Source organism: Streptomyces sp. NPDC079167 (genome assembly GCF_040686735.1).
Classification (GTDB): Bacteria; Actinomycetota; Actinomycetes; order Streptomycetales; family Streptomycetaceae; genus Streptomyces.
Window position 1 is genome coordinate 342,771 of sequence record NZ_JBFBLO010000002.1, and the last position, 57,671, is coordinate 400,441.

Sequence of the window (57,671 nt, forward strand, 5' to 3'; positions counted from 1 at the left end):
CCGGCGGGGCCCCGAGGGCCCGCCGTCGTGCGGCCCGGGGGCGGCCGCCGTGCGGGCGGGCATGCGAGGGGCCGGAGGGCGGGAGAGGGAACGGCCCGTGGCGCGCAGCCTCGGAGCCGGGACGGGGCGGGTCATGAGGCGCTCCTCAGCGGGTGGCGTCGGACGTCGCTGTCGAAGCGCCGACGGTTGAAGGTGAGCAGCTCGGTCAGCCGGCGCGCGGTGACCGGCGCCGCTCCCCGGGCCGTCACGGGCATGCCGCCGGCCCGGCTCCAGCCGAGCATGGACCGTGCGTCGATCGTGGCGCGTGCCCGGTTGGCGTTGTCGGGGTGGAGGCAGTAGGGCACGTCGATGACACCGAGGGCGAAGGCCCTGACCAGGCACTCGCCGATCGTGCGGCCGGTCTCCAGGGTGGCGTCGACCAGGGTGCGGGCCTCCTCGTAGAGGCCGGAGGAGGTGGCCCGGGGGCCGTCCGCGCCGTCCGGGGTGCGGGCGGCCACGGAGGCCGCGTACTCGAGTGCCGCCACGTTCTCCTCGACGGTGGGTATACGGTGCGCCTCGGCCGGGGTCTTGACGACCAGGCGTTCGGCGCCGCCGTGGACGGCGAGGCGGGCGCTCTCGGCGAGGAGACGGCGGCTGCCGTCCTCGGTGCGCGGGAAGACGCCCATGAAGGTGTAGAGCACGATGTGGTGGGTGGTGGACAGCCGCTCGCCCGCGAGCCGCCGCAGCGCCGCGAGTGCCTCCAGGTCCTGCCCCTGGTGGATCTGCTGCGCGTAGCTGAGGGAGATGCCGCGCAGACCGTGTTCCTGGAAGAACATGGCCTCCAGCACCGCGAGCGCGACCAGGAGCGACGGCGGGCACAGCTGACCCAGCATGCAGCCGCCGAAGGTCTCGATGTGCGGGGGCACGGGCCGGGCGGCGAGCAGCTCGCAGCCCGCGCTCCACTCGGCGACCGCCTGCGCGAGCGGCACCCGGCCGTAGGGCAGGCAGTACGAGACCGGGCCGCCCTCCGTGGCGTCCGCCCCGGTCTCGGCCATCGCGCGGAAGAGCCGCAGGGGCCGGGGCGTGCCGTGACGGATCTGTACGGGGAAGGCGGCCGACGAGCACTCCTGGAGGAGAGCCCGCACCGCTGGGACGCCGTGGGCGAGGAGCGGGAAGCCGTTGAGGCCCGCGGGGTCCTCGCGCAGCGCGCGACGCGCGGTCGCGTCGTCGAGACACCGGGTGTAGCTGTCCAGGGTGACGGTGCCGACGGTGGTGGCGTCCGCCTCCCGTACGGCGGCCAGGCCGGCGCGCATGCGGTGGAGTTCGCCGAAGCCCATGCGTGGCTGGACGACGAGACGCCCCGCGGCGTGCGCGCGGTCCACGAAGCCGGTGAACCGGTCGGTGGCCGTCATCAGGCGGCTCCGGCCCCTGCGCCGGGCCGTCCACGGGAGTGGCCGGCCGCCAGACGGCCGAGGAAGGTCTCGAAGCGGGCCAGGCCGGACTCGGGTCCGCCCTCGGCGGCGTCGTCGAAGACCGCGTCGTATCCGGCGGCCCGCAGCCGCGCGTCGGCGTCGGCGTGGTCGCGGCCGTCGATGCCCAGCTTGCCGCCGATGACGGCGGGCAGATGAGCGAGTGACGGCACGGCGCGGAGGGTACGGATCAGCCGGAGCCCGTCCGTCCGCCCGTGGCCGTTGACGGTGCTGATGACGAGCAGGTCGGGGCGGCCGGTGCGGCAGGCCTCGACGATCGTCGCGTCGGGTGTCGTGTTGCCCAGGTTCGCCACCTCGTGTCCCCGGTCCTCCAGGAACAGCTGGAGGTGCACGAGGTTCCACAGGTGGGCGTCGGAGGACAGGCCGGAGACGACGACGCGTAGGCGGCGCCCGGCGAAGGCCGTGCCGTTCATGCTGTCCCCCCGGGGGTATGTGAGCGAGCGGTCGTGGAAACTATCCGCCCCGCTCCGCGGCCCGGTCCAGCCGCCTCGACGGGGTTTCCCGATGCGGTCGATCAGCAATTCCTATCCGCCGTCGTCCTGGGGCCGGGCGTCGCTGAGGAGGCCCAGCCGCGCGGCCGCGAGACCGAGTTGGAAGCGGGTCTCGACCTGGAGCTTCTCGCAGAGCCCGGCGAGGTACCGGCGCATGGTGCGGGTCGAGATCCCCAGCTTGCGGGCGATGAAGTCGTCGGACCTGCCGCGCTCCAGCTGGCGCAGCACGGCCAGTTCGACGTCCTCGAAGACCTCGTTGTCCGCACCGCCCGTGCCGACCGGTCTGGCGTGCTCCCAGATGTGGTCGAAGATCACGGTGAGGAAGGTGACGACGGTGGGGTCGCGGAGCACCGCCGCGCCGCCCGTCGCGGTGGGCACGACCGCGGTGTCGTCGTCGAGGATGATCAGCCGCCCGGGGATCACCGCGGCGGACCGTACCTCGGCGCCGAGGCCGTTGAGGAGCGTCATGTGGTGCAGGGCCTCGCGCTGCCGGCGGGCGGTGTGCGGTACGACGGTGCGGTAGCGCACACCCCGGTCCAGGAGGTCCTGGTCGAGCTCCCTGGCGGCGCGCAGTGTCTCGGGACCGCCGAGGGTGGGGTGCGCCGTGAGCACGCTGTGCCGTACCTGCGCGGAGAGTTCGGCGAGCCGGTGGCGCACGGCCTCGCCGTCGGTGAGCAGTTCGGTCGCGCCGCCTTCGAGGCCCCGGCGCACCTGTCGCTCGTACAGGGGCCCCAGCGGGCCGAGTTCGCGGTGTGTGGTGTCGATCCGGCGTAGGAGTTCGCGCACCCGCGTCTGGGAGGAGGTGGTCAGTGCGACCGCCGCGAGCCCCGGGGAGAGGGCCTCCAGGCGGTGCGGTCCGTCGGGGCGCAGCAGTTGCCGGGCCGTCAGCCTGCGGACGGACCCGGCGAACCGGTCGGGCGTCAGGCCGAGTCGTGCCGCGGCCTCGTCCGCGTCCGGTGAGACCTCCAGGAGGTGGCGGTAGACGCTGATGTCCTCGTCGGTGAGCGGCTCGTCGGCCGGGAGGGGGTCGTGTCCGGGGACGGTGGCACGCGCCCCGGGGCCGGAGACGCTCACGTCCTGGCCGGCGCGTGCCGGCTCCTGCCCCTGGCGCACGGCGGTGTCAGGCCTTCTCGGCGCCGGCGGCGCCGGGCACGGGGGGACGCGTCCGCTGCGGGACGGACTCCGTGGCGGCGGCGATCCCGAACACGGGAATGTTCCGGTACACGGTGTGCATGCGCGCCGGGTCGACTATGTAGGCCTCGTGGAAGATGCCGACGGCTCCGTCGTTGCGCACCGCGCGGTTGAACCAGGCCCACATCGAGCGGTGCTTGCCCGTGGTGTTGTGCGAGTAGCGCATCAGATCGTCCATGCTGCGCCAGTACTGGAGCATGATCACGGTCCGGTTGAACCAGGCGCGCGAGTAGAGGAATCCGTGGTCCTTGTTCTTCTTCAGCTCGATCAGCATCGGGATCATCGAGGCGATGACGGGCACCCAGCGGTGCACCATCCAGAACTTGTTGATCCGGGTGCCGATCAGCAGCACCACCGTTCCCTCGGGTGCCGAGGCGATGCGCGGTTCGGTGACGACCTTGAGATCCATGGTTTCCTCTCAGAAGGGGTAGGAGCGCGCCGGGCTGCTGACGGTGAGGGTGTGCCAGCGGGTGAAGGCGTCGATCGCCGCCTGCCCGCCGAACCCGGACGCGTTGCCCGAGGCGCCGACCCCGCCGAACGGCAGGCGGGGGTCGTGGTTGACCGTCTGGTCGCCGACGTGGACGACACCGCAGCGCAGTCTGGAGGCCAGGGCGCGGCCCTGGCCGGCGTCCGAGGTGTAGACGGCGGCGGTGAGGCCGTAGTCGGAGGTGTTGGCGAGTTCCACGGCCTCCTCCACGTCGGCGAAGGAGGTCACCGTGGCGACGGGGCCGAACACCTCGGCGTGGAAGACGGACATCTTCGGCGTCACGTCGGCCAGCACGGTCGGGGGGAAGAACTGCCCCTGCACACGGCCGCCGGTGACCAGGCGGGCTCCCTGCGCGACGGCGTCCTCGACCGCGGTGGCGATCCGGGTGAGCTGGCCCCGGTCGATGACCGGGCCGATCTGGGCGTCCGTACGGTACGGGTCGCCGATGCGCAGCGCCGCGGCGCGGCGGGCCAGTGCCTCGGTGTAGCTCTCCACCACGTCCTGGTGGACCAGGTGGCGCCGGGCGGCCATGCAGATCTGGCCCTGGTGGAGGAACGATCCCCAGGAGCCGGCGGAGGCCGCGGCCTCGATGTCGGCGTCGGGCAGGACGACGTAGGCGTTCTGCCCGCCCAGTTCGAGGACCACGCGCTTCAGCAGCCGTCCCGCGGTGGCACCGATCTCGCGGCCCACCTCGGTGGAGCCGGTGAAGGAGACCATCGCGACGTCCGGCGACCTGACGAGTGCGGCGCCCGCGTCCGCGTCGCCGTACACCACCTCCAGGACGCCCTCGGGCAGCCCGGCCGCCGCCAGCACCTCAGCGAAGAGCCGGCCACCGCTCAGCGGGGTGTGCGGGTCGGGCTTGAGGAGGACGGCGTTGCCCAGCGCGAGGGCGGGGGCGACCGAGCGCATGCCCAGCAGGACGGGGAAGTTCCAGGGCACGATCACGCCGACGACGCCCAGCGGTACGCGCCGCACCTCGGTCTCGCGGCCCGGGTCGGAGCCGGGGCCGTGCGGCGCCTGGGGCGCGGTGGCGAGCTCGGCGGCGTGGCGCAGCTCCGCCGCGCCGGCGTGCACCTCGTAGAAGGCCTTGCCCGTGATGGATCCGCCCTCTCTGACCAGCAGGTCCTGGGCCTCCTGGGCACGTTCGAGCAGCAGGTCGGCGGCGCGGTTCAGGATCGCGGCCCGTTCGGCGGCCGGCGTCGCGGCCCAGCGCGGCGCTGCCGCGGCCGCCCGGCGGGCCGCCGAGAGGACGGCGCCGGAGGTGGCGAGCGGGACGCTGCCCAGCTCGTCGCCGGTGATGATCTCGCGGCTCGTCAGCAGTCCGGCTTCGGTGACGGTGCTCACCTGGGTACCTCGGATTCTCGGGAGGAGGGTCGGGGGGTGCCGGCACGGGTGAGGACGGCGTGGGCGGTGATCCGGCCGGGGCCGGAGGTCACCGACAGGGAGATGTCCCCGTGCAGGACGTGTTCGGCGAACCGGGCGAGTTCGCCCCGGAAGGCCAGGGTCCAGGGGCCTTCCTCGGTGCCGCGGAGAAGGATGTCGTTCCATCGGGAGGCGATCCTCGGCGGCGCGGCCAGGGCGCGCAGGGCGGCCTGGCGCAACGCCCAGCCGACGACGGAGCCGCCGCCGGACGAGATCTGGAGGGCGCCCGGTCCGTGCCAGGCGACCAGCCGCTCGACGGCGTGCGTGTCGACGCCGTAGCTGCCCACCCTGAGGACGCTGTCGGCCCGGACGGGCGGGCGGCCGCCGCGCCCGGCCGGCGGGTTCGCCGTCTCAGGCATGGGCGGCCTGCCCCTCGGCGAGGAGGTTCTCGACCATGGAGATGAGGTTGCCGACGGACATTTCCGCGAGCATGCGGTCGAGGGTGAGTTTCCCGTCCCACCGAGCGGTGTCGAGCTGTGGCATGACGGTGCTCAGCTGCGCCATACCTCGCCCGCTGATGATTCCGCGGGCGTCGCAGAACTCCGTGTCGGGGACCGTTCCCTGGAGATACTCCCCGCATTTCTCGACGGAGAGAATGACGGGTGCGGTGCATTCGATGCGGAAGAATATGTCGAGCAGATCCAGGGATTCGAGGCCCAGATCGGCGGAGAAGACCAGATCCGTGCTGTACAGGTCCGCGGGAATTCCCAGCGTGTCGATGACGATCGACCGCACCAGTTCGTTCACGTCGTAGTGGGACATGCGCGTCACTCCTGTCCGGCCTGCCCGGCCTGTGCGGCCCCCGCTTCGGGGCTTCCTCCCACCAGAGCCTTCCGGTGCCGCGGACCGGACAGGTCCGCATGTAGCGATACGAGGGGGCACCGGGAGTGCCCCGCCGCTGTGGGGAGCCGTTCGCCGGCGTCCGCGGCGGCCAGCGCGCGGCGGAGTCTGCGCAGGCAGCGGGTGCGGACGGGGCCGACGGAGCCGACCGACATGGCCAGCGCGGTGGAGATCTCGTCGTACGAGGCCGGCGGGTCCGCGAGGGTCAGCATCAGCACGCCGCGGCACTGTTCGGAGAGCGTGTCGATGGCCCGCTGGGCGTCCTCCCTGCGCTGGGCGCGCAGGGTGATCTGCTCGGGGCTCTCGCTGTGGCCGGAGAGTCCGTCGAGGGTCTCGCTGTCACCGACCATGACGAGTCGTTTCCTGCGCGAGAGGACCTTGAGGGACTCCCGGCGCGCGACGGTGGCGAGCCAGTCACCGACGCGTTCCGGGTCCCGGATCCGCTCGACGTTCTGCACGAGCCGGAGCCAGGTGAGCTGTCGTACGTCCTCGGCGTCGGCATCGCTCATCCGATGGCTCCGGACAACGGACCAGACGAGTCTGCCGAATCGTTCCACCATGGCGTCCCAGGACGCCTGTTCTCCACGTGCGCACCCCGCCAGCAGTTCCGCGTTCGCTTTACGGGGCATGGGAATTCCCTTCGTGAGGGGTGGGGAAAGGGTTCTTGAACGCCGTCAACGGGAGTACGACAATGCAATCCGCTGGGGGGTGTGCGGGGCAAGCGGATACGACGTCAGGTAGGGGACCGGCCACAGGTGGACAGCGGTGGTTCCGGGCCGGCCCGGTCATCGGAGCGCCTGCTCCGGCAGGAGGTCGGGGATCGCCGAGCGCAGCCTGACCGGCAGCGGGCCGGCGTCGCTCCGGTCGGCACGGATGGCGACACCCAGCGCGTACCGGTCCCAGATCTGCAGGACCTGCACCTGCCACAGGTCCCGGTCCTTCTCGGGGATGTCCTCGTCGACGACCGCCAGGCTCCCGTCCCTGAGCCGGTGGACGGAGAAGGCGTCGAAGCCCCGGCACATGCCCATGCCGGTGGCCTTCGTGTACGCCTCCTTGGCCACCCAGGAGTCGGCGAAGGCGTGGCCCCGCTGGCCCTCCCGGTTGCGGCGGAGGACCTCGTTCTCCAGCGGGGTGAAGACCTTCGGCGCGAACTGCATCGCCTCGGGCCTGGCCGGGGTGATCTCGGCGTCCACGCCGGCGGTCCGGCCGCGGACGACGATGGCCGCGATCAGACCGTTGGTGTGGGTGATGTTGAAGTCGAGTCCCCAGGCGCATCCCTCGACCTCGGGACGCCCGTAGGTGCCGGTCCTGAACCGCCAGGAGTCGGGGGGGACGTCGGCGTAACGGGACAGGACCTGACGGGAGAGAAGACGTGCGCCGAGGAAGCGGCGGCGGGCCGCCGGGAACAGCAGCCGGTCGTGCCGGGCCCGCTCCTCGTCCGTCAGCAACGCGGCGCCGCCCGTCGCCTCGGCGAACCGGTCCACGTCCTCCTCCGCCAGCAGCCAGACCTCGGCCGTGTCGGCGAGCGGGTCGGCGAACGGTGCCGTGCTGTCCATGGGTTCGGTCTCCTTCCTTGATTCACCAGTTGACGGAAAAGGCCCTGAACGAGAAGAGGCGGCCCTCACGGTGCGCGGCGGTCAGTGCGTCCGCGACCTCGCTGATCTCCTCGGGCCCGGCCACGCTCACCGTGGGGTGGAAGCGCTTGAGCAGCCGCTCCAGGCAGACGAGCAGGACCGCCGGCGAGCGCAGTGCCGGATGGACGCTGTCGTGGCCGTGCAGATGGAGGTGGACGACGGCGGCGGCCGCCGAGACGAACGTGTACTGCTTGGCCAGGTCGTAGAGCTCGGCGGACTGGCCGGCGGCCTTGCCGAGGCCGGAGAAGAGCTTTCGGTGCTCCACGGCGATGCGGTCCAGCTCGCCGGCGAGGGTCCCCGCGGTGTCGGCCGCGGCGGCCAGGCGAGCGGCGTCGGTCCCGGTCGCGGTCGCGGCGGCCGCGGCCCGGTGCAGGGCGTCGACGGCCGACCGGAGCGCGAGCACCGGGTCGTCGACGCCGCGGCTGAACAGCTGCTGTTCGGCCGGCCGGTAGGGCTTCATGGGGTGGGCCGGGTCGAAGAGCGCGCGCGTCCTCTCCACCGCGCCCGCCACCTTCTCCGGGTCCTGGGTGACCGCCGTGTCCAGGAGGTTCCCGAGCTGAAGGGCGATGTTCTTGAGGTTCACGACGGTGTTGCCGTCGGCGAAGTCGGCGACCGCGCAGTCCCGCACGGCCTTCTGGAAGATCCCGTACCGGGGGTGGGTCCGGAGGTAGTGGCGGGCCCCGAGCACGATGGCGAGCCTGGCCAGCGTCTCCTGGAGCAGGGTGGGGACGAAGTACTTCACCACCGAGGACCAGATGCTCGACTGCTCCGGCGTCAGCTGGAGGCTGCGTATCGCACCGGTGGTCAGCGCGTCGGCGACGAGGAGGTCGGCGTAGCTCTCCACGAGCTGGCGCTGGGAGTAGGGCACCTCGGAGACCGGCGCACCGAAGATCATGCGACGGGTCGCGAAGTCGAGGGTGGCGCGCAGCGCGGTGTCCGCGCAGCTCATGGCGATGCTGGTGATGGCGATGCGGACCAGGTGGCTGCTCTTCAGGGCGATTTCCAGGCCCTGGCCGGGCTTCCCCACGACTGCGGAGTCGGGCACGAAGCAGTCGCGCAGCCGGACCCCGCTCATGTCCAGACCGCGCAGGCCGTGCAGCGGCTCGTGCGGCAGGGGTTCGCACTGTCCCTCCGCGAGCAGTCCCTTCTCGACGGCGAAGATGGAGTATCCGCCCGGGCCGCCCTTCTGGGACGTACGGGCGAAGACCATCACGACGTCGGCGACGGTGGCGTTGCCGATGGTCCACTTCTCGCCGTCGAGCACCCAGCCGCCCTCGGTCCTCCGGGCGGTGGTGGCGTTGGCGAGGATGTCGCTGCCGTGCTCGCGTTCGGAGAGGCCCCACGCCAGCTTCGACCCGCTCTGGATCAGGCCGGCGAAGTACCGGCGCTGCTCCGGGGTGCCGGCGACCCACAGCGGCATGTAGCTGATGGTGCTGATGACCATGGCGGTCGCGGTGGTCGGGTCGCGGCGGGCGACCAGCCGGTAGAGGTTGAAGCCGTCCTGGATGTCGACGGCCCGGCCGCCGCTCGCGGCGGGGATGCTCCAGTCGTACAGCCCCCAGGAGGCGAGCAGGCCGACGAACTCGTCGGGGTACGTCTCCCGCTCGTCCAGTTCGAGGACGCGGCTGAAGGAGAAGGGCCCGTCGTCGTCGAAGGGATCGCCCATGTGGCGTTCCAGGTCGGCCATGAGGGCCGGCAGATCGGTCATCGCTCCTCGACCTCCTCGTTCATGTCGCTCTTCGTCGGTGTGTCGCTCAGCCGCACCGGCAGCGCGGTGAACAGCCGCTGTGCCGCGTCGAGTGCGGTGACCAGGCGTCCGGCCGGGGCGAGATCCCCGTACGGCGCGGTGCGCGGGTCACGGCCGTCGGCCAGGGTGGTCAGCAGCGTGAGTACGGGAATCAGCCAGGAGGTGTCGCCGGGGGCCGCGCCGTAGAGGCCGCCCCCGTCGCGGTGGTACCACCAGGCCAGGGCGGCGGTGGCCGCCGCCCTGAGCAGGGACAGCCGGCCGGCGAGGTCCAGGGTCTCCGGGGATGCCTTCGCCGACCGGGCGCGGTCACGCTGGGCAGCGGCCGACTCGCGGACCACCGCGGCGAGCGCCGACCGCACCTCGGCGACCAGTGCGGCCGCCCGGTCCTCGCCCCGGCCGGTCAGCTCCTCGCCGATCGCGGGGGCGTACGCGGCGAATCCGAGCAGGACGTCGTCCTTGGGCCGCACCCCCAGGTCCAGTGCGGCGGGGTCCGGTCCGGGCAGTGACGCGGGGTCGCCCAGGGCGAAGACCGCGCGCAGCCGCTGCCGCGCGGGCTCCTCCAGGACGGTGGGTGCCTCCCGGTCCTCCGGGAAGGCCGGCGCGTACCCGGGGAGGTGCATCGCGAGGGCGCGCAGGTTGCCGAGCACGCTGGTGTCGATGACCGCGACCATGGCGTTGTCGCGCACCGCTTTGTCGAGTACGGCGCCGGGGCCGTCCCGCAGGACCGCCCGGGCACCGATCAGGGCGCGGGAGCGGGTGACGCAGTCGGCGGTGAGCCGGACGGCGACGTCCTTGACGACGGCGGACGCCAGGCCGAAGGTGCCGGGCGCGACGTGCGCCTGGCGTGCGGCGGTCAGCACCGTGAGGTCGGTGGCGATCAGTCCGGCTGCGGCCAGGGCGAGTTCACGTGAACCGTACGGGGTGTCCGCGACGCGTTCTCCCCCGGTGCGGTGCCCCGCCGCGAACCGCAGTGCGGTGCGCAGCGCGGTGTCGGCGGTGGCGAGACAGCCGGCCGTGCTCATCAGCCGGACGATCTGCTGGGCGCGCAGTGCGCCCGCAAGACCGCTGCCGACGTCCCCGACGACGGCCTCCGGCGGCACGGGCAGCCCGTCGAACTCCAGGTCGGCGAAGTCGATGCCGCGCATCCCGGTGGTGGGCTGCGGCGCGTGCCGCCTCACCTGGCGGGCGGCCAGCTCCTCCGGGCCCAGCAGTACGGCGGTGAAGGCGCCGGCGCCGCGCTCCCCCGTACGCGCCACGATGACCGCCGCGTCGGCCGAACTCCCCCGGCCCACGAGCCATTTGGCTCCTCTGAGCAGTCCTTCGGGCGTCAGGAGGCAGCTGTTGGCGAGCACATCACTGCCGGCCTGCTCCTCGGAGAACCCGAAGGCGATCGTGCGGCCCTCGCGCAGCCAGCGGGCGACGGTCCGGTGCTGGGCTTCCGTCCCGGCGGCGAGCACGGTCATGACCGCCGAGATGCTGAACATGGTGGCGGGCATGACGTTGACGTCACGCCGGGCGGCGACCCGGACCAGGATCTGGGTGTCCTCGAAGGAGCGGAGGCTCCCGCCGAGGGCGCGGGGAAGATGGCACAGGTGGAAGTCCTCCGCGCGGAGCCGGGCCTCGGCGTCGTGCGGGTACTCCTCGGCGGCGTCCCGGGTGACGCCCGCCGCGAAGCCGTACGGGTTCTCCGGTGACCAGGGGTCGCCGAGCAGCCGGTCCAGGCGCTCCGCCCCGGCGAATGCGCCGGCGAGGGAATCGGCGAGGGACCCGGCAGGGTGCGCCGCGTGTGCGGGCTCGGCGGCCGGGACGGGCGCGTCGATGAGGGTCACCGCGCCACCCCGACGGAGGAGTCACGGGGCGCGGAGTCCTCCGGTGACGGCCGGGTGGCGATGCCGGCGGGGAAGGCGACGCCTGCCGCTCTCAGCATGGCGAGCCGCTGGTGGAAGGCGGCGCCCTTCATGATCTGCCGCCCCACGTCGGCGACCCCGCGGTGCTCGGGCGCCGCCAGATAGGTCCCCCGCACCCATGAGTTGAAGCTGCCCATGGCCGGCCCGCACCAGATCTGGTAGTCGACCGCCCGGTCGGCCTCACCGGTCTTCGCCCAGCGGGACGCCATGCCCAGGTACCAGCGGAAGACGAGCGCCGCCCGCCTCTTCGGGTGCCCCTCGGCCCGTTCGAGCTGGCCGGGGTCGCGGCGGGCGAAGTACTCGGCGGTCTCCTCCCAGACGCTGTCCAGCGGCCGTCGGAAGATCTGCTGCTCGACCCGGGTCCGTACGTCCTGGGGAAGTGCCTCGATGCCGTCGTACGTGCGGTAGAGGTCGTACAGCTGCTTGGCGCGCATGGGGAAGAACGTGCCGCGCCGGAGGACCTGGAGCTCGACGCCCATCTCGAACATGTCGGCGGCGGGTGCCATGTCGAAGTCGGCGATGCCCGCCTGGGCGAGCATCTCCTTGACGCGCGGGGAGGTGCCGGCCTCCACGCACGACTGGTTCACGGAGCCGGTCACGATGTAGTCGGCGCCCATCGCGAACGCGGCGGCCGCCGCGTCCGGGGTCCCGATGCCGCCGGCGGCCCCGACCCGGATGCGCTCGGCGTAGCCGGTCTCCTGCATGATCGCGTCGCGCTGCCGCATGATGACGGGCAGCAGGGCGGGCAGTGGCCGGCGGTCGGTGTGGCCCCCGGAGTCCGCCTCGACGGTGATGTCGTCGGCGAGCGGCACCCGGGGCGCGAGACGGGCCTGTTCCTCCGTGATGAGGCCGTCCGCGAGCAGCGCCCGCACCATGGCCTCGGGGGCGGGCCGCATGAAGAGTTCGGCGGTCTCGGTGCGGGAGATCTTGGCGATGACCCGGTTCGAGGCGATGACACCGTGCGGGCCGCCGGCCCGCAGACCCGCGAGCCGGTAACGGACCAGGTGGGGCGTCAGCTTGAGGAAGGCGGAGGCCTCCACGCACGGCACGCCGTACTTCAGGAAGAGGTCGACGGAGGTCCGCTCCAGGCGGTCCTCGCTCGGGCTGTGGATGAGGTTGCAGGCGTAGCCGAGGCCGGGGATCTCGTCGCGGAACCGGATCAGGGCCTTCTCCACTGCCTCGGGGAGCAGTCCGGCCGCTCCGTAGGAGCCGAGGAATCCCGCGCGGGCCATCGCGACGACGAGGTCGGCGGAGGCGATGCCGTTGGCCATGGCGCCGCTCATGTAGGCCTGCTGGAGGCCGTGGGCGGCGAGGAACGCGGCGCTGCCGAGCCGTTCGGGGCCGAGCGGTGGCACCGCGGCGACCACCTCGTGGGGGCCGTCGCCGGTGAGCGTCCCGCCGGCGGCGGCACCGAGACCGTACGGCCCGCGCACGATGTAGACGGGTTCGTCCAGGCGCATCAGGGTCTCGTAGACCCCGGTGTCGCCGGTGGCCGGGTCTCCCGGCCCGGCCCACCGCGGCCGGTGCTGATCGGTGGTCATGCTGCGTCTCCTGTCGGTCGTACGCGGGATCAGGACTGGTCGTGGTGGATTTCGATGCCGATGCCACCGAGCTGGTAGATCCGCAGGGTGGACTTCCAGACGCTCGCGTCGCCGACCAGCTGGATCCGGCCCGGGGCGCGGCGCACCTCCTTGATGTGCACGTCGAACTGCATCTCGGGGTCGTCGCGCAGGATCTGGCCGCGGTAGGACCAGGTCGTCTCGGCTCCGGAGAGCAGGGCGAAGCGCGGGTTGACGAGGCCGTCGGTGAGGCCGGTCTCCACGGCGTAGACCTGGAGGCCCTGGAGCAGGGACTCGACGCCGAGCGAACCGGGCATCACGGGGTCGCGGTGGAAGTGGCAGGAGAAGTACCAGTCGTCCGGGCGGATCGTGCGGTGTCCGCGCAGGTAGCCGCGGCCGTGGTCGCCGCCGCCGGCCACGATGTCCACCCACTCGACGAGGTCGAGGTGGTCCCGGCCGATACGGGGCCCGGGACGGGACGCCTCGGCGGCCCGGTAGGCACCGAGGTCGACGCGGCGGGTCTGCGCGGGGCGGGAGGGCTGCCGGTCGATCCAGGGCGCCACGTGCGTGCCCTTGTCCAGGCCGACCTGGTTCTCCAGGGCCTTGGCGCTGAAGTAGCCGAAGAGCGACTCGCCCCGGTAGAAGACCTCGCCGTCCGCGGACAGTTCGTAGCTGTAGTTCTGCAGGATGGAGCCCGGCATCTGGTCGCTGGACAGCAGGGTCGACCGGTGCTGGACGGTCTTGCCGCGCAGATCGACGTCCTTGACCAGGGTGGCGCGGCCGTCGAGGTTGCGGATGCTGAACTGCTCCTCCGGGAAGGGCAGGGTGGCGCCCAGGTAGTAACCGAGGAGGATGGCCGCCTGGAGGCTGGACTCCATGTGGACGCAGTTGGGCATGTGCGGGTGACCGTTGTGGTCGTAGTACCAGGCGTCGTCCGGGGAGTCGTACTCGGTGACCATGACGGCCCCGCGCTTGAGGACGCCCCGGGTGCCCTCCAGCTCCATGACGCGGTCGACGAAGAGGAAGTCGCCGTTGGGGATGTACGGGGCGCGGCTGTCGGCGTAGACCTCGAACTCGGGCCCCATGGCCGTGGCCAGGTCGCCCTTGGCGGCGTGGGCCATGTGGAACTCGCTGAGCAGCGCGGGCCTTCCGCTCGCGGGGCTCAGCCGGCCCAGGAAGTGCGGGACCGTCCCCCCGGCTTCGGGGCGGTAGGGCGCGCCGGGCTTCTCCACCAGCCGGATGCCGAGCCCGGTGACGCCGATGGACGGCTTGCCGTCGCGGAGGACGACCACGTCGGCGGTGATGGCGGGGCGCGGCACCAGGGTGAGGGAGGTGATGTCGACCTGGTACTCGATCTTCTCGTGCTCCGGCGTGATCTGCCCCCGGACCTTGACCTCGGTCCGCAGGTCCGGGACGGGCTGGAAGCGGGCGTCGGGGAACGACAGGTGCAGCCCGAGGGAGAGCGCGTACACCTCCAGGAGCTGGACGGCGCCCTCCGCGACCAGGGAACCGGCGAGTACCGGGTCGTCCGGGAAGTGGCTGGTGAAGTACCAGCCGTCCGGCACCAGATGCTTGACGGCTTCGATGCGCCCGAGGCCGGCGGGGCCGCCCTTGCGGTCCAGGACGGTGATCTCGTCGGCCATGCGGAGCCGCTCGGTGGGGAGCCTCAGGGAGGTGTTGCAGCCGGCGGGCTGTGCGTGTCCCGGCCCGAACACGTCGGCGATCCGGCCTTCGCCGAGGCGTGCGAGGTCGGCGGGGCCCAGCGCGGTGCGCCCGGTGCGGGCGAGCGGCTTGAAGGCACTGGACCCGGTGAACGTGCCGTCGCCGACGGGCGGGCGGACCTTGGCCTGGAGGATGCCGAGGGAGCTCTCCAGCTCCTCGTCGGTGAAGAAGCCGGCGCAGGCGTTGTTGAGCTTCAGGATCAGCTCGCCGTCCGCGTAGCAGTCGTAGTGGAAGAAGAAGAGCAGGGTGTCCCCCTGCCGCACGAACTGGTCGATCCAGATGTCGTAGCGCAGGGTCTGGCCGACGCGCGGCAGGTCTCCGACGAAGCTGAGACTGCTGTCGAGCAGGCGGTAGACGCGGTCACCGCGGTTGGTGAAGTCGGCGCCGAGGTAGCTGATCAGCAGCAGGTCGCACTGGCCCGCCTCGATGGTGACGGCCGGGGGGACCTGTCCGTCGACGGCGTACCAGGCGTCCTCCGGTACGTCGTACTCGGTGCGGATGAAGGAGGGCTTGAACTCCCCCGGCTCGGCCTCCAGGGCGGTGACCCGGGTCGCGAAGTGGTAGGGCGGGGCGGGCAGCCGGACACGGCGGCGGTGCTCGTCGATCTCCGCGAAACGGGGGCCGAAGACGTTGCCGACCTTGCCGGTGGCGAACTCGAGGAGGTCGTGCTCGTCCCAGATCACGCCCTCGGGCTTGGGCGGGCGCGGCGGCGGGGCGCCTCCCTCGGTCAGCAGCGAGACGAGCTGGTCACGCAGCTCCCGCTGGGCCGCGAGCACCTCGCGGTGTGCCTCCAGCATCTCGCTGCGGAGCCCGCGCACCAGGACGGCCGCGGTCTCGTCGCCGGTCAGCGCCTGGCTCTTCGCGGGAGCGGGCAGCGTCGGCCGGGGCGCGGCGGACACGCGGCCGGCGGCAGGGGGCGCGGGGGTGTTCGCGGGCGGCACCTGGGCACCGGCCGGAATCATCGTGATGGGCTCCCTTTCCAACGCCAGGGATGGCGTCGGCGGCTGCGCGGAGGGGTGGGTCGGCATCGCGGTGTCCCATTCCGTGGAGTGTTCGGCGCCCGTGCCGGGCGCCGGATCGGCGAGGAGAGAGCCCTGGGCCACGACGGACGTCGCGGCCTGCGCCGGGCTGTCGTGGTGCGCCGCGACGGGCGCGGCGGGACGGTCGGGCAGGGCGGTGGGTGCGGGTGTGATGGCGGTCCTGGCGGTGGGGGCGGACGCGGGGGCGGGTGGGACGGCGGGCCGGGTGCTCGGCGCGGCGGGCACCGCGGACGGAGCTGCGAGCGCGGACGGGACGGCCGCCGGGGCCTGCGGGACCGGGGTGCACGGCAGCGTTGCCACCACCGGGGCCGGGGTGCGCGGCAGCGTTGCCACCACCGGGGCCGGGGTGCGCGGCAGCGTTGCCACCACCGGGGCCGGGGTGCGCGGCAGCGTTGCCACCACCGGGACCGGGGTGCGCGGCAGCGTTGCCACCGTGGGGGCGGCAGCCGACGCGACCAGGGGCGGGACCGGGGCGCCGCCCGCCACGAACGCCCGCAGGCCGGGCGAGCGGTCGGGACGGCTGTCCGGGAGGGGGGCGAAGGAGCTGAGGTCGACCGGGATGCCATGGGCGGCGAGGCGGGCCGCCAGCCGGGCGATGTCGGTCGCGCCACGGGCGCCCCGCCGGTCCACCGAGACCGACAGGTGCGGCTCGTCGCCCAGGGTCTCGTGGATCCACCGTGAGCACGTGCTGCTCGGGCCGACCTCGATGAAGCAGCGGTAGCCGTCGTCGTACGCACGCCGGACCAGCCGGGGGAAGTCGACCGTCTCGCGCAGCGTGACCGCGATGTTCCCGGCCACCGCGTCCGCGTCGAAGTCCGTCACCGGCGCGTAGTGCCGGCTGCTGTAGAGGACCAGGTCCCCGACGTCGCCGGTCGGGTAGCGGTTGAGGTCGGCGAGCTCGGGCAGGACCCCGTCCACCACCGGGCAGTGCATCACGTGGTTGGCGGGCGAGCGGGCGCTGCGGCAGTCCAGTTCGGCGATCAGGTCACGGCACTGCTGCGGGTCGCCCGCGACGACCGCCTCCTGCGGCGTGTTGACGTGGGTGAGGAACACCCGGTCGTAGCGGCGCAGTGCCGCCCGTACGTCGTCGGCGGGCGCGAGCAGCACATGGGTGGCCCACACCTGCGGGTCCGGGACCTCGTCCGGCAGACCCCACAGCGCGCGCACGGTGCGCTTGGGTCCGCGCAGCATGTCGTCGAAGAGCGGCGAGGCGCTGATCTTCTCGTCCCCACGGGCGCTCTTGACCCAGCCTCCGGTGGCGAAGAGCATGCTGCTCTCCCCCAGGCTGTACCCGAGGGCTCCGTGCACGGGGACGCCGAGCACCTCCCGTACCAGGTCGGTGGAGAGCAGGGCGTAACTCGTGCCGGCCGCCAGCATCAGCGGGATGTCCTCGACGAGTTCGCCCTCCATGCGCATCAGCTCACGCCGGCCCAGGGGCTCCCGGGAGCGGGGGTAGAGCGCCGCGCTGCGCAGGAGGTCGGCGGGGAGTTCGGCCTGCGCCTCGAAGCGGGGAAGCAGTCCGGGGAAGGCGCGGAACATCGAACGCCCCAGACCGAGATAGGAGTTGAACGCTCCGGGGAAGACCAGGGTGACCTTGGCGTCGGGGCCGATCGGCTTGGCGGTGAAGCAGCTACCGGACGGCGACGACCACTCGCCGCCGGAACTCCACACGCCCGGCAGGTCCTTGAGGGCCTGGTCGATCTGCCGGACGAGACCCGCCTCGTCGTCCGCGACGAGCACGGTCTTGACCTTCGCCGGCCGGTCCGCGAAGTCCGTCTGCCAGTCGCTTCCGGTCCCGGCCGCGGAGACGGCCGTACGCAGCTCGCCGAGCCGTCGCAGCAGCCCGTCGAAGTCGTCCGCGCCGACCGGCACGACCACTCCCCCGCCGGAACGGATCCAGTCGGCCTCGGTGATCTCACCGCGTACCTGAGCGCCGGTGAGCACCAGGTGGGCGTGGCTGCCCGCCGCGCCGACGACGCTGACGGACGCGGCGCGCCTGCCCTCACGGTGGGAGCGCAGCCAGGGCCGGGAGTCGGAGGCCAGGAAGAAGGCGGAGCCCTCGGTCCGGTCCGCCGCGATCTCCTCGGGTGCCACGGGGAAGTAGGCGTGGTGCAGGCAGAGCGCGGCCCGGATGAGAGCGGCCAGTCCGGAGGCGCACCCGGTGTCGCCCACGGCCCGGCTGGCGGAGGAGAGGGCGGTACGCAGCTCGCCGCCCGCCCGCTCGGCGCTCCAGACGCGGGCGAGGCCGTCGAGCTCCGCGGGGTGCGCACCGCCGGCTTCCACCAGCTCGACGTCCGACGGACCGATCCCGGCGGCGGCGAGCGCGTCCTCCGCGGCGCGTGCGACGAGTCCGGCGTTCGCGGCGGGGGTGACGTCCGGCGCGTGGTGCACGGCGATCGACTCGACCGTGGCGTACACCCTGCGTCCCTGGGGGACGGCGTCGGGCCGGGTGACGACGACGGCGCCCGCACCCTCGCCCAGGATGCGCAGACCGTCCCGTACGGTGCCGGGTTCGAGCAGTTCGCGGGCGAGGGTGTTCTCCGGTCCGGCGGCGAGGTCGACCGCGCCGACCAGGACGGCTTCCACGGTGGGGTCGAGGAGCAGCAGCCGGGCCACGTCCAGCGCCTCGACGCCGACGGCGCTGTCCGAGGAGAGCGTGAAGGAGGGGCCGGTGAGGTTCCACAGCGAGGAGACCCGGCTCGCCATGATGTTGCCGATGTAGCTGAGCACCTCGTTGGGCTCGATGGAGTCGTGGACGCCGTCCCGCGCGGCCCGGGTGAGTTCCGCGAGCTGCTGCGGCGACGGGTCGACGCCGGCTGCCGCGCACCACTCGGTCAGTTTGCGCCCCAGCTCGTAGCGGGAGCCGTGGCCGTGTGCGCTGGGTTCCATCTCCATGCCGATGACGACGCCGACCCGCCGTGCGTCGGGACCGGCCTTGCCGCCGGAGCGCTTGCGCTCGAACCCCGCGTCGCGCAGCGCCTCCTCGGCGACGCGCATCAGCAGCAGCTGCTGCTGGTTGAAGTGGGCGAGGTCCTTGGGCGGGATGCGGTACGAGGTGGTGTCGACCTCGAAGTCCTCGATGTAGGCCGCCCGGGGGGCCGCGTCCCCGCCGAGACCCGCCCGGTCCAGGGGGCCGCCCTCCACGGTCTCGAAGCCGCGCCAGCGCTGCTCGGGCAGGGAGCGTACGCCGACGAGCCCGTCGTAGCCGGCGCGTTCGAACTCGTCCAGGGTGGCGAAGGAACCGAAGTGCGCGCCCATGCCGATGACGGCGAGCGGGGGCGGCTCGGTGGGGGCGGCGGGCGCTTCCGGCGCGACCGTGGTGGCCGGTGCGGCCGGGGTTCCCGTCGTTTCCGGTGTCTCGAGCGCCTCCGGTGCGGAGAGGACGACGTGGGCGTTCGTACCGCCGAAGCCGAAGGCGGAGACTCCCGCGCGGCGGGGCGCACCGGGGGCGGGGTCCGGCCAGGGCACGGCCTCGCGTACGACCCGGTCCGCGATCGTGCCGGGCAGCGGCTGCTCCACACCGATGGTCGGGGGTATGACACCGTGCGACAGCGAGAGCACGACCTTGAGGAGGCTGGACATGCCGGCCACGGTCAGCAGGTGGCCGATGTTCGCCTTGACCGAACCCAGCAGCGGGCCACGGCCGAAGAACGCCTCGGCGCCGCCGAGTTCCGTGCTGTCGCCCAGCGGCGTACCGGTGGCGTGGCACTCCAGGTACTGGATCGCGGACGGGTCGACCCCGGCTTCCCGGTAGGCGAGTTCGTACGCGGCGAGCTGCCCGGCCTCGTTCGGCGCGAGCAGGTGCTTGCCGGGGCCGTCGTTGGTCAGGGCGAGGGCGTCGATCACCGCGTGGATGCGGTCGCCGTCGCGCTGTGCGTCGGCGAGCCGCTTCACCGCGATCATCGCGGCTCCCTGGCCGGTGACGATGCCCCGGGAACGGGCGTCGAAGGGCTGGCTGAAGCCGTCCTGCGGATAGGCGCGCAGGTCGGAGAAGGACAGGTGGATGACGGTCGGGTCGGGTGCGCAGACACCCCCCGCCAGCATGAGGTCGGCCCGGCCCGTCTCCAGATGGGCGCAGGCGAGCTTCAGCGCGTACAGGGCGGAGGAGCACGCCGCGTCGAGGGTGAACCGCGGGCCCTCCAGGCCCAGGGCCGCCGCGACGACACGGGCCGGCATGCCGCCCGCCCAGAGGTTGTGCGCGGTGACCGCGCCGGACGGGTCCGGGGCGCCGGGCGCGATCAGGGCGCCGGGCACGGAGAGGCCGGCCTCGGCGAGACCGTCGGCCACGGCGGAGTCCCAGAGCTCGCCGGCGAAGCGGCCGGAGGCCGGGGTGGGGAACGGGTAGTTCCCGAACACCACCCCGGTCCTCCGTCCTTGCCGGCCGTCCACGGTCGGGGGGTGGCCCGCGTCGGCCAGCGCGTCCCCGGCCACCCGGAGCGCCCAGTGGAACGAGCGGTCCAGGCCGGCCAGGTAGTCGGCGGGGAGGCGGTAGTCCTTCGGGTCGAGACCTGCGGCACTCTCGTCGTACTCGTCCAGGAAACCGCCCCTGGTGCAGTAGATGCGGTGCCTGTCCTCGGGGTCGGTCTCCCGGGTCTCCGGGGTGTGCCCGAAGACGCGTTCGTCCCCGTCGGTGCGAGAGTCCACACCTGCGATCAGGTTGCGCCAGTAGTCGTCGGGTGTCCCGGCCCCCGGGAAGAGGCAGGCCAGGCCGACGATCGCGTACTTGCCCATGGTTGGGTCAGCCTCCGGGTGTCCGCATGGTTCGGTTCGGGAGTCAGGGGTCGGGAGGGGCGGTAGGGGCCGTGTCCTCAGGGGGCCGGCGTCCGTCGGACACCGGGCCCGGGAGGCCCGGTAAGCACCGGGCGGGTCCGGCCCCGGAGGGGGCCGGGGCCGGACCCGCCCGGTCGCCGTCAGACGGAGACGGTGGCGGAAGCGGTCCGTTCGGCCGCCCCGAACTTGCCTTCCAGCTGGGGGTCCTCCACGACCACCACACCGTCGAGGACCTGGAGCACACGGCCCTCCCGGTCGAGCGCGGTGATCGAGCAGCTGATGCCGCTGGGCCCGGCGGTGACGTTCTCCACCGCGATCAGGAAGTCCTGGTCGGCGGGGAGCTCCGCGAGGAAGCGGGCGCTGCCGATCTCCATCGGCAGGGAGGCGCGGTTACGGAACCGTCGCACCCACACCAGCGCGGACTGGAGGAGCAGATCGGCGATGACCGGGCTGTGGAACCGGCCGTGGTAGGCACCGCGTGCCGGCAGCCCGTCACCGAGCCGTGCGCCGAGCAGCAGCAGCCCTTCCTCCGCGACGAGCACCGAGCGGATCCCGCGGAGCGCGGGACCGTGGAAGAGCGTGCCGTCCCGGTACAGCGGGGCGGCGTCCGTACGGTTCGCCGCACGCGCGGCGCGGGCGAGGTCCGTACGGTCCGCGGGGACCGGCGGCACGTCCGTGGAGAGGCTCGCCCCGTAGGACGGCCTGCTCCGTCCGGCGTCGTCCACCGCGGAGGCCAGCACCTCGATCGCGTGCGGGCGGGTGGCCGGTCCCGGCTCGATGAACAGCCGCAGCCGTGAGGCGTCGGCTCCCTCGCCCTCCGCCGCGTCCATCACCAGGCCCTTGAAGACCTTGAACGCGGACACCCCGGTGACCGGCTTGCCGGTCACCCTCTCGGTGGTGTTGACGAGGGCGCCGAGCGCGGCGGTGGCGGGCAGCACCCGCTTGCCGCCGATCGTGTGGTCCGCGAGCAGCGGGTCGGCGGAGATGTCCGCGAGCGTACGGTCGACGAGCAGGGTCGGCGAGGCCGGGGAGCCTTCGGCCGGCGGAGCGGACAGCGGGGTGAGCGGGCCGGCGACGACGACCGTGTCCTGGCCGCGTGCGGCGGTGAACTGCTCGGCGAACATGCCCGCACCCGTCGCCACCGGAACCAGCGCCACGCCCCGCGAGGCGAACATCCGGCGCAGGTCGTCGGTGACCATCCCGCCGTCCCACGCACCCCAGTTGACGGAGGTCACGCGCGCCGAGGGCAGCTCCTGCCTGAGGCGCACGGCGAGACGGTTGAGCGCCTCGTTGGCCACGGCGTAGTCCGACTGGCCCCGGTTGCCGAAGAATCCGGCGACCGAGGAGAAGAACACCAGGTGGCGCAGGTCGGCCGGGCCGCGGAGTGCGTCCAGCACATGACCGAGGCCGACGATCTTCGTACCGAGGACCCGGGCGATCTCCTCCGGCGTCTTGTCGGCGATCAGCCGGTCGGCCAGGACACCGGCGCCGTGCACGACGCCCGTGACACGGGAGGCGTACGGGGCCAGGGCGGTCCGGACCGCGGCGGCGTCGGTGATGTCCACCACGAGGTACTCGACGGTGGCGCCGGTGCGCCGGAGCCGGTCGAGGTTGGCCTGGATCTCGCGGCTGCCGGTCAGTTCCCGGTAGACGGCCTCGACACCGCGCGGGGTGGCCTTCTCCCCGGAAGCGGTGATCCGCTTGGCGATGAGGCCCTTGAGCGCCGCGCCGTCGGCACCCGCCGCCCACTCGGGCTCGGGGGTCACCTGGCTGCGGCCGAGCAGCAGCAGGCCCACGGGACGGGCCTCCGCGAGCGCCTGGAGGCAGTCGGCGGTGATGCCGCGGGCGCCGCCGGTGACGACGAGCAGGTCCTGGGCGCCGATCTCCTGTACGGCCGTCACGTGCGTGGCCGGCGGCTCGGCGGACGGCACGATCGTACGGCGTCCGTCCGGATCCACGCCCACATCCGAAAGGCCGGCCGACACGTCGTGGATCTCGTCCAGGAAGCGTGCCGCGACGGTGTGGTCGTCCAGGCCGGGAGCGAAGTCCACGGTGCGTGTGAAGAGCGAGGGGACCTCGATCGCCAGCGTCTTGACGAGTCCGCTCACGCCGCCGAGGAGGGCGGAGCCGGTGCCGCTGCCGCGGTAACCGTTCGCTCCGTCCAGCCGGGTCACCGCGACGAACGACGCCCGGTCGCCGGCCGCCGCCTTCAGCGGGGCCTGGGTCAGCTTGGCGACCAGGACGGCGTGCGCCAGACGGCGTGCCGCCTCGATCCACTCCTGTCCGGCCTCGGCGGCCATCTGCACGACCAGGTCGAGGCGTTCGGCCGTGACAGCCGCCGCGAGCTCCTGCTCGTCCCACGTACGGAGCGGGCGGACGGAGTCGGCCTCACCCGCGGATGTGGTGGCGCCCGGCAGTACGACGATCTCCACCCGCCAGCCGTCGGCGCGCAGACCGGCCACCAGCGGCCGGGTCAGCGTCGACCCGTCGTCGAGGACGAGGGCGACGGGCTGCTCCGCGTAGGCCCGTACGACACGGCAGACCGCGGGGAGTTCGCGTACGGCCGCGAAGGTCCGTCCCACGCCGTCCGCCTGGGGGTACGTGACGACGAGAGGGGGCTCGACGGCAGGGCCGGAACTCTCGGCGACCGGACCGCCGGGGGCCGGCCCGGAGGCGTCGGCCAGGAAGGCGGCGATGTCGTCCAGGGTCCGCAGCTCACCCATACGCTCAGGGTCCACCTCACCGGAGACCGGGAAGCGTTCCTGAAGCGCTCCCATGATCTGGACCCGCTTGATCGAATCGATCCCCAGGTCGGCCTCCACGTCCATACCCGGCTCCAGCATCTCCACCGGATAACCCGTCTTCTCCGCCACCACCTCCAGCAACGCCCCCAACACAGCGGCGTTCACCTCGCCGGACGGCGCAGGAACGACAGGAGCGGGAGCGGCAACTACCGGAGTGGCAGCGACGGAAGTGGCAGCAGGCTCAACCGGGGCAGCCGACCCGGAGGCGCCGGCCAGGAAACCGGCGATGTCGTCCAGGGTCCGCAGCTCACCCATACGCTCAGGGTCCACCTCACCGGAGACCGGGAAGCGTTCCTGAAGCGCTCCCATGATCTGGACCCGCTTGATCGAATCGATCCCCAGGTCGGCCTCCACGTCCATGCCCGGCTCCAGCATCTCCACCGGATAACCCGTCTTCTCCGCCACCACTTCGAGCAACGCCCCCAGCACAGCGGCGTTCACCTCGCCGGACGGCGCAGAGGCGACGGGAGCGGGAGCGACAGGCGCGGAAGCGGGAGCGGCAGGCTCAACCGGGGCAGCCGACCCGGAAGCATCGGCCAGGAAACCGGCGATGTCATCCAAGGTCCGCAGCTCACCCATACGCTCCGGATCCACCTCACCGGAGACCGGGAAACGCTCCTGAAGCGCCCCCATGATCTGAACCCGCTTGATCGAATCGATCCCCAGGTCAGCTTCGACATCCATACCCGGCTCCAGCATCTCCACCGGATAACCCGTCTTCTCCGCCACCACCTCCAGCAACGCCCCCAACACAGCGGCGTTCACCTCGCCGGACGGCGCAGAGACGACAGACTCCACCACAGGAGCAGCGGGAATGGGCGCAGACTGGACCGGGGCAGCCGACCCGGAGGCGTCGGCCAGGAAACCGGCGATGTCATCCAGCGTCCGCAGCTCACCCATACGCTCCGGATCCACCTCACCGGAGACCGGGAAACGCTCCTGAAGCGCCCCCATGATCTGAACCCGCTTGATCGAATCGATCCCCAGGTCAGCTTCGACATCCATACCCGGCTCCAGCATCTCCACCGGATAACCCGTCTTCTCCGCCACCACCTCCAGCAGAGCACCGAGCACAGCGGCGTTCACCTCGCCGGACGGCGCAGAGACGACGGGAGCGGGAGCGACAGGCGCGGAAGCGGGCGCAACAGACTCAACCGGGGCAGCCGCACCGGAAGCCTCGGCCAGGAAACCGGCGATGTCATCCAGGGTCCGCAGCTCACCCATACGCTCCGGATCCACCTCACCGGAGACCGGGAAGCGTTCCTGAAGCGCGCCCATGATCTGGACCCGCTTGATCGAATCGATCCCCAGGTCAGCCTCCACGTCCATACCCGGCTCCAGCATCTCCACCGGATAACCCGTCTTCTCCGCCACCACCTCCAGCAGAGCACCGAGCACAGCGGCGTCCACCTCCGCCACCGGAGCAGCAGGGGCAGCAGGGGCAGGCTCTGCCGTCACATGAGCAGCAGCGGCCGCAGGCTCAACCGGCGCGACCGCCGGTGCCTCCTCGCTCTTCAGCGCGTCGATCAGGAGCCGCGTCGCGCGCTCGTGCGCGGACGTGATCGACGCACCGTGCTGCTCGATGAGCCGCAGCGCCGCGTCGGCGTCGGGGTGGGTGCCGGAGCGGACCGACAGTTCGAGGGTCTTCACCGCTTCGCGGATCGTCTCGACGTGCGCGTCGAGGATCTCGGCCTGGAGGTCGAGCCCTTCCCTGGCCACCGCGCTCAGAGCGTCCGCAGTTCCCTCCGCCGGCTGGGTCACCGGCTCGGACACCGGCGGGACGGCCGGCCGGGCCGTCGGCGCCGCCTCGCGGGACGGCTCGGCTATCGCGTCGCGGTAGGCCGAACGTCGGGCTTCCGTCACGTAGTTGATGCCTCGCAGCGGGATCGCCATGCCCTTGCCCACAGGCACCTCGGGCACCTCGGCGCTGTGGTTGTCGATGCCCGAGACCGGGAGACCCAGGACCGCCAGCTCGATGACGGCGCGCTTGAGGGCGAGCTCGCCGTCCTTGGCGGGGCCGCCGTCCACCGCGACGGTCCGTACGCCCTCGCGGCCTTCGAGCACACGGTCCACGAGGTCGGAGAGGACCCGCTTGGGGCCGAACTCCACGAAGACCCGGAAGCCGTCCGCGTACATCTCCTCGATGCGGTCGGCGAAGGCGACCGGCCGCAGTAGCTGGTCGACCAGCGTGCGGCGGCTCTCGGCCTGGTCGGCGCCGTAGGAGGCTCCCGGGGTGTTCGCGTAGACGGGAATGCGCGGGGCGTTCAGGGCGACGCCCGAGACCGCCTCGCGGAAGGCGTCTGCGGCGTGGGCGACGAAGCGGGTGTGGAAGGCCGCCGAGACGGGGAGCCGCTTCGCGGGGATCGTGCCGCTCGCGGCGTCCGCCACCAGGCGGTCGATCTCCGCGGTCGGGCCGCCGACCACGATCTGCCCGGGGGCGTTGATGTTGCAGACCGACACGTCCCGGTAGCCGGCGAGGAGCGCCTCGACCGCGCTCAGTTCGCCACGCACGGCGGCCATGGCGCCGGCGTCGTGGGAGCCGGAGGCGTCGGCGGGCGGAGCCATCGCGAGGCCGCGGGCGCGGGCCAGCTCGGCGAATCCGTCGTCGTCGAGGACACCGGCCGCCCACAGGGCGGTCAGTTCGCCGAAGGAGTGCCCGATGACACCGTCCGGGGCGAACCCGAGCTCCTTGAACCAGGCGAACTGCCCGGCGGACAGCGCCCCGATCGCGGGCTGGGCGAACTCGGTGCGCCGCAGCGCTTCCTCCTGGGCCTTGCGCGTGGTGTCGTCGAAGGCGGGCGGCGGGAACACGACGCGGCCGAGTGTCTCGGCCCCCGCGGTCAGGCGGTTGGCCCTGTCGTACGCGGCGAGGACGGGCGGGACGGCGAGGGCGGCCTCGCGGCCCATGCCGACGTACTGGCTGCCCTGTCCCGCGAAGACCGCGGCTGCCTTCGTGCCGGCGGGGATGCCGGAGCGCCGGTAGGTGATCCCCTTGGGGTGCTGCCAGGCGTCCGCGCCGGGCTTGGCCCGCAGCAGCTCGACGGCGGTGGTGCGCAGCGCCTCGAACTCCTCGTCGGAACCGGCCACGATGCCGATACGGGCGTCGCCCGCGGGGACCCAGCCCAGCGGGTCGGGCGCGGTGCCCTGCTCCAGACGGCGGGCGAGCGCCTCGGGGTCGGCGGCGTGCCAGAGGCCGGTGCGGGCGACGGGGCCGAGCACCTTGCCGCCGGTGGTGTCGTGCTCCTCCAGGACCATGTGGAAGTTGGTACCGCCGAAGCCGAAGGAGGAGACGGCGGCCCGGCGCTTGTCGCGGCCCGGGTCCGCGATCCAGGGCCGGGCCTGGGAGTTGACGTAGAACGGGGTCTCGGCCGGGTCGACGGCGGCGCTGGGCCGCTCGACGTTGATGGTCGGCGGGAGGACCTTCTGGTGCAGGGCGAGCGAGAGCTTGATCAGCCCGGCAGCGCCCGCCGCCGCCTTGGTGTGCCCGATCTGGGACTTGACGCTGCCGATGGCGGCGTAGCCGCGGGCGTCCTGCCCCTCGGCCACGAAGGAGCCGAGGGCGGACAGCTCGGTGTGGTCGCCGACGGCGGTCCCGGTGCCGTGCGCCTCGAAGAGCTCGATGGAGCCGGCGGGGACGTCCGCGTCCTCGTAGGCGCGGCGCAGGGCGAGCTGCTGGCCCTGGGCGCGCGGGGCGTAGATGCTCTTGAAGCGGCCGTCGCTCGATGTGCCGATGCCGCGCAGGACGGAGTAGATCCGGTCGCCGTCGCGTTCGGCGTCGGCGAGCCGCTTGAGGGCCAGCATGCCGATGCCCTCGCCGATCAGCGTGCCGTCGGCGGACTCGTCGAAGGGCCGGATGATCTGGCTCTTGGAGAACGCCGGGGTCTTGCTGAAGCACATGTACATGAGGATCGTGTTCTCGGCGTCGCAGCCGCCGGTGATCATCAGGTCGGAGCGGCCCTCGACGAGCTCGCTGACGGCGAGCTTGACGGCGGCGAGGGCACTGGCGCAGGCCGCGTCCACGGTGCAGTTGGTGCCGCCGAGGTCGAAGCGGTTGGCGATGCGTCCGGCGACGACGTTGCCGAGCATGCCGGGGAAGGAGTTCTCCTCCCACGGGATGTAGGCCTTCTTGAAGCGCTCGGCGACCTCTTCGGCCTGGGCCTCGCTCAGTCCGACGCTGCGGACCACCTCCTTGAGGACGGGCGTCTGGAGCCGTGCGGACAGCGGCTGCGTCAGGGAGTTGGCGCCGGTGACGCCGAGGATGACCCCGGTGCGGGCCGGGTCGTACCACCCCGAACCCTCGGTCCCGGCGTCGCGCAGCACGTCGCGGGCGACGGTCAGCGACAGGAGCTGGAGGATGTCGGTGACTTCCAGGGTGTTCGGCGGCAGCCCGAACTCCATGGGGTTGAAGGCGATCTCGGGCAGGAACCCGCCGCGCCGGGCGTAGGTCTTGTCCTCGGCCGTGGGGTCGGGATCGTAGTAGTCGTCGAGGTTCCAGTGGGTGTCCGGAACGTCCTCGATGCAGTCGTTGCCGTCGACGATGTTGTGCCAGAACTCGCGCACGTTGCGCGACTGGGGGAACAGGCCGGCCAACCCGACGATGGCGATGGGTGTCTCGGCCAGACGTGAGTGGTGCACGACGGTCCTCTCGTTCAAGTGCGGCGGGTGGGCAGGGCGCGGGTTCCGCGGGATGTGTTCAGACGACGGCGGAGCCGGCCAGCAGTCCGGCGAGCGCGCTCACGGCCTCGGGGTCCCGGAGCATCGTGTAGTGGTCGCCCGGGACGGCCACCTGTCGTACGGGATGTGCGCTGAGGCTGCCCCAGCCGAGGTCACCGCTGTCGGGCAGCAGTGAGCGCTCGGGCTTGACGAGAGTGAGGGGGCGCTCGACGGGGCCCGGCTCGTAGGGGGCGGTGCAGCGGTTGTTGCGGGACAGGCCGCCCTGGTAGGCGGCGTACAGCTTGCGCAGTCCGGCGAGTTCGGTGCCCCGCGGCAGGAGCCCCTGCTCGACGGCGGCGTCGAGCACCTGGGGCAGGCCGTCCTCGGGTGCGGCGAGGGACGGGACGCTCACGGTGAGGGGGCTGCGGCGCTTCGCCCCGAGGTACATCGCGAACCAGTCGAGGAGCATCGAGGCGTCGAGCAGCTCGTCGGTGCGCTTGAAGGCGGGGACGGGTGCGATGCTGTCGAGCAGGACGAGGTCCCGCAGGACGGCGCCGCGCCCGGCCGCTTCGAGCCGGGTGGCGATCTCGTAGGCGACGACGCCGCCGAAGGACCAGCCGACGAGCGAGAACGGCGCGGAGTCGGCGCCCGCAGCGGCGAGTTCGTCGAGGCAGCGGGCCGCCAGCGCCCCGACGGACACGACGGGTGCGCGGGGGTCGAGGGCCGCGGCGAGGAACTCGGGGACGTTGCCTAGGTCGAGCAGGTACAGGGCGGTGTCCTCGGGCAGCTGCCCGGCGAGCGCCTCCCACTCACCGGCCGCGAGCGCGCCCGGGTGGACGGCGCAGATCCGGTGGGCCGCGTCCTCGCCCGCGTCCCGCAGGGTGCGCAGTACGGGGCGGGGTGCGGACGGGTCAGGCCGCTGCGACATGGTTCGCGCTCTCCTCGGCTATGTGCTCGGAGAGCGCGGCCACGGTCGGGTGGTACCAGAGGGCGGTCGCCTCCAGTTCGAAGCCGAGCCACTTCTCCAGCTCGCCGGCGAGGATGAGGGCCTCGGTCGAGTCGAGGTCGAACTCGTCGAAGTAGCGTTCGACGTCGATCTCGGAGGGCTCGACCTCCAGGCGGACGGCCAGCTTCTCGACCAGCCAGGCCTGTGCTTCCGTAGCGGTGACAGTCTGCATGGGAGTACCTCGATTCACTTCTTGAGGGCGTGGGGGCGGAGATCACGGGTGATGGACTCGGCGGCCTTCAGCCCCGAGACGAAGCCGGCCTCGTGCGACCCGATGAGGTCGTGGCCGATCTTCGGGGAATGGAAGTACGAACCGGCGAGCTTGACGCGTCCCGTCTCGTTGACGGAGTAGATGGTGCGCTGCATGGTGCGCACGTCCAGGTCGATGATCGGGTGGGTGAACGGCAGCTCGCGGATGACGAGCTCGTCCCGGGGGACGATGGGCGAGTCGAGCGTGACGAAGTAGTCCTTGTTCGCGGTGAAGCCCTGGAGCGAGTTCATGTAGTACGCGACCCAGGTGCGGGTGCGCCCGTCCACGGTCTTGAGCCCGTAGTTCCAGCTCTGCCAGCGCGCGCGGTCCGGCGGCATGGCGGCCGGGTCGGTGTGCAGGACGGCGCTGGTGGAGCTGTAGCGGACCTTGCCGAGGATGTCGGCCTGGAGTGCGCTCGGCTGTTCGAGCATCGCGAGCGTCTGGTCGGCGTGCGAGGCCAGGACCGCGTAGTCGTAGCGCTCCTCGCCGTCGGCCGTGCCGATGACCACGCCGTCTGCCTCCTCGCGGACCCGGGTCACCGGGCTCGAGGTGCGGACCTTGCCGTGGATGCCGGCGACGACCCGGCGGACGTACTCGATGCTTCCGCCGGACACCGTCTTCCAGTTGACCGTGCGGCCACCGAGGCCGCCCGGGTCGTGGGACATGAAGAAGGCGATGACGGTCGTGGCGGGCATCTCCCAGATGAGCTCGGCGGGGACCGACCAGACGGCTGTGGCGAGCAGTACGACGTAGCCGTACTTGAAGGCGTCGGAGTAGCCGCCCCTGCTCAGGTACTCACCGAGCGCCATGTCGGTGCGCTTGCGCAGGAAGTCGCGCGGCGCCTCGCGGTGGAAGCGCTCGGCGTCCCGCCACAGGGTGAGGAAGTCGGCCGGATAGCGCTGGGCTATCTCCTCCTCGGTCAGTTCGAACTCGGTCGTCCCGTAGTCGAGGCCACGGTCGAGGTCGAAGAAGTCGAACCCGCCCGTGTGGTCCAGGGCGGGGGCGCCGATCTCCTCGAAGAACGCGGTGATCTGCGGATAGGTACGGGAGTTGAAAACCACGAAGGCGGTGTCGATGCCGATGGTCCGGCCGTCCTCCTCCTCGACCTCGACGGTCAGCGCGTGACCTCCGGGCCGGTCGTCCTTCTCGTACACGGTGACTTCGACGTCGTCCGGCAGGTGGTGGGCGGCGGACAGTCCGGATATGCCGGCACCGACGACAGCGACACGGGTGGTCATGGCAGGCAGCCCTTCGGCGTGAGCGGTACTCGTGGAACCGGTCGCGCGGCGCGACGACGGCTGGGGCGCAGAGGAGTGAGACCTCTGGGGCGGAGAGTTCGCCTCTGCCCCGTCGCGGCGTCGACGGCCGGTGTGACGGCGGCGTCGCTGCCACGTCGGGGTGTGACGACGGCGAGGTGAACGGTGTGCCGGCGGCGGGGCCGGCATGGCCAGAAACGTAGGTCGGCCGCCGCAGGGGGTCAATCACCGGATCGGGGATGCCCGACCGTCCATCGGAAGATCCGATGGGCTGAAAGAACGGTGTCCGGATTCGAACGTCTCTGCGCTCTTAGCCGCTATCCGGCCAACTCCGCGCAGCATCCGAAGTTCATCCTTCGTGACTGTCCGGATCGAGGCCAGGGTGGGCTCTTGTAGGAGGCAGGTAACCCTGCCCCCCAGAGCCCTGTGTCATGTCGTTGTAGAGGAGAGGCTTCCATGCCCACCATTCCCTGGATGCCAGGGGCAGCCGCCGACGAAGCGACCGCCGACTCCGGCCAAGCCGTGGTCATGGCGTCCAAGCTTCAGGTCAGCTCGCTGCTCCACGTCCCCCGCTTCTTCCTGCTGTCACTCGTGGTCTGGAAGCAGGTGCGGTCGGCGCCCGGCGTCATCGGCGCCTCGCTGCGGGCCGAGCCGCTGAAGAAGACCTTCTGGACCCTGTCGGCGTGGAGCGACCAGGAGGCGCTGGACACGTTCTCCCGCTCGGACCCGCACAAGGGCATCGTCGGCCGGCTCCGCAAGGTGATGGCCCGTTCCGTGTTCGTCTTCTACCCGGCGGACCGCGCGAGCCTGCCCGCCGGCTGGGACGACGCGGTGAAGCGGCTCGCCGACAAGGAGGCGGGCCGATGAGCGCCGTCACGGGACAGGCCCCCTCCGACACGCCTCCGAAGCCGGTGATCCCGCGCGGCGGGCTGGTACTGACCGCCGCCTGCCTCGGGCTGTTCATGTCCTTCATCGAGGTGACGGCGGCGATCTCGACGCTGCGCGCCCTCCAGGTGGACATGCACGTCGCCCCCGCCGACCTGAGCTGGGTGTCGAGCACCTACACCCTGGTCGTGGCCGCCTGTGTGCTCTCCGGTGGCGCACTGGGCGAACGCTTCGGCCGGCGCCGGGTGTTCGTCGTCGGAGTGGTGGCTCTCGCCGCGGGCTCACTCGTGGTGGCGACCGCGAGCGGCTTCCCGCAAGTGCTCGTCGGCCGTGCGATCAGCGGGGTCGGCGGCGCACTGGTACTGCCGACGTCACTCGCCATCATCACCACGACGTTCTTCGTCGATCTGCCGCGCATGCTGCGCTACATCACCATCTGGGTGTCCATGTCCGGCGTCGGCCTCGCCGTGGGCCCGCTGCTCGGCGGCGCGCTGCTGGACCGGTTCGACTGGCCGGCGGTGTATCTGGTGAACGCCCCGCTCGCGGTGGTGACGGTGGCCGTCACCCTCTACGCGGTCAAGGAGACGAAGGTCCCCGACCGCGCCCTCGACCTGCCGGGCCAGTTCCTGTCCGTCGTCGGCCTCGGCACGCTGGTGTACGGGATCGCGGTCGGCGGCCGCGAGGGCTACGGCGACCCGGTGGTGGTGACCACCCTGGTGGTCGCGGTGGTCGCCCTGACCGCGCTGGTCCTGGTCGAACGGCGGGCGCCGGTGCCCATGCTGGACGTACGCATGATGGCTTCGGTCCCGCTGTCCGCCACACTGGTGGTGGCGGCGAGCGCGCTCTTCACCTTCGTCGGCGTCGTCTTCCTCGAAGTGCTGTTCCTGCAGCGGGTCCAGGGTGCCGAGCCCATGGCCACCGGCCTCAAGCTGCTGCCCGCGATGGTCGCGTTCGTCCTGTCCACGCTGGTGGCGCAGCGGATCGCGACCAAGGTCGGGCCCGCCCGGCTGCTCGCCGTGGGCTCCCTGGTCACGGCTGTGGCGGCGGTCGTCCTGGTCCGGCAGCAGCCCGACAGCTCGTACGCGATCACGGGCGTCGGCCTGGCGCTGCTCGGCCTGGGCAGCGGGCTCGTGGTCGCCCCGTCGACCGCGGCGGCCTTCGCCGTGGCGGAGCCGGCCCAGATGGGCGCGGCCTCCAACGCGGTGACCGCCTTCCGTCAGGTCGGCTCCGTGCTCGCCACCGCCGTCCTGGGCTCGGTGCTCGCCGTACGGTTCATCGGCGCGCTGCCGGACCGGCTCGACACCGCGCATGTGCCGCCGGAGGTCGCCACACAGGTCGTGGCCGTGGCGCGGGAAGGCGGCAACAGCGCAGGCCGTTCCACGCCCGAGGTCACGGAGGCGGTCAGCGCCGCGTTCAACGTGGGTATCCACACCGGTCTGTGGGTGGTGGCCGGGGTGTCCGCGCTGGCCGCCGTGCTCGCCTTCGCATTCATTTCCCGTAGGACGAAGGAAAGTTAGCATTTCGAATCACTGATACGGGTTCAGGAATTCTGATGGCACACAGAACACCTCCGGAAATGTATGTACCCGGCGTCCGCAGAGTGATGTCATTGCATCAACGCGGAGAACTCGCCTCGCCGGTCCGGTCATTCGACGGAGGCAGGGAATTTCCCCCGCACGACTGACGAGGGGCCTGGGTGGCAGGCGTTCCGGCTGCTGGACGGAGTCCGTCCAGCAGCCGGGCGCGACCCGCCGGAGCGACAAGCACCTTCCGCCGCAACGCCCCCGTGCGTCCAGGAAACAGAAAAGGAGATTCCACCATGAAGGTCCGCCGCCGGGATCACCTGGTCTGTAGCTGGCATCCGGACGGGTTGCGCATGGGAATTCCCGGGGAGCGGCGCTGGATCGAAATCACCCCCGGTCTTCTCGACCTCCTTTCGAAAGCCGGCGAGGGGACCGACACGGACGAGCTGGCGAGGCGGTTTCCCGCCGAGGAGCACGACCGGGTCCGCGACGCCGTGGGGACCCTGACGGAACTGGGCGTACTGGTGCCGTACGAGGAGGCTCCTGCCCTGCGGGATCACCGGGACACCGTCGCCGGGCGTCCCCCCTCCGAGCCGCGGGGCGCCGAGCGCCTCGTGCACTCCCCCGCCCGCGTGGAGCTCGCGGAGGACCTGGTGGGCGAGGACGGTTCCCCGGGTGTCTACAAGGAGTACCCCGGCCACCCCGTCGTGATGCTGCCGCGCCGGCCGCTGCGCCTGGCCGCGCCGGTCGGGCCGGCCTTCACCGCACGGCGCGGCCACCGCAGATTCAGCGGCGCCCCGGTCTCGCTCGACCAGCTCGGCACGCTGCTCTTCCACAGCTTCGCCCCGCACCGCTCCCTCCACGGCGGCCCTTCCGGCACCCGGCGGGGCGGGGCCGGCTCCCCGGCCGGCGGCCGGCACGAGGTCGAGGCGTATGTCGTGGCCTACGACGTCGAGGGGGTCCGGCCCGGCCTCTACCACTACTCGGCCGCCCGACATGCCCTGGAGCTGCTCGGCACTGAGGCCTCCCGCGAACGCGTAGCGGAGCTGACGTACCACCAGGAGCCCACCTACGAGGGCGCGTTCACCGTCTTCGCCACAGCTGTCGCGGACCGGCTGGCCTGGAAGTACCGCCACCCCCACGCCTACCGGCGGTGGATGCACGACGCCGACCACTACGGCCGGACCTTCGCCGTGACCGCCACCGCGCTGGGCCTCGGTCCCTTCCAGACGGTCGCGTTCGCCGACAGCGAGGTGGAACGGTTCCTCGGTGTCGACCCGGACGAGGAGTTCGCCGTGTACCTGCTCTCGGCGGGCATCCCCGAGCGTCCCGAGCCGCTGGCTCCGACCGGTTTCGCCTTCCCGCCGCTCCCGGAGGCGGCCCCCGCACGGTGGTCGGCCCCCGCACCGTGGCCGGCGGCGGGCTGACCGTCTCCGCGCGGCCTCCGCCCCGCACCACCCTCTGCGACCTGCCCGCACCGCCCGACCTGCCCGCTCCATCCGCCGCGCACCCGGAAGGACCTGTCCATGCACCCCACCCTCGCCCGCCCTCCGGTCACCCGCCACGAGCTGCTCACCGAGCTGGTGAGCCAGGCCGTCGGCGACGACCGCTGGCTCACGGCCGCCGTCTCGCTCGACGCACTGGAGAACGACGGGGAGCTTGCCCGCAGCATCCTCCTGGAGGCCGCCGAACGCCTGGCCACGTCGGCGAAGACCGCCGATCCCGCCGACCTGCTCCGGGCCGTACGCAAGGCCGCCGGGAGTTCGGTGGCCGCACCGCCCGTTTCCGATCTCCCCAGGAATGACGACAAGCTCGGCTCCCTGCGGCGCGGTCCGGAACTCGACCTGGGCGCGCTGGTCGACGCGCTCGGCTTCCTGGATGTCACCGAGACCCGGTGAACGGGCTCCCCCCGGAGCCCGTTCACCGTACCGACGGGACGGTCCCGCGCCGCACGTCAGCCGCCGTCGCCGGCCGGCGCGGCACCTCCCCCGCCGAGAGCGGCGGCGGCCTCCCTGCGGCGCCGCTGCTCCGCGACGTCGGCCACGGGAGCGGACAGCATGAGGGCCCTGGTGTAGGGGTGCCGGGGGGCGGTGGTGACGTCGTGGGCATCGCCCGTCTCCACGAGGGCGCCGTCCTTGATCACCTCCACCCGGTGGCTCATGAAGCGCACGACGGAGAGGTCGTGGGTGACGAAGAGGTAGGCGACGCCCGTCTCCTCCTGGATCTCCAGCAGCAGTTCGAGAACAGTGCGCTGGGTGGTCAGGTCGAGAGCGGACACCGGTTCGTCGCAGATCACGAGCCGGGGGCGCAGCGCCAGCGCGCGTGCGATGGCGACGCGTTGACGCTGGCCGCCCGAGAACTCCCGGGGCAGCCGGCTCGCCGCGTCCGGCGGAAGGTGGACCCGCTCCAGGAGGTCGCCCACCCGGCCCCGTGCCTCCCGCGCGCTCGTACCGTGCCCGAGGAGGGGCTCGCCGAGCGTGTCCCCGACGGTGCGTGAGGGGTTCAGCGAGGTGTACGGATCCTGGAAGACGACCTGGAGGTCACGGCTGAGCTCACGGCGGCGCGCGGTCCTCGCCGTGTCGATGCGCTCACCGTCGAAGGTGATGCTGCCGGAGCGGGCCGGTACGAGCCCGAGGACGGCGCGCCCGATCGTCGTCTTGCCCGAGCCCGACTCGCCGACCAGTCCCAGGGTCTCGCCCGGCCGGATGTCGAGGGAGACCCCCTTGAGGATGTCGGTGCGCGGGGCGCGCCATCCCTTGCCCGGATAGGAGACCCGGAGGTCCCTGATCCGCAGCAGGGCGTCGCGTGCGGTCGTCCCGGTGGTGGCGGTGCTGGTCATGCGGTGGTCCTCCTCGCCTCTCGGGGCTGCCAGGGCGCCCGGACCGGGGCCTCGTCGAGGACCGCGCCGAGCAGGGTCCGGGTGTAGGGGTTCCGGGGGTAGCTGAGGACCTGGCCGGTCGTTCCGGTCTCGAGGATCCTGCCGTCGCTCATCACGGCGACGCGGTCGCAGAGGTCCGCCACGACGCCGAGGTTGTGGGTCACCAGGAGTACGCCCAGACCGCGGTCCTGCTGGAGTCTGCGCAGCAGACCGAGTATCTCGGCCTGGACCCGGACGTCCAGCGCGGTGGTGGGCTCGTCGGCGATGAGGAGCTCCGGGTCGCACGACATGGCGCCCGCGATCAGGACGCGCTGGGCCATGCCGCCGGAGATCTCGTGCGGGTACAGCCTCATCGTCCGCGCGGGATCGGGGATCTCCACCAGGCGCAGCAGGTCGAGAGCCCGGCCGGCGGCCTCCTTCCGCGAGATGCCGAGGACGTGCCGCATGGGTTCCATGAGCTGGCTGCCGATGGTGAAGGCGGGGTCGAGATTGCTCATGGGTTCCTGCGGGACGTACGCCACGGTGCCTCCCCTCAGCGCGCGGTGGGCGCGCTCGGGCAGTCCGACGACCTCCTGGCCCTTGATCATGACGCTTCCCGATGTGATCCGCCCGCCCTCGGGCAGGATTCCGAGCGCGGAGAAGGCCGTCTGGGTCTTCCCGGAGCCGGACTCCCCGACCAGGCCCACGATTTCGCCGGGACGCACATCGAGGTCGATGCCGTGCACCACTTCCTTGCCCGTCCCGTCCGGGCGGGCGTAGGCGACGGTGAGGCCGCGGACCGAGAGGAGCGCGCCCGGTTCCGACGGCCTGTCCGCGACCGGCGCGGGCCCTTCCGCGCCGGGGCGGGGCCTCTCGCGGCGCCGCCGGGCCGGCTCGCCGCCGCGGTCCTCCAGCACGTCGCGCAGCGCCCCGGCGAGCAGGACGAGGCTGCCGTTGGTCAGGCCGAGGGCCAGTCCGGGCCAGAGGATGAGCAGGGGCGCGCGCTGGATGTTCTGGAACGCCTCGTTGAGCATCGCCCCCCAGGTCGCCGCCGAGCCGCTGCCGACGCCGAGGAACTCCAGCCCCGCCTGGAGCCCGATGGCGATGCCGGCGACGAGCGCCACCTGGATGATGAGGGGGCCGCGGACGACGATCAGGATGTGCCGGGCGACGATCCGGGTGTCGGACAGACCTGACACCTTCGCGGCGTCGACGTACAGCTCCTTGCGGACGTTGGCGACGATGCCGCGGACCAGACGGAAGAAGGCGGGGGCCACGAGCACCCCGAGCACGATCATCAGCACCCAGACGTTGGGGCCGAGGATGGCGCGGGAGGCCAGGAGCACCACCATCGCGGGCAGTGCCATGACGAGGTTGACGGCCCAGTTGGCGACGGAGTCGAAACGGCCGCCGTAGTAACCGGCGTACAGGCCGGACGGCACACCCAGGGCGAGTGCGATCGCCAGGGCGACCACCGCTCCGCCCAGTGTGTTGCGTCCGCCGTACAGGATGCGCGAGAGGATGTCCCGTCCGGCGGAGTCCATTCCCATGGGGTGCGCGCCGTCGGGCGCCGCGAACGCGTCGCCGAGCGAGGAGACGTCCGGGGCCTGCGGTGCGAGCAGGGGCGCGAGGACGACCCCGGCGACGAGCAGGAGGAGCACCCCTGCGGAGATCGCGCCGAGCGGGTTGCGCAGGAGCCTGCGCAGACTGCCGCCGGCCCGGGTGGGGTCCGGTGCGGACGGGTGGGGCGCGGCAGCCGCGCCGGCCGGGAGGTTCTCGCTCATGCGGCCCTCGCCTTCGGGTTGAGCCAGCCGATCATGGTGTCGACCAGGAGATTGATCAGGACGACACCGATCACGGTGAACATGACCAGCGCCATGATCACGGGGATGTCACCGCGGGTGGTGTAGGTGACGGTCATGCTTCCGATGCCGGGGAGCCCGAAGATCTGTTCCACGAGCACCGCGCCGCCGAGCAGGCCGACGAACTGCATGCCGAGGACGGAGAGCGCCGGCGCGGAGGCGTTGCGCAGGACGTGCCGGAACACGATCCGGGAGGTGGGCAGTCCGCGTGCGCGCAGCGTACGGACGTAGTCCTGGCGCAGTACGTCGACGACCGCGCCCCGGACCTGCTGCGAGACCCCCGCGACGGAGGCGACCGCGAGGGACAGGACCGGCAGTGTGACGGTGGACAGCCAGCCGCTGGGCGACTCGGTGAACGGGGTGTATCCGATCGCCGGGAACCAATTCAGATTGACCGCGAAGACGAGGACGATCACCAGGGTGACGAGGAACCCCGGCAGGGCGTACCCGACGACCCCGAGGATCTGCACGAAGCGGTCGGCCGCCCCGCGCCGGACGCCCGCCCACACGCCGAGCAGGAAGGACACGACGGTGGTGACGAGGGTGACTCCGAGGGTGAGGCTCGCGGTGACCGGCAGTCTGCCGGCGACCGCGGTCCCGACGTCCTCACTGGTGAACCATGAGGTGCCCAGGTCACCGCGGACGGCGTGCGCCAGCCAGTCGGCGTACTGCGCGAGGACGGGCCGGTCCAGGCCGAGCGAGGCGTTCTTGGCGTCGACGGCCGCCTGGTCGGCGCCCTGGCCGAGGAGTTGTCTGCCGACGTCCGCGTCCGAGACCGACAGCAGCAGGTAGGAGAGGAGGGAGATGACGACCAGGAGCACAGCCCCCGCCGCGATCCTTCGGGCGATGAAGTTCAGCATGGCACTCGGTATCTGTTCGGCACTCGGCTGTGCGTGGCCGGCCGCCGGGGGCGGTCCCGCCTCACGGAACGCCCCCGGCGGGCCGTCATGAGGCGGGGGCGTAGTTGTAGATCGACGGGACGGCCATGCCGGACTGCGGGGTGATCTTCACCGTGCCGTCCGAGACGTGCAGGTAGGTCATCCGGTAGAAGGGCACGAACCAGCCCTCCTCGACGAGGTGCGTGTTGAGCGCAGTCGCCGCCTGCTTCGCCTCCGCGCCGGTGCCGGTCTGGATTCGCGGTATCAGCTTCCGCACGGTGGCGTCGGTGGTGCCGAACATGTTGAAGGCACCGGGAGTCACCAGCTCGTTGACGACGACCCAGTCGGACGAGGACTGCCCGATGTTCATGACCATGCCGGAGTAGGCGCGGTCGGTGAACACCTTCTGGACGGCCGAGCTGCCGTCGAGGTCGTCCCAGACCAGCGTGATGCCGATGGCCTTGAGGTCGGTGACGAGCGACGCCGCCAGGGCGTCGTTGACGATCGCGGAGATCCGGGGGAGCTTCAGTTCGAAGCCCTTGGCATAACCCGCGGCCTTCAGCAGGCTCTTGGCCTTCGCCGGGTCGTGGGACCAGTAGGTGTCCAGCTTCGGGTCGTAGCCCTCGGTGTCGGGGCCGAAGACCTGGCCCGTGACCGTGCCCCGCTTCTGCCGGATGGTGGAGAGCATCGTGTCGCGGTCGATCACGAGGTTGAGCGCCTGGCGGACCCGGGGGTCCTTGAGCGCGGGGGTCAGCGCGCCCGCGCGGTCGAACAGCAGCAGCCCCTGGAAGTCGAACTCCTGCTTCGTCGTCTTCATCCGGGGGTCGGACTCGATGCTGATCTGCTGGTCCGCGCTCTGCAGGAGGGCCGCGTTGACCTGGCCGGTCCTGATGCCGTTGACGATCGCCGTCTCGTTGTCGAAGAAGCTGATCGCGAGGTTCTCGTACGGTGCCTTCTCGCCCCAGTAGTCCTTGTTCCGCTCGTAGACCCACTTGGTCCCGATGGTCGTCTTCGCCTTGACGAGGCGGTAGGGGCCCGTGCCGTCCGGCGTTGTCTTGAGGCTGTCGGCCTTGGCGAGCTTGGCGGGGTTCGCCATCAGACCCGCCGCGTCACTCAGGTAGAAGAGCATGGCCGGGTCGGCCTGCTGGAGTTGGAGAGTCACATGGGTGGGGTCCACGACCTCGACGGCTTCCAGGCCGTTCAGCCACTTCGCGTCCGCCCCGCCGCCCTTCTTGAAGTGCTCCATGTTCGCCTTGACGGCCGCCGCGTCGAAGGCCGTGCCGTCGGCGAACTTCACGTCCTCGCGCAGGGTGAGGGCGAGCTCGGTGGCGTCCTCGTTGTACGTCCACTCCGTCGCGAGCATCGGGCTGAAGTCACCGTTCGGCTCCCGCTTGACCAGGGTGTCGTAGGTGGCCTGGAAGAACGGCAGCGCGCTGCCCACGGCGTGCGCCGGGTCCAGGCTCTGCGGGAAGGTCAGCGTGGCGATGTCCAGCTGCGAGCCGCCGGAGCCCTTGGTGCCCGAGTCCGCGCATCCCGCGAGGGCGAGGGACAGCGCCAGGGCGGCGGCGAGAGCCCCGCTTCGAGTGGTTCTGCTCATGAGATTCGCTCCGTCTGGAGGGCCGGGGAAGAACGTCCCGGGTGAGAGTGGCGGTGAGCCTACACACGGAATTAACCAGTTGGTAGGTTTTTACGGCGCGAGTTCGCTCGCCTGGTAAATTCCTGGGCAGCATGACGAACCCGCAGGTCAGGACAGTCGCGGCGGACCGCCTTCGGGGCCGGCCCGGCGAGCGGCGGGGTGGACGGCTGCCCCATGACGGCAGGAGGCCGCCGAGTTGAGTGACCGACCCGAGGACGTCCCGCAGCGCCTGACGAAGGGCGAGCGCACCCGCGCCCGCATCCTCGACTCGGCGACGGAGCTCTTCTCCCGCACCGGCTTCAACGCGGTCTCGCTGCGCGACATCGCCGCGCACGCCGGGATGACCCACGCGGGGCTGCTCCACCACTTCCCCGGCAAGGAGGCCATGCTCCTCGAGGTCCTTGCGCGGCGGGACCGCACGGACGCGCAGACCGTCTTCCCCGACATCGTCCGGCCGGGGACACCGGCGCAGGCGTCCGACCGGCTGCGCGGCCTGGTCGACCTGGTGGTGCGCAACAGCAGGACGCACGGCATGGTCGCGCTGTACACGAAGCTGTCCGCCGAGGCGACCGACCCCGGCCATCCCGCCCACCACTACTTCAGGGAGCGCTACCGCGTCGTCAGGGCGGAACTGACCGGACTCGTCGGGGCGCTCCAGGCCGAGAGCGGTTCCCCCGCCGACGTGGAACCCGGCGTGGTGGCCGTCCAGTTGCTCGCCCTGATGGACGGGCTGCAGACCCAGTGGCTGCTGGAGCCCGAGGCCGTGCCGATGGAGGCGCTGGTGCGCGCGTTCCTGGCCCGGCTCGGCCTCGACCCCGACGACGGCCCGGGGAGGGACGCCCCCGTCAGCGCGTGAGCGTCGCGAGTGCGGCATCGGCCGTGCTTCTGTGTCCGGCGGCGTTGGGGTGGAAGCCGGCCGCCTCCGCCGTGTCCTCGGGCTCGATCCAGCGGACGCCGGCCGGCTTGCACGCGTCGTGCCCGACGGAGGGTGCGTACGCGTCGACGTACACGTCCCGCCGCTCCCCCGCCTGCTGCGCGAGCATCGAGTTGAGCTGCTTCTCCTTGTCCCTGATCCACGGGAAGTCGCCGGTCGCGAGGGACACCGTGGAGCGGCAGGCCGTCCCGTCGTCGGGGAGGATCGCGGGGTATCCGACCACCAGCACCCGCGCCTCTGGCGACCTGCCGTGGATCTCCGCGAGCACCGCCGCGACCTTCGGAGCCGTGGACGCGATGCGGGAGCCGATCTCGTCGGTGCCGAGCAGGGTGTAGCTGCTCTTGCAGGGAGCGCCGTACGGGACGACTTGGCCGAGGATGACGCAGCGCGTGAGGATGCCGGCCAGGTCGAGGTCGTTACCGCCGATACCGAGGGTGACCAGCGTCGTGTCGGGCCGCAGGGCGTCGAGCTGGGGAGCCACCGCCGCCTGCGGGTTCGTCATATGGCTCGTGTCGGCTCCGGCACAGGTGGCGTCGGTGAACGAGGCGGCGCCGAGCTCAGCCGCGATCAGGGACGGGTAGTTCCTGGACGAGCGGCCGCAGGTCGCGTCGGTCCGGTCGGGTATGCCGGGACCGGAGCTGAAGGAGTCGCCCAGCGCGACGTACCGGACGGCCTCCTCGGCACTCGCGCCCGGGCGTTCCACGGGGCCGGCGGAGGCCGCTCCGGCGGAGGCGGCCAGCGCTGCGATGACGGTGAGTGCGGCGAGCGGGACGCGCACCGCCCGACGGGCGCGGCCGGAGAGCCCGGCCCGTGAAGAGGGCTGACTGGCAGGGGACATGACCGTTCCTCGTTTCGTTCAGGGAAAGGAGGCGCGGCCTCAGGACGCTGTGCACTGCACTGTCCCGGAGCGGCGCGGCTCGAGCGCGAAAACCGTACGTTGAACGGTTTCTAGCCGTCAAGGGGTCGCGCAGGGGCTCGCGCACCGCGTGCCCGCCGTACGACTGACGCACGCCGCGACCTCTTGACGTCTAAAACCGATCAATTTACGGTTTTCAGATCGTCCGGTCCCCGGGACCGGGCACCGCCCGGCCGGCCGCCGCCCCACCACCCCTCCCGCCCCGACCCGTTAGGTGCCGCATGACCCAGCAGACCCCTCCTCCCCCGGCCGCTCCGCGGCTCTCCCTCATCGAGAAGGCGTCCCTGACCAGCGGCGCCGGTGACTTCGTCACGACGGCCGCACCGGAGGCGGGCATCCCCGCCGTCACCATGTCCGACGGCCCGCACGGTCTGCGGCTCCCCAAGGAGAGCGGCGACGGGGGCCAGGTCGATCTGCACAGCGCCGCCCCGGCCACCTGCTATCCGCCCGCCGTCGCGCTGGGCAGCAGCTGGGACCCGGAGCTCGCCCACCGGGTGGCGGGTGCGCTCGCCGACGAGGCCGCCTCGCACGGGGTCCGCGTCCTGCTCGGCCCGGGCATCAACATCAAGCGGTCGCCGTTGTGCGGGCGGAATTTCGAGTACTTCTCCGAGGACCCGCTGCTCACTGCCGAGATGGGCGGCGCGATGGTCCGAGGGCTCCAGGAGTCGGGCGTCGGCGCCGCGCTCAAGCACTACGCGGCGAACAACCAGGAGACCGACCGCATGCGCGTCAGCGCCGACGTCGACGAGCGCCCCCTGCGCGAGATCTATCTGCGGGCCTTCGAACGCATCGTCCGCCGCGACCGCCCCTGGTCCGTCATGTGCTCCTACAACGCGGTGAACGGCACGCTCCTGTCCGAGAACTCCCGGCTGCTCACCGGCATCCTGCGTACCGAGTGGGGCTTCGACGGTGTCGTCATGTCGGACTGGGGCGCCGTACGCGACCGGGTCGCCGCTCTCCGCGCCGGACTCGATCTCCAGATGCCGGGCACCCACGGACGCACGGACGCCGAAGTCGTCGCGGCGGTGAGGGCGGGAGAACTCGACGAGTCGGTGCTGGACACCTCCGTGGAGAGGCTGGCCCTCTTCGCCCGGCGGGCCGACGAGGGCGTCCGAGCCGACGAGGGCGTCCGGAACGGGCCCCGGATGTCGGCCGACGAGCACCACCACCTCGCCGGGGAGGCCGCCGACCGGTGCGTCGTCCTCCTCAGGAACGAGCGGGACATCCTGCCGCTCGACCCGTCGGGCGGCAGCGTGGCGGTCATCGGCGAGCTGGCACGCACGCCGCGCTACCAGGGCGCGGGCAGCTCGCAGGTCACCCCGACCCGGCTCGACACACCCCTGGACGAGCTGCGTGAACTGGCCGACGGTGCCCGCGTGGACTTCGCCCCCGGCTATCCGGCCCCCGGCGGCGAGGTGGCGGAGACGGCCGGGGCCCTGGCTGACGAGGCCGTGCGCCTGGCGGCAGCCTGCGACACCGTCGTCGTCTTCCTGGGCCTGTCGGCCGCCGACGAGTCCGAAGGGTTCGACCGCGCCCACATCGACCTGCCCGAGGGCCAGATCCTGCTGCTGGAGCGGCTGGTCGCGGCGAACCCGCGGGTGGTGGCCGTGCTCTCCAACGGCGGTGTGGTGCGCACCGCGCCCTGGCACGCCACCGTTCCCGCCCTGGTCGAGGGCTGGCTGCTCGGCCAGGCCGGCGGCGGCGCGCTCGCCCGGGTGCTCTTCGGCTCCGTCAACCCGTCGGGCAAGCTGGCCGAGACCGTCCCGCTGCGCCTGGAGGACTCACCGAGCCACCTCTCCTTCCCGGGGGAGGAAGGGCGTGTCCGCTACGGCGAGGGCGTCTTCGTCGGGTACCGGGGCTACGACGCCGCGGCACGCGAGGTCGCCTTCCCCTTCGGCCACGGCCTCTCGTACACGTCCTTCGCGTACTCCGGCCTGCGGGCCGAGCGGGACGGTGACGCCTTCTCCGTGAGCGTCACCGTCACCAACACGGGCCGGCGCCCCGGACGCGAAGTGGTCCAGATCTACAGCACCGGACCCGCCGGGTCCACGGTCGCCCGCCCTCCGAGGGAGCTGCGCGGCTTCGTGTCCGTGAACCTGGCCCCCGGGGAGAGCCGTGAGGTCGCCGTGGTGATTCCGCGCGGCGAACTCGCCTACTACAGCGCACGCGAGTCCGCCTGGCGGGTCGAGGGCGGTGACTACGGCATCGAGGCCGGCTCCTCCTCCCGGGACATCCGCGGGTCGGCGGTGATCAGTGTGGAGGGCGACCCGTCGGGCGTGGCGCTGAGCGGCCGCAGCACGATCGCGGAATGGCTGGACCACCCCGTCGGGGGCCCGCTGCTGATGGAGAGGTTCATGGCCGCCAGGGCCGCGGCGGGAGCGGCCGCCGGCGCCATGGAGAACCCGACGATGGCGCGGTTCCTCTCCGGCATGCCGCTGGAGGTGGTCGCCGAGTTTCCGCAGAGCCCCGTGGGCCCCGAAGGGGTGGCGGAGCTGACGGCCCTGGCAGCGGCCGGCACGCCCGCCGGGGACGCGTGAGATGACAGGACGCCCGACGGTGGACGGAAGCGTGCGGCCGGGCTGGGAGGCGGTACGGGATGCCTTCGCGCAGGGCCAGGCGCACGATCCCGGTCACGCCCAGCTGGCCGTGCACCACCACGGCCGGCTGGTCGTGGACCTGTGGTCCACGGGGGCGGCGCCCGCCGTCTCCCCGCAGCCGGGTACGGGGGTCCCGGGTGCGGGGGTCCCGGGCCCCCGGCCGTTCGGTCCGGACTCCGTCGGCGTCCTGATGTCGGTCTCCAAAGCCCTGGTGGCCGTCTGCGCCCACCTCCTCAGCGAGCGGGGCGTCCTGGACCTGGACGCACCGGTCGCCCGCTCCTGGCCGGAGTTCGCGGCCTCGGGCAAGGCGGACACCACGGTCGCCGACCTGCTCGCCCACCGGGCGGGCCTCCCCGCGTTCACCACCGACCCGGGCGGGACACCCCTGCCCGGCCTGCTCGACACCGCGGCGCGGACCCGCGCGCTCGCGGCGATGCGACCCGTGTGGCAACCGGGGTCGGCGTTCCTCTACCACGCGCTGACCTACGGGCATCTGGTCGGAGAGGTCGTCCGCCGGGTGTCGGGGCGGAGCATCGGCCGGCTGTTCGCCGACGAGGTGGCCGGGCCCCTCGGGCTGGATCTGTGGATCGGTCTGCCGCAGCGGGAGGAACACCGGTTCGTACCTCAGATCGCCGGCCCGCCGCCCACTGCCGAACGGATCGCCTCGGCTGTCGCCGGGCTCGGCCTGGCGCCGGACCACCCGCTCGGCACCGCACTGCGGGCCTCGGCCGCCGAAGTGGCCGGTGTGATCGAGGCGTTGGGCCGAAGGGAGGGACGGGCCGCCGGGATACCGGCCGCCGGCGGCATCGGGAACGCCCGGTCCCTCTCCCGGCTGTACGCCGCACTCGTAGGCCGCGTCGACGGCATACGGCTGCTGTCACCCCGGACCCTGGACCTGGCGCGCGCCCCGCACACCGACCATCTGCCGCAGCCCGCGCCGCTGCACCGGTTCGACGGCCCCGACCGCTCCCGTTTCGGGCTCGGCTTCGAACTGCCCCGCCCCGGCGAGCCCCTGCTGGGCGCGGGCTCCTTCGGGCACGCCGGCGCGGGCGGCCGCCTCGGGATGGCCCACCCGGAGAGCGGACTCGCGGTCGGTTACGTCTGCACCGCGATGACCTGGGAGCCGTCGGCCGGCCCCGACCCGCGCTGGGTGCCGTGGACGGCGGCGGCCGGGGAAGCGGCGGGACTCCCCTCCCCGGCCTGACACCGGCAGGAGTCCTGGCGGAGGGCGTGGGTGCCGGCGGCACCCACGCCCCTCTCAGCTCGCCGTACCGATCGCGAGCAACCGCATGATGTCGTCGATCGGCTGCTCCATGTCCGTCGTACGGTCGATGAGCCACTGGAGCTGGATGCCGTCGGCCACCGCGAGCAGCAGCACCGCCAGCCGGTCGGCGGGGATCTCCGTGGTCATCCGCCCCTCGTCCATCCGCGCCTGGACGTAGCCGGCGACGCGCTCACGCAGGACCGGATAGCGCTCCGCGAAGTGCGCGTGCGCCGGGTGCTCCGGGTCGCCGGCCGCCGCCGCCATGGAGACGAACAGCTCCACCAGACCGGGGGTCTTCGCCCCCTCCCGGATGATCTCGCGGTAGCTCTCCGGGCTGGTGCGTTCGTCCTGCCGCGCCCGGGCGGTCTCGTCGCGCATCCGGAGGACCTGGGTGAGCAGGTCCTCCTTGGAGCTGAAGTAGTGCATCAGACCGGGCAGGCTGAGGCTGCACTTCGCGGCCACCTTGCGCAGCGAGGTGCCCCGGTATCCCTCGGTGGCGAAGATCTCCAGAGCCGCCTGCAGGATCTCGGTGCGCTTCGCCTCGCCCTTTTCGTACGGGCCCCGTTTCGCCATGCCCAGCAGCCTAACCGGCACTGCGGACACGGGCGGGCCCGGCCGCCGGGGGCCCGTCGGCCCCGGGCCCCGCCGGGATGCGGCCCGCCCGGGCGAGCGAGCCGAGCCATGCGGCGGACGGCTTGGGCGTACGCGCGAAGGTCTGCGCGTCGACCGCGATCAGCCCGAACGTCGGCCGGTAGGAGCCCCATTCGTAGTTGTCCAGGGCGCTCCAGTGCAGATAGCCGCGGACGTCGGTCCCGTCGCGCATGGCCGAGGCCAGGCTCGCCAGGGCTGCCGCGGTGTACGCGACGCGCTGCTCGTCGTCGGCCGTGGCGATGCCGTTCTCCGTGACCATGACCGGGACGCGTGGGCCGACGATCCCGGCGGTGTGCCGTACGGCCTCCCCCAGCGCCTCGGGGTAGACCTCCCAGCCGGTGAGGGTGGTGGGAGCGCCCTGCGGGACGGGCAGCGGTCCGTCCTTCCCGATCCGGTGGCGGGTGTAGGCCTGGACGCCGACCCAGTCGTCCTCGCGGGCGGCCTCCAGATAGATGTCCTCGCGTGGCCGGGCGTACGCCGCCATGGCCTCCTCCGCACCGGGTTCCGCCTGGTATGCCTGGTTGGCGACCGTCCAGCCCACCTGGAGCGTCGGGTCGGCGGCCTTCAGGACGGCGGTGGCGGCCCGGTGGGCGGTGATCAGCGCCTGGGCGACGGAGGCGTCCGGCTCCGCGGAACCGGGGTCGAGCGCGGCACCGGTCCGCTCGCCGTCCGCCGGCTTCCCGGTGCCGCCGTCCGACGCGCGGCCGGCCCCGCGGATCAGGGTGTGCATCAGCGCGATCATGTTCGGCTCGTTGATGGTGGCGACGTACCGGACGCCCGGCAGGAGGATCTCCGTGGCGACGCGCGCGTACGAGGCGAACAGGTCCGCCGAGCCGGGCGAGGCCCAGCCGCCGAGGGCGCTGAACCACCGTGGCGAGGTGAAGTGGTGCAGTGTCACCACCGGCGTCAGACCGCGCTCCAGCGCTCCGCGCACCATGGCGCGGTAGTGCGCGACGGCGGCCCGTGACACCTGTCCGCGCTCGGGTTCGACACGGGCCCACTCGATGCTGAACCGGTAGGCGTTGAAGCCGAGTGCGCTGAGCAGGTCCATGTCCTCGGGCCAGCGGTGGAAGCTGTCGGCCGCGTCTCCGCTGCGCTCGGTGACGAAGGTGCCGGGCCGGTTCTCGACGGCCCACCAGTCGCTGGAGACGTTGTTCCCCTCGACCTGGTGGGCGGAGGTGGAGGCGCCCAGCAGGAAGCCATCCGGGAGTGCGAGTCCTGGCCCGGTCGGGGGCGTCATAGGGGAGCTCCTTCCGCAGCGGGGCGGGGGACCGCGTGAGCCGGCCCCTCACCCCGTGAAAAGCGTTCATTGATCGGTTTTCGTGTTAGCGTACAGGCGCACCTGGCCCGCAGGAAGAGGCAACGGCCTCAGCAGCCCACCGCAGGGGCCCGGTTCACACATCCGCGGAGAGCAGCCGGTGGAGGAGACCATGAACGCCGTCATTCCCCAGCCCGAGCGGCGGGACACGACCGTCCCCGGCCCGGGTCCGCACGCCACGGGTCCGTGGCGGGTCCACGCGGCGGACGACCGGCTGACCACCATGGCCGGGACCGTGCGGACGCTGCTCGAACCCCACCTCGGCGACCGCACGGACACCGCGACGGCCACCCTGACGCTCGCCCTCGACGAGACATCCGGGCCGCACGGCCGGACGGTGGGCGTGGCACCCTGCGGGGCCGCCGAACCCGTCGACGAGTCCTACCGCCTCACGGTCACCGGGTCCGGCATCACCTGCCTGGCGGCCACGCCCACCGGCGTGTTCCGGGCGGCGGCCACCGCCCTCCAGCTCATCGCCACCTCCCCCGGCCCGATCCCCCGCCAGGAACTGCGCGACGCCCCCCGCTTCGCCTGGCGCGGTCTCCTGATCGACCCGGCGCGCCACCACCTCACCCCCGCCGAGGTGCGCCGCGTCATCGACCTGGCGGCGCTCTACAAGCTCAACGTGCTGCACCTGCACCTCACGGACAACGAGGGCTGGCGCCTGGAGATCCCCGGCACCCCCGGGCTCACCGCAGCAGGGCCGGACGGCACCCCCCGCGGCTTCTACACCGCCGATGACTACCGCGCCCTCCAGCGGTACGCGGCCGAACGCTTCGTGACGGTCGTCCCCGAGATCGACCTGCCGGGCCACTGCGCCACCCTGCGCGAGGCTCTGCCCGGCCTCCCGGACGCACCGGCGCCCGAGGGCCTGAAGGGACGCTTCCCGTACGTCCCACCGCTCGACCTCGCCGACCCGGGCACCCGGGAGGCCGTGGCTTCGATCCTCGCCGACGTGTGCCGTCTGACCGATGGCCCGTTCGTCCACATAGGCGGCGACGAGGCGGTCGGGGCGACCCCGGACAGCTTCGCGCACGCGATCCGTGAACTGCGCTCGCTGGTGCGGGAGTCGGGGAAACGACCGCTGGGCTGGCAGGAGTCCTCACGCGCCGGGATCGGCCCGGACGACATCGCACAGTTCTGGGTGGACGTGCCGATGATGGATCTGCCGGACACCCCGGAGGAGCTCGCCGGCCGCCCGGAACTCCTTGCGGCGGGCCACACACCCGAGCTGATCGCGGCACTCAAGCGGTTCTTCGCCCCCAGCGACCACGACCTCTCCCGCATCCTCGAAGGCGGCGGCCGCGTACTCCTGTCCCCTCAGTCCCACCTCTACCTGGACCGCGCGTACGCCCCCGAGATCGTCCCGCCCGCCCAGGCGCCGACCGCGGCACGCGTCGGCTTCCCCGCCTACCGGCCCCTCGGTGTCCGGCACACGGCCGCCTGGGACCCCGCGTCCCACGCGATCCCGGACGAGCGCGTCGCCGGGGTCGAGGCGACCGTGTTCAGCGAGTCGGTCGAAGGGCTCGACGACGTCACCGTCCTGCTGCTGCCCCGCCTGCCGTCCGTCGCGGCGGCCGCGTGGACCGGGAGCGCGCCCCACTGGGACGACCACCGCGTCCGGGTCGCCCGGCACGCGCGCCTCTGGCGGCAGCGCGGGCTCACCTACCTCGCCTCGACGGAGATCCCCTGGGACGGGACGGGCTCCCGCACCGTCTGAAGCCCTCGGTCGCCACGGCTACCGGATCTGCACGCGCTCCGCCTGCGGACCCCGCTGGCCCTGGACGACATCGAAACAGACGGATTGTCCCGCAGCGAGCTCCGTGCAGGTGCCTTCCAGGATGGCGGAGAAGTGGACGATGATCTCCGGCCCACCCGTACTGGGCAGAATGTAGCCATAGCCTTTTTCACTACTGAATGCCTGCACTGTCCCGTTGAGCACACTTGCCTCCGACGCAAGGAAAGGGGAAAACCCCTTCACATTAAGGCTCGGGGGCGACGCAGTCGGGTAACACGCCCCGTGGACACGGCCAAGGGCTGCCCCGGAGCGGCGACCAGGAAAGTGCGCAGACGGGCGTCACCCCCGCAGGTGCATTGCGGCGCGGACCACCGCCCCCCGGTTAGGGGCCACGCGGGAGGGGGCAGGGGAGAACGCGTACATCACCCATAGAGGGAGAAGTCATGGCAGTGTCCACCCCTGGCTACACCGTCCCCGGCCTCACCACCAAGGAGGGCAAGCAGCTCATCTCGCTCCTGAGCATGCGCCTGCACGCCCTCAACGATCTGGCGCTCACCCTCAAGCACATCCACTGGAACGTGGTGGGTCCCCACTTCATCGCCGTCCACGAGATGCTCGACCCCCAGACAGCCGCCGTGAGGGCCATGGCCGACGGCACGGCGGAGCGCATCTCCGCGCTCGGCGGCGAACCGCAGGGCACCCCCGGCGCCCTGGTCGCCGAGCGTACGTGGGAGGACTACAGCATCGGCCGCGCCGACGCGCTCGCACACCTCGGTGCCCTGGACCTCGTGTACACCGGCCTCATCAAGGATCACCGGGCAGCGGTCTCCAAGGCCGGTTCGGTCGATCCGGTCACCGAGGACCTTCTCATCGAGCATCTCCGTTCCCTGGAGCAGTTCCAGTGGTTCGTCCGGGCCCATCTGGAGAGTGCCGGCGGCTCTCTCTCCACGGCCGGCTCGGCGACCGAGCAGCAGGCCGCCAAGGCCGCGTCGCCTGCCCGCAAGACGGCCACGAAGCGGCCGGCCGGCAGGGCCGGCAAGTCCAAGGCCTGAGCACGGCCCCCTGACGCGAAGGAGACCGGTCATGGCCACCGGTACACGTGAGAGGCCACCGGGCATCGCGCCCAGGAGCATCCGGCTGCCGGGGATCGTGCTGGGTGTGGGCCTCGGCGGGTTCGTCGACGGCATCCTGCTGCATCAGCTGCTCCAGTGGCACCACATGCTGACCGGTACGAACGACGACCGGATCGGAGTGAAGTACTACTCCCCGAACACGGTGTCCGGGCTGGAGATGAACACCGTGTGGGACGGCGTCTTCCACGCCGTCTGCTGGCTGGCGGTCCTGCTCGGCCTGGGCATCCTCTACAGCCGGGTGACCCACCACCGGCGCCGGGTGTGGACCTCACGGGTGCTGTGGGGCTGGGTCCTCTCGGGGTGGGGCCTGTTCAACATCGTCGAGGGTCTCCTGGACCACCAGATCCTCGGCATCCATCACGTCCACGGCGGCCCCCACCGGATCTGGTGGGACATGGGCTTTCTTCTCCTGGGCGTCGTCCTCCTCGTCGTCGGCCATCTCGTGCGGCGCGGCGGCAAGCCCTTCGCCCCCGAGGCAGACGAGCCTCCCACGGGCTCCGGGCAACGCGTCTGATGGGCGGCGACGGGCACCATGTGCACGGCCATGGTGGAGGCGGTGAGGTGTGGGACGTCCTCCTGCCCCTCACCGCCGTACTTCTGCCCGCCGGCGCCTACCTCCTCCTCGCACACCGGGCGCATCGGCGCAATCACGCACGACGGTGGAGCCGGTGGCGGACGGCCGGCTTCCTGACCGGGTGCGCCCTGCTCGGTGCGGCTCTGCTCCCGCCCGTGTCCACGTTCGCCAACGAGGACTTCCGCGGGCACATGGCGCAGCACCTTCTCATCGGCATGTACGCGCCGATCGCCTTGGTCCTCGGAGCGCCGGTGACCCTCCTGCTGCGCACCCTGCCCGCCGCGCGGGCCCGGCGTCTGACCGGCCTCCTGCACAGCCGGCCGGTGCGTGTGGTGACTCACCCGGTCCCCGCGCTGGTGCTGGGCACCGGCACGCTCGGGGTCCTCTATTCCACGCCCGTGTACAACGCGACGATGGACTCACCGGACCTCCACCGGCTGGTGCTGGCCCATTTCCTCCTGTCCGGGTGCCTGTTCGCCCACGCCGTCGCAGGCCCGGACCCCGCCCCCGGCCGGCCGGGCGTGCCGGCCCGCCTGGTGGTGCTGGGGGTCGCCGTCGCGGCGCACGCCACGATCTCCCAGTTGATGTACGGGGGCTTCCTGATCGACGTGCGCGCGCCCGTCAGCCAGGTGCGGGGCGGAGCGGAGATCATGTATTACGGGGGCGACATCGCCGAACTGCTGTTGGCGGGGGCTCTCGTCGCGACCTGGCGGCCTTCGCGCCGACCCGGCGCACGGACGGCCGCCGTGCGCTTCCCGGCTCTGCGCCGTCTCCTTCTGAAGCCGTTCATGCGGCCTGGATGAGCTCCGCACGCCCGAACAGCAGGGCGTATCCGGCGGGGAGCCGGGCGAGGACGCGGTCGAGGAGATCGGGTCCGGCGAGGTGACCGACCGTGGCGAGGACAGCTCCGGTGTCCCACCGGGCGGTGGCAGGGGTGCCGCCCGTGCGAGCGGCGAGATCCTTGACGAATCCCCAGCCGGTGAGCTGGTCCGACTCAGGGGTCTGCGCGGTGAGGGGGAGGGCGGCCTCGGCAGGCAGACAGGCGGCGAGGTCGGCTCGTTCGGCCCCGGTCAGCTGTCGGCCGAGTCCGGACAGCACGGCGCGGGTGACGGCCTCGGCTCGTTCGCGCGTGGGATATGCGCCCTCGTACCTGATCCGTTCCAGCATCTGGTCGAACGTCACGCGTGCCGGGGTACGCGTCGGTTCATGCGGGGAGCGCATCGGTGGTATGCCTTTCTCGACGGGGCGGCCGCCGCTGGACCGGGCGAGGACGGGCGGCCGCGCTGCGGTTGAGTAGCTGTTCAGAAGTGCCGGAGGGCCGACGACCGGCCTGGCATGCAGGTCACCCGCCCACAAGGTGCCGAGCACCGCGGAGGGGCCTGCGGAGAGGCGCCTCCCGCTCAGCTTTCCTGTGGGCGGGTGAGCACACGTGCGTTCAGGTGCCGATCTGCCTGGGGTCGGCCTCCCCGCCGATGGCGATCTTGCGGGGCTTGGCTCGCTCGGCGATCGGGATCCGCAGGGTCAGCACCCCTGCGTCGTAGTCGGCGCTGATGTGCTCCGTGTCCATGGTGTCGGCCAGGACGAGCTGGCGGGAGAAGACACCCAGCGGCCGCTCGGAGAGCTCCACCTGCACGTCCTCGCCCGTTGCGACGGGACGGCGCTCAGCCTTGACGGTGAGCATGTTCCGTTCGACGTCGATGTCGATCGCGTCCTTCGGGACACCGGGCAGGTCGAGGGCGATCACATACTCCTCGCCCTCGCGCCATGCGTCCATCGGCATCGCCGACGGCTTGGACCAGGTACCGGATGCGCCCGTGAGCTGCTGGGCGAGGCGGTCGAGTTCGCGGAACGGGTCAGTGCGCATCAACATTGCGAAACACCTCCACTGGTCAGGCAGAAACTGCCAATGCGCTTGGTCTCACATCCGTTGTAGCATGTCATCAGAAGGATGACAACCTGCAATGTCATCGTTCGGATGACGTCCATAAGGAGCCTTCATGAACCCATCCCCCCCGGTCGGTGAGCCGGCATCCTTCGCCGCGGCCGCAGCGGCGCTGCACGCGATCGACGAGGCCGTCCGGGCCGCCCGGACAGCAGCGCCCGAAGCGGATCAGGCCGAGGAGGAGCAGGCGCATCCCGAGCAGGCTGTGGCTGCTCTCCTCCTCCTGCGCGAATTGCGCGACCAATTGGCCGGATGGGAGCCGGGCTTGATCGAAGCGGCCCGCGCCGCGGGCACCAGTTGGGCCGAACTCGCTCATCCTCTCGGAGTCGCCAGCCGCCAGGCGGCCGAACGCCGCTACCTGCGCGTGCGGCCCGGAGCTCCCGGCACCACCGGCGAACAACGCGTACAGGCCACCCGCAACCACCGCGCCGCCGACCGCACCGTCACCACGTGGGCCAGGGAGAACGCCGCCGACCTGCGGCAGCTCGCCGGCCAGATCACTGCCCTGACCGACCTGCCCGGCACCTCGGCCGCCCGGCTCGCCGCCGCGCTCGCCGACGACGAAGCGGTCAACCTCATCGCGCCGCTCACCGATACCCGTCAGCACCTCACGGCCGGCCACCCCGACCTGGCCGCCCGCGTCGACACGGTCACGCGCCACACCGACCGGCTCCGCCGGGACAGCGACGACCGGCGGACCTCACCCTGACCCGGCACCGAGGGCACCACTTACGCTGAGCAGTCCCGGCGACACTTCGTCAACGCCCCGGTGTCGTGCGGACGTGTCCTCCGCCCGCGGACCTAGGGTGTTCGTTGATGAACAGCCTGGAAGCGGCCCGCGCGCACCTGCTGGGAGACCTGATCGCCGCGAGTCATCTGATGACCCTGGAGCAGCTGCCCGGCACGGTGGCCTCATATGCTGCCGGGGCAGGCTGGCCGGAGGTGCGGATCTACCTGGCCGACCTGCAGCAGGAGCGGCTGTACTGGCTGGCCGGCAATGTTGACGTCAGCCATGGTGAAGCCGAAGTACCGGCCGAACTGTCCGTCGACGGGACGGTGGCCGGACGGGCATTCCGACTGGGAAAGGTGTTTTCCGCCTCTGCTTCCGCCAAGGGCCAGTGGTGGGTCCCGCTGCTGGACGGTGCCGAACGTCTGGGCGTGCTGCGGGTCGGGGTGCCAGGCGGCCGGGTGGAGGCGGACGAGGACCTGAACCGATTCGCCGGGCTGGTGGCCCTCCTGCTCCAGAGCAAGCGTGAAACGAGCGATTCCTACTCCCGCCTGGTCCGCCGCCGGAGCATGCGGGTCGCCGCGGAGATGGAATGGCAGCTCATGCCACCGCGGACCTTCGCCACCGACCGCGTCCTGGTCAGCGCGGTCATGGAACCGGCCTACCAGGTGAGCGGTGACGCCTTCGACTACGCCCTGACGGGAGAGACCGTACATCTGTCGGTCTTCGACGCCATGGGACACGACACCGCCGCGGGCCTGACGGCGAATCTCGCTCTGGCGGCAGCCCGTAACCACCGCCGGCAGGGTGCCGGTCTCCTCGAAACGGCAGAAGGCGTCGGTGAGACCCTCAACGAGCAATTCGCGGGCAGCCGCTACGCCACGAGCATCCTGGCCGACCTGCAGCTGACCACCGGCGTGCTGACCTGGACGAACTACGGCCACCACCCTCCGGTCGTCATCCGCGGCAACCGTACCGTCGTGCACCTGTCCTGCCCGCCCGCTCCTCCTATGGGGACCGGCCTGGGGCTGGCCGGAACCCTACGCAGCGACCAGTTGGAACCAGGGGACCGTCTGCTGCTCTACACCGACGGCATCACGGAGGCGCGCAATCGGGGAGGGCAGGAGTTCGGTCTGGACGGCCTGACCGACTTCCTCATCCGCCACCACGCCGACGGCCTCCCCGTGCCGGAGACTCTGCGCCGCCTGATCGGTCACCACCTGGCGTACCACCTCGGGCGCCTCGACGACGACGCCACCGTGATGCTCCTGGAGTGGCACGGCCCGACCCCGTACCAACCGGACCAGCTGCAGGCACTGACAGGGCTGCCCCGCTCCGCCGCCCCGGAGACGATCGCCTCCGCCTGGGCCCAGCAGCCCGCTGCCGACGACGGCACCTGACCAGTGGACACCTCGTGGGCCCGGTCCGCTCACAGGCAGTGGCTCAACCCTCTCGGTACGTACGTTCCGTGCCCGGCCCGCCCCACGTACGCACCGCCCTCGATCACCGGGACACCTCGTGACAGCACCGTCTCGACGCGCCCGGTGATCCGCTTGCCCTCGTACGCCGAATAGTCCACGTTCATGTGGTGCGTGGCGGCCGAAAGCACCTGCTCGGCCTCCGGGTCGTACACCACGATGTCCGCGTCCGCGCCCGGCGCGATCGTCCCCTTCCGGGGGTAGAGACCGAACATCCGCGCCGGGGAGGCACAGGCGATGTCGATCCAGCGTCGGCGGGAGATGTGGCCGTCGACGACGGCCTGGTGGAGGAGGTCCATGCGGTTCTCCACCCCCGGAAGGCCGTTGGGGATCTTGGAGAAGTCACCGCGGCCCAGGTCCTTCTGCCCGGTGAAGCAGAAGGGGCAGTGGTCGGTGGAGACCACCTGGAGCTCGTTGTTGCGCAGCCCCCGCCAGAGCGCCTCCTGGTGTTCCCGGGGGCGCAGCGGGGTCGAACAGACGTACTTCGCGCCCTCGAAGCCGGGCTCGGCGAGGTTGTCCGTGGAGAGGAAGAGATACTGCGGGCAGGTCTCGCCGAACACCGGAAACCCTTGGTGGCGGGCGGCCGCGATCTCGGCGACGGCTTCGTCGGCGGAGACGTGGACGACGTACAGCGGCGATCCGGCGACCCTCGCGAGCTGGATCGCGCGGTGGGTGGCCTCGGCCTCCAGGGCCACCTTTCGCACGTCGCCGTGGTAGCGCGGATCGGTGCGCCCCTCAGCGAGTGCCTGCTCCACCAGTACGTCGATGGCGATGCCGTTCTCGGCGTGCATCATGATCAGCCCGCCGTTGCCGGAGGCGCGTTGCATGGCGCGGAGGATCTGGCCGTCGTCGCTGTAGAACACCCCCGGGTAGGCCATGAACAGTTTGAACGAGGTGACGCCCTCCGCCACCAGGCGGTCCATCTCCTTGAGCGAGGACTTGTTCACATCCGAGAGGATCATGTGAAAGGCATAGTCGACGGCGCACTTGCCGTCGGCCTTGGTGTGCCAGGCGTCGAGCCCCTCCTGCAGCGAGCGGCCGATGCCCTGGATGGCGAAGTCGACGATCGTGGTGGTACCGCCCCAGGCCGCTGCCCTGGTACCGGTCTCGAAGGTGTCGGCCGCGTAGGTGCCGCCGAAGGGCATCTCCATGTGGGTGTGCGCGTCGACCCCGCCCGGGATGACGTACTTCCCGGTGGCGTCGATCCTGCGGTCCGCGCTCCAGCCGGCCGCGACGTCGGCGCCGTGGGCGGCGAGGGCGACGACGCGCCCGCCCTCGATGAGTACGTCGGCGTGGATCTCGTCCGACGCGGTGACGACGAGGCCGCCGTGGATGACGGTGCGGCTCATGTACCTCTCCTCGCGGTGACGGCACCGGGCCTGCACACGCAGGCCCGGTGCGTGATGACGTACGGGAAGCGGGCTGCCGTGGGGCTCCCGCTCTCAGGTGGCCGCGTGCAGTGCCTGGCCCAGGATCTCCGCGCCTTCCTCGGCCTCGGCGACGGTGAGCGACAGGGGCGGCGCGATCCGCAGGACGCTGGTGTCGTGGCCACCGCCCTTCCCGATCAGCAGCCCGCCCGCGCGGGCCGCTTCGAGTACGGCCGCGGCTGCATCCGGGTCGGCCTCGTCGGTGCCGGGCTTCACCAGCTCGATGCCGATCATGAGCCCCCTGCCGCGCACCTCTCGTACGGCCGGTGAGCCGGCGCCCACCGCCCGGAGCCGCTCGATGAGCAGCCCGCCGACGCGCCGGGCGTTGCCCTGGAGGTCGTGTTCCAGCAGGTACGAGAGGTTGGCGAGCCCGGCGGCCATGGTGACCGGGGAACCGCCGAACGTCGAGATGGAGTTGGCGTCCAGGCAGTTCATGACGTCGGCGCGGGCGACGACTCCACCGATGGACATGCCGTTGCCGATGCCCTTGGCGAAGGTGAGGATGTCCGGCGGCCCGCTCGCGGCGTGCGCCTGCCAGCCCCAGAAGTGGTCGCCGGTGCGCCCCCAGCCGGTCTGCACCTCGTCGGAGATCCAGAGGATGCCGTGCCGGTCGAGGACCTCTCGGAAGGCGGCGTACAGCCCGTCGGGCGGTGCGGTGAACCCGCCGACCCCCTGTACGGGTTCGGCGATCAGCGCGGCGACGCCCCGGGTGTGCCCCAGAAGGTCTTCCAGGTCGGCCACGCAGGCCTTGATGAACCGGTCGTCGCTCAGCTCCGCGTACGGCCCCCTGGTGCGGACCCCGCCGTGGACGTACAGCGTCTGGAGGGGGGACAGGCTCGTCGTCGACCAGGACCTGTTGCCCGTGACGGAGACGGCCGAGAACGACCTGCCGTGGTAGCTGTTGCGCATCGCCAGGATCTGGTTCGACCCCCGGTGGGCGGTGGCGAGCAGCAGGGCGGTGTCGTTGGCCTCGGTGCCCGAAGTGGTGAAGAAGACCCGGGCGTCGGGGATGCCGGAGAGCGCGGCCACCCGCTCGGCGAGTTCGACCATCGGGCGGTTGAGGTAGAGGGTGGAGGAGTGGAT

Annotated in this window: 43 protein-coding genes (2 of these 43 cut by a window edge); 13 read left to right on the forward strand and 30 right to left on the reverse strand. The window is 72.1% G+C overall.

Features of this window, described 5'->3' with window-relative positions:
• From AB0P41_RS05725 to AB0P41_RS05810, 18 genes are all read right to left on the reverse strand, one after another.
• On the reverse strand, positions 1 to 135 hold the 5' portion of the coding sequence (locus AB0P41_RS05725) for a transporter substrate-binding domain-containing protein (RefSeq protein WP_356715805.1). The gene continues 909 nt to the left of window position 1, outside the view; the window shows 135 of its 1,044 coding nt (coding positions 1-135); the start codon lies at positions 133 to 135; the stop codon falls past the left edge of the window.
• Positions 132 to 1,391: a methylaspartate mutase gene (locus AB0P41_RS05730; protein WP_365930303.1), complete on the reverse strand. Its 1,260-nt coding sequence runs from the start codon at positions 1,389 to 1,391 to the stop codon at positions 132 to 134. The genes AB0P41_RS05725 and AB0P41_RS05730 overlap by 4 nt, the downstream gene beginning before the upstream one ends.
• Positions 1,391 to 1,882 (reverse strand): cobalamin-dependent protein, encoded by a 492-nt coding sequence (locus AB0P41_RS05735; RefSeq protein ID WP_356715808.1) that lies wholly within the window; start codon positions 1,880 to 1,882, stop codon positions 1,391 to 1,393. Before AB0P41_RS05735 ends, AB0P41_RS05730 begins: the two co-directional genes overlap by 1 nt.
• Before the next feature lie 111 nt (positions 1,883 to 1,993).
• Entirely contained in the window at positions 1,994 to 3,073 is a 1,080-nt protein-coding gene (locus AB0P41_RS05740) for a LuxR C-terminal-related transcriptional regulator (RefSeq protein ID WP_356715810.1), read from the reverse strand.
• A gap of 7 nt (positions 3,074 to 3,080) precedes the next feature.
• Complete coding sequence (locus AB0P41_RS05745; protein ID WP_356715812.1) at positions 3,081 to 3,560, reverse strand: DUF4188 domain-containing protein; 480 nt, start codon at positions 3,558 to 3,560, stop codon at positions 3,081 to 3,083.
• A 9-nt stretch (positions 3,561 to 3,569) separates the two neighbouring features.
• Positions 3,570 to 4,982 (reverse strand): aldehyde dehydrogenase family protein, encoded by a 1,413-nt coding sequence (locus tag AB0P41_RS05750; RefSeq protein ID WP_365930305.1) that lies wholly within the window; start codon positions 4,980 to 4,982, stop codon positions 3,570 to 3,572.
• The gene (locus tag AB0P41_RS05755) at positions 4,979 to 5,419 is read right to left on the reverse strand and encodes a hypothetical protein (protein ID WP_356715816.1); all 441 of its coding nucleotides are present in this window, start codon (positions 5,417 to 5,419) and stop codon (positions 4,979 to 4,981) included. The genes AB0P41_RS05750 and AB0P41_RS05755 overlap by 4 nt, the downstream gene beginning before the upstream one ends.
• Entirely contained in the window at positions 5,412 to 5,822 is a 411-nt protein-coding gene (locus AB0P41_RS05760) for a hypothetical protein (protein ID WP_365930306.1), read from the reverse strand. Before AB0P41_RS05760 ends, AB0P41_RS05755 begins: the two co-directional genes overlap by 8 nt.
• A gap of 5 nt (positions 5,823 to 5,827) precedes the next feature.
• Positions 5,828 to 6,529, reverse strand: a complete 702-nt coding sequence (locus AB0P41_RS05765; protein WP_356715820.1) for a sigma-70 family RNA polymerase sigma factor — start codon at positions 6,527 to 6,529, stop codon at positions 5,828 to 5,830.
• A 156-nt stretch (positions 6,530 to 6,685) separates the two neighbouring features.
• Positions 6,686 to 7,456: a 4'-phosphopantetheinyl transferase superfamily protein gene (locus AB0P41_RS05770; protein WP_365930308.1), complete on the reverse strand. Its 771-nt coding sequence runs from the start codon at positions 7,454 to 7,456 to the stop codon at positions 6,686 to 6,688.
• Between the two features lie 22 nt (positions 7,457 to 7,478).
• Positions 7,479 to 9,242 (reverse strand): acyl-CoA dehydrogenase family protein, encoded by a 1,764-nt coding sequence (locus AB0P41_RS05775; protein ID WP_365930310.1) that lies wholly within the window; start codon positions 9,240 to 9,242, stop codon positions 7,479 to 7,481.
• A complete protein-coding gene (locus AB0P41_RS05780) occupies positions 9,239 to 11,110 on the reverse strand; it encodes an acyl-CoA dehydrogenase (protein ID WP_365930312.1) in 1,872 nt (623 codons plus the stop codon). The genes AB0P41_RS05775 and AB0P41_RS05780 overlap by 4 nt, the downstream gene beginning before the upstream one ends.
• Positions 11,107 to 12,729, reverse strand: a complete 1,623-nt coding sequence (locus tag AB0P41_RS05785; protein WP_365930314.1) for a PfaD family polyunsaturated fatty acid/polyketide biosynthesis protein — start codon at positions 12,727 to 12,729, stop codon at positions 11,107 to 11,109. The genes AB0P41_RS05780 and AB0P41_RS05785 overlap by 4 nt, the downstream gene beginning before the upstream one ends.
• Positions 12,730 to 12,758: 29 nt before the next feature.
• Positions 12,759 to 20,240, reverse strand: a complete 7,482-nt coding sequence (locus tag AB0P41_RS05790; RefSeq protein WP_365930316.1) for a beta-ketoacyl synthase N-terminal-like domain-containing protein — start codon at positions 20,238 to 20,240, stop codon at positions 12,759 to 12,761.
• A gap of 179 nt (positions 20,241 to 20,419) precedes the next feature.
• Positions 20,420 to 27,718, reverse strand: a complete 7,299-nt coding sequence (locus AB0P41_RS05795) for an SDR family NAD(P)-dependent oxidoreductase (protein ID WP_365930318.1) — start codon at positions 27,716 to 27,718, stop codon at positions 20,420 to 20,422.
• A gap of 58 nt (positions 27,719 to 27,776) precedes the next feature.
• Positions 27,777 to 28,664 (reverse strand): alpha/beta fold hydrolase, encoded by an 888-nt coding sequence (locus AB0P41_RS05800; protein ID WP_356714392.1) that lies wholly within the window; start codon positions 28,662 to 28,664, stop codon positions 27,777 to 27,779.
• Entirely contained in the window at positions 28,648 to 28,914 is a 267-nt protein-coding gene (locus AB0P41_RS05805; protein ID WP_356714393.1) for an acyl carrier protein, read from the reverse strand. Before AB0P41_RS05805 ends, AB0P41_RS05800 begins: the two co-directional genes overlap by 17 nt.
• Positions 28,915 to 28,928: 14 nt before the next feature.
• Complete coding sequence (locus tag AB0P41_RS05810) at positions 28,929 to 30,230, reverse strand: FAD-dependent oxidoreductase (protein WP_356714394.1); 1,302 nt, start codon at positions 30,228 to 30,230, stop codon at positions 28,929 to 28,931.
• A 474-nt stretch (positions 30,231 to 30,704) separates the two neighbouring features.
• On the opposite strand from AB0P41_RS05810, the gene AB0P41_RS05815 reads away from it, so the two are divergent.
• The 4 genes from AB0P41_RS05815 to AB0P41_RS05830 all read left to right on the forward strand — a co-directional run bounded on the left by AB0P41_RS05815 (position 30,705) and on the right by AB0P41_RS05830 (position 34,554).
• Positions 30,705 to 31,115, forward strand: coding sequence for a DUF3291 domain-containing protein (locus AB0P41_RS05815; protein WP_356714395.1), 411 nt, complete (start codon positions 30,705 to 30,707; stop codon positions 31,113 to 31,115).
• A complete protein-coding gene (locus AB0P41_RS05820) occupies positions 31,112 to 32,650 on the forward strand; it encodes an MFS transporter (RefSeq protein WP_365930321.1) in 1,539 nt (512 codons plus the stop codon). Before AB0P41_RS05815 ends, AB0P41_RS05820 begins: the two co-directional genes overlap by 4 nt.
• A gap of 359 nt (positions 32,651 to 33,009) precedes the next feature.
• Positions 33,010 to 34,083 (forward strand): SagB/ThcOx family dehydrogenase, encoded by a 1,074-nt coding sequence (locus AB0P41_RS05825; RefSeq protein WP_365930322.1) that lies wholly within the window; start codon positions 33,010 to 33,012, stop codon positions 34,081 to 34,083.
• 99 nt (positions 34,084 to 34,182) lie between these two features.
• The gene (locus AB0P41_RS05830; protein WP_365930324.1) at positions 34,183 to 34,554 is read left to right on the forward strand and encodes a hypothetical protein; all 372 of its coding nucleotides are present in this window, start codon (positions 34,183 to 34,185) and stop codon (positions 34,552 to 34,554) included.
• A gap of 56 nt (positions 34,555 to 34,610) precedes the next feature.
• Here the strand turns inward: AB0P41_RS05830 and AB0P41_RS05835 are convergent, their stop codons facing one another.
• From AB0P41_RS05835 to AB0P41_RS05850, 4 genes are all read right to left on the reverse strand, one after another.
• Entirely contained in the window at positions 34,611 to 35,495 is an 885-nt protein-coding gene (locus AB0P41_RS05835) for an ATP-binding cassette domain-containing protein (RefSeq protein WP_365930326.1), read from the reverse strand.
• Entirely contained in the window at positions 35,492 to 37,297 is a 1,806-nt protein-coding gene (locus AB0P41_RS05840; RefSeq protein ID WP_365930328.1) for a dipeptide/oligopeptide/nickel ABC transporter permease/ATP-binding protein, read from the reverse strand. Before AB0P41_RS05840 ends, AB0P41_RS05835 begins: the two co-directional genes overlap by 4 nt.
• On the reverse strand, positions 37,294 to 38,235 hold the full coding sequence (locus tag AB0P41_RS05845) for an ABC transporter permease (RefSeq protein WP_356714401.1): 942 nt from the start codon (positions 38,233 to 38,235) through the stop codon (positions 37,294 to 37,296). The genes AB0P41_RS05840 and AB0P41_RS05845 overlap by 4 nt, the downstream gene beginning before the upstream one ends.
• 85 nt (positions 38,236 to 38,320) lie before the next feature.
• Positions 38,321 to 39,850, reverse strand: coding sequence for an ABC transporter substrate-binding protein (locus tag AB0P41_RS05850; protein WP_365930330.1), 1,530 nt, complete (start codon positions 39,848 to 39,850; stop codon positions 38,321 to 38,323).
• Between the two features lie 235 nt (positions 39,851 to 40,085).
• Between AB0P41_RS05850 and AB0P41_RS05855 the strand changes: the two genes are divergently transcribed.
• Positions 40,086 to 40,745 (forward strand): TetR/AcrR family transcriptional regulator, encoded by a 660-nt coding sequence (locus tag AB0P41_RS05855; RefSeq protein ID WP_356714403.1) that lies wholly within the window; start codon positions 40,086 to 40,088, stop codon positions 40,743 to 40,745.
• On the opposite strand, the gene AB0P41_RS05860 is transcribed toward AB0P41_RS05855, so the two are convergent.
• On the reverse strand, positions 40,735 to 41,661 hold the full coding sequence (locus AB0P41_RS05860) for an SGNH/GDSL hydrolase family protein (protein WP_365930332.1): 927 nt from the start codon (positions 41,659 to 41,661) through the stop codon (positions 40,735 to 40,737). The two genes, AB0P41_RS05855 and AB0P41_RS05860, sit on opposite strands and share 11 nt — an antisense overlap.
• A gap of 299 nt (positions 41,662 to 41,960) precedes the next feature.
• Here AB0P41_RS05860 and AB0P41_RS05865 point away from each other — a divergent pair, with 299 nt between their 5' ends.
• Both AB0P41_RS05865 and AB0P41_RS05870 read left to right on the forward strand, forming a co-directional pair.
• Positions 41,961 to 44,276 (forward strand): glycoside hydrolase family 3 C-terminal domain-containing protein, encoded by a 2,316-nt coding sequence (locus AB0P41_RS05865; RefSeq protein WP_365930334.1) that lies wholly within the window; start codon positions 41,961 to 41,963, stop codon positions 44,274 to 44,276.
• A gap of 1 nt (position 44,277) precedes the next feature.
• Positions 44,278 to 45,540, forward strand: a complete 1,263-nt coding sequence (locus AB0P41_RS05870) for a serine hydrolase domain-containing protein (protein ID WP_365930336.1) — start codon at positions 44,278 to 44,280, stop codon at positions 45,538 to 45,540.
• A 54-nt stretch (positions 45,541 to 45,594) separates the two neighbouring features.
• On the opposite strand, the gene AB0P41_RS05875 is transcribed toward AB0P41_RS05870, so the two are convergent.
• Together AB0P41_RS05875 and AB0P41_RS05880 are read right to left on the reverse strand one after the other, a co-directional pair.
• Complete coding sequence (locus AB0P41_RS05875) at positions 45,595 to 46,173, reverse strand: TetR/AcrR family transcriptional regulator (RefSeq protein WP_365930337.1); 579 nt, start codon at positions 46,171 to 46,173, stop codon at positions 45,595 to 45,597.
• Positions 46,174 to 46,183: 10 nt separating this feature from the next.
• Entirely contained in the window at positions 46,184 to 47,491 is a 1,308-nt protein-coding gene (locus AB0P41_RS05880; protein ID WP_365930339.1) for a family 1 glycosylhydrolase, read from the reverse strand.
• Positions 47,492 to 47,681: 190 nt separating this feature from the next.
• Between AB0P41_RS05880 and AB0P41_RS05885 the strand changes: the two genes are divergently transcribed.
• Positions 47,682 to 49,289 carry a family 20 glycosylhydrolase gene (locus AB0P41_RS05885; protein WP_365930340.1) on the forward strand — a complete coding sequence of 536 codons (1,608 nt, stop codon included), beginning with the start codon at positions 47,682 to 47,684 and terminating at the stop codon, positions 49,287 to 49,289.
• 18 nt (positions 49,290 to 49,307) lie between these two features.
• On the opposite strand, the gene AB0P41_RS05890 is transcribed toward AB0P41_RS05885, so the two are convergent.
• On the reverse strand, positions 49,308 to 49,550 hold the full coding sequence (locus AB0P41_RS05890; protein WP_356714410.1) for a cold shock domain-containing protein: 243 nt from the start codon (positions 49,548 to 49,550) through the stop codon (positions 49,308 to 49,310).
• A 200-nt stretch (positions 49,551 to 49,750) separates the two neighbouring features.
• Here AB0P41_RS05890 and AB0P41_RS05895 point away from each other — a divergent pair, with 200 nt between their 5' ends.
• From AB0P41_RS05895 to AB0P41_RS05905, 3 genes are read left to right on the forward strand one after another with little or no spacing between them, the layout of a single operon-like run.
• Positions 49,751 to 50,359, forward strand: a complete 609-nt coding sequence (locus AB0P41_RS05895; protein WP_365930341.1) for a DNA starvation/stationary phase protection protein — start codon at positions 49,751 to 49,753, stop codon at positions 50,357 to 50,359.
• 31 nt (positions 50,360 to 50,390) lie between these two features.
• On the forward strand, positions 50,391 to 50,954 hold the full coding sequence (locus tag AB0P41_RS05900; RefSeq protein ID WP_365930342.1) for a DUF2243 domain-containing protein: 564 nt from the start codon (positions 50,391 to 50,393) through the stop codon (positions 50,952 to 50,954).
• On the forward strand, positions 50,954 to 51,817 hold the full coding sequence (locus AB0P41_RS05905) for a cytochrome c oxidase assembly protein (protein ID WP_365930344.1): 864 nt from the start codon (positions 50,954 to 50,956) through the stop codon (positions 51,815 to 51,817). Before AB0P41_RS05900 ends, AB0P41_RS05905 begins: the two co-directional genes overlap by 1 nt.
• Here AB0P41_RS05905 and AB0P41_RS05910 read toward each other — a convergent pair.
• Both AB0P41_RS05910 and AB0P41_RS05915 read right to left on the reverse strand, forming a co-directional pair.
• Positions 51,801 to 52,235 (reverse strand): DUF2267 domain-containing protein, encoded by a 435-nt coding sequence (locus AB0P41_RS05910; protein ID WP_356714414.1) that lies wholly within the window; start codon positions 52,233 to 52,235, stop codon positions 51,801 to 51,803. The genes AB0P41_RS05905 and AB0P41_RS05910 overlap by 17 nt on opposite strands.
• 214 nt (positions 52,236 to 52,449) lie before the next feature.
• Entirely contained in the window at positions 52,450 to 52,884 is a 435-nt protein-coding gene (locus AB0P41_RS05915) for an Hsp20/alpha crystallin family protein (RefSeq protein ID WP_365930345.1), read from the reverse strand.
• A gap of 127 nt (positions 52,885 to 53,011) precedes the next feature.
• On the opposite strand from AB0P41_RS05915, the gene AB0P41_RS05920 reads away from it, so the two are divergent.
• The gene (locus AB0P41_RS05920) at positions 53,012 to 53,665 is read left to right on the forward strand and encodes a type III effector protein (RefSeq protein WP_365930346.1); all 654 of its coding nucleotides are present in this window, start codon (positions 53,012 to 53,014) and stop codon (positions 53,663 to 53,665) included.
• A gap of 107 nt (positions 53,666 to 53,772) precedes the next feature.
• Complete coding sequence (locus AB0P41_RS05925; RefSeq protein WP_365930348.1) at positions 53,773 to 55,083, forward strand: PP2C family protein-serine/threonine phosphatase; 1,311 nt, start codon at positions 53,773 to 53,775, stop codon at positions 55,081 to 55,083.
• A 29-nt stretch (positions 55,084 to 55,112) separates the two neighbouring features.
• Here AB0P41_RS05925 and hydA read toward each other — a convergent pair whose 3' ends face one another.
• Complete coding sequence (hydA, locus tag AB0P41_RS05930; protein ID WP_365930349.1) at positions 55,113 to 56,510, reverse strand: dihydropyrimidinase; 1,398 nt, start codon at positions 56,508 to 56,510, stop codon at positions 55,113 to 55,115.
• A 93-nt stretch (positions 56,511 to 56,603) separates the two neighbouring features.
• Positions 56,604 to 57,671, reverse strand: partial view of an aspartate aminotransferase family protein gene (locus AB0P41_RS05935; protein WP_365930351.1) — the 3' portion only. Its footprint extends 216 nt past the window's final position; only the last 1,068 of its 1,284 coding nucleotides appear in the window; its start codon lies off the right edge, out of view; its stop codon occupies positions 56,604 to 56,606.

Bases quoted from the DNA above. Each gene is read 5' to 3' on its own strand.
- AB0P41_RS05835 (WP_365930326.1), bottom strand. From the start codon at position 35,495: ATGACCAGCACCGCCACCACCGGGACGACCGCACGCGACGCCCTGCTG.
- AB0P41_RS05920 (WP_365930346.1), top strand. From the start codon at position 53,012: ATGAACCCATCCCCCCCGGTCGGTGAGCCGGCATCCTTCGCCGCGGCC.
- AB0P41_RS05880 (WP_365930339.1), bottom strand. From the start codon at position 47,491: ATGACGCCCCCGACCGGGCCAGGACTCGCACTCCCGGATGGCTTCCTG.
- AB0P41_RS05900 (WP_365930342.1), top strand. From the start codon at position 50,391: ATGGCCACCGGTACACGTGAGAGGCCACCGGGCATCGCGCCCAGGAGC.
- AB0P41_RS05885 (WP_365930340.1), top strand. From the start codon at position 47,682: ATGAACGCCGTCATTCCCCAGCCCGAGCGGCGGGACACGACCGTCCCC.
- AB0P41_RS05850 (WP_365930330.1), bottom strand. From the start codon at position 39,850: ATGAGCAGAACCACTCGAAGCGGGGCTCTCGCCGCCGCCCTGGCGCTG.
- AB0P41_RS05805 (WP_356714393.1), bottom strand. From the start codon at position 28,914: ATGCAGACTGTCACCGCTACGGAAGCACAGGCCTGGCTGGTCGAGAAG.
- AB0P41_RS05895 (WP_365930341.1), top strand. From the start codon at position 49,751: ATGGCAGTGTCCACCCCTGGCTACACCGTCCCCGGCCTCACCACCAAG.
- AB0P41_RS05870 (WP_365930336.1), top strand. From the start codon at position 44,278: ATGACAGGACGCCCGACGGTGGACGGAAGCGTGCGGCCGGGCTGGGAG.
- AB0P41_RS05810 (WP_356714394.1), bottom strand. From the start codon at position 30,230: ATGACCACCCGTGTCGCTGTCGTCGGTGCCGGCATATCCGGACTGTCC.
- AB0P41_RS05915 (WP_365930345.1), bottom strand. From the start codon at position 52,884: ATGTTGATGCGCACTGACCCGTTCCGCGAACTCGACCGCCTCGCCCAG.
- AB0P41_RS05820 (WP_365930321.1), top strand. From the start codon at position 31,112: ATGAGCGCCGTCACGGGACAGGCCCCCTCCGACACGCCTCCGAAGCCG.
- AB0P41_RS05840 (WP_365930328.1), bottom strand. From the start codon at position 37,297: ATGAGCGAGAACCTCCCGGCCGGCGCGGCTGCCGCGCCCCACCCGTCC.
- AB0P41_RS05790 (WP_365930316.1), bottom strand. From the start codon at position 20,240: ATGGGCAAGTACGCGATCGTCGGCCTGGCCTGCCTCTTCCCGGGGGCC.
- AB0P41_RS05905 (WP_365930344.1), top strand. From the start codon at position 50,954: ATGGGCGGCGACGGGCACCATGTGCACGGCCATGGTGGAGGCGGTGAG.
- AB0P41_RS05865 (WP_365930334.1), top strand. From the start codon at position 41,961: ATGACCCAGCAGACCCCTCCTCCCCCGGCCGCTCCGCGGCTCTCCCTC.
- AB0P41_RS05800 (WP_356714392.1), bottom strand. From the start codon at position 28,664: ATGTCGCAGCGGCCTGACCCGTCCGCACCCCGCCCCGTACTGCGCACC.
- AB0P41_RS05770 (WP_365930308.1), bottom strand. From the start codon at position 7,456: ATGGACAGCACGGCACCGTTCGCCGACCCGCTCGCCGACACGGCCGAG.
- AB0P41_RS05845 (WP_356714401.1), bottom strand. From the start codon at position 38,235: ATGCTGAACTTCATCGCCCGAAGGATCGCGGCGGGGGCTGTGCTCCTG.
- AB0P41_RS05860 (WP_365930332.1), bottom strand. From the start codon at position 41,661: ATGTCCCCTGCCAGTCAGCCCTCTTCACGGGCCGGGCTCTCCGGCCGC.
- AB0P41_RS05815 (WP_356714395.1), top strand. From the start codon at position 30,705: ATGCCCACCATTCCCTGGATGCCAGGGGCAGCCGCCGACGAAGCGACC.
- AB0P41_RS05765 (WP_356715820.1), bottom strand. From the start codon at position 6,529: ATGCCCCGTAAAGCGAACGCGGAACTGCTGGCGGGGTGCGCACGTGGA.
- AB0P41_RS05875 (WP_365930337.1), bottom strand. From the start codon at position 46,173: ATGGCGAAACGGGGCCCGTACGAAAAGGGCGAGGCGAAGCGCACCGAG.
- AB0P41_RS05830 (WP_365930324.1), top strand. From the start codon at position 34,183: ATGCACCCCACCCTCGCCCGCCCTCCGGTCACCCGCCACGAGCTGCTC.
- AB0P41_RS05775 (WP_365930310.1), bottom strand. From the start codon at position 9,242: ATGACCGATCTGCCGGCCCTCATGGCCGACCTGGAACGCCACATGGGC.
- AB0P41_RS05925 (WP_365930348.1), top strand. From the start codon at position 53,773: ATGAACAGCCTGGAAGCGGCCCGCGCGCACCTGCTGGGAGACCTGATC.
- AB0P41_RS05785 (WP_365930314.1), bottom strand. From the start codon at position 12,729: ATGACCACCGATCAGCACCGGCCGCGGTGGGCCGGGCCGGGAGACCCG.
- AB0P41_RS05745 (WP_356715812.1), bottom strand. From the start codon at position 3,560: ATGGATCTCAAGGTCGTCACCGAACCGCGCATCGCCTCGGCACCCGAG.
- hydA (WP_365930349.1), bottom strand. From the start codon at position 56,510: ATGAGCCGCACCGTCATCCACGGCGGCCTCGTCGTCACCGCGTCGGAC.
- AB0P41_RS05730 (WP_365930303.1), bottom strand. From the start codon at position 1,391: ATGACGGCCACCGACCGGTTCACCGGCTTCGTGGACCGCGCGCACGCC.
- AB0P41_RS05755 (WP_356715816.1), bottom strand. From the start codon at position 5,419: ATGCCTGAGACGGCGAACCCGCCGGCCGGGCGCGGCGGCCGCCCGCCC.
- AB0P41_RS05735 (WP_356715808.1), bottom strand. From the start codon at position 1,882: ATGAACGGCACGGCCTTCGCCGGGCGCCGCCTACGCGTCGTCGTCTCC.
- AB0P41_RS05760 (WP_365930306.1), bottom strand. From the start codon at position 5,822: ATGTCCCACTACGACGTGAACGAACTGGTGCGGTCGATCGTCATCGAC.
- AB0P41_RS05910 (WP_356714414.1), bottom strand. From the start codon at position 52,235: ATGCGCTCCCCGCATGAACCGACGCGTACCCCGGCACGCGTGACGTTC.
- AB0P41_RS05825 (WP_365930322.1), top strand. From the start codon at position 33,010: ATGGGAATTCCCGGGGAGCGGCGCTGGATCGAAATCACCCCCGGTCTT.